Origin of the sequence: Virgibacillus siamensis (assembly GCF_039522605.1) — a bacterium.
GTDB classification, from domain to species: Bacteria; Bacillota; Bacilli; order Bacillales; family Amphibacillaceae; genus Lentibacillus; species Lentibacillus siamensis.
The window spans coordinates 1-57,671 of the sequence record NZ_BAAADS010000018.1 but is presented as its reverse complement, the minus strand read 5'-3'; the positions used below and the strand labels follow the sequence as shown (position 1 = coordinate 57,671).

At 42.9% G+C, this 57,671-nt stretch carries 59 protein-coding genes, 1 pseudogene and 1 riboswitch (1 of these 61 running past the window's edge); of the genes and pseudogenes, 43 read left to right on the top strand and 17 right to left on the bottom strand.

Annotation, left to right across the window (positions count from 1 at the left end; all coding sequences use genetic code 11):
• A protein-coding gene (locus ABD010_RS12700; protein ID WP_343813661.1) for a pseudouridine-5'-phosphate glycosidase crosses the window boundary here: on the top strand, positions 1 to 663 show its 3' portion. The gene continues 246 nt to the left of window position 1, outside the view; the window shows 663 of its 909 coding nt (coding positions 247-909); its start codon lies beyond the left edge, outside the window; the stop codon is at positions 661 to 663.
• A gap of 184 nt (positions 664 to 847) precedes the next feature.
• On the opposite strand, the gene ABD010_RS12695 is transcribed toward ABD010_RS12700, so the two are convergent.
• Complete coding sequence (locus tag ABD010_RS12695; protein ID WP_343813658.1) at positions 848 to 1,843, bottom strand: LLM class flavin-dependent oxidoreductase; 996 nt, start codon at positions 1,841 to 1,843, stop codon at positions 848 to 850.
• Positions 1,844 to 2,191: 348 nt separating this feature from the next.
• On the opposite strand from ABD010_RS12695, the gene rlmN reads away from it, so the two are divergent.
• From rlmN to ABD010_RS12680, 3 genes are all read left to right on the top strand, one after another.
• Positions 2,192 to 3,259 (top strand): dual-specificity RNA methyltransferase RlmN, encoded by a 1,068-nt coding sequence (rlmN, locus tag ABD010_RS12690; RefSeq protein ID WP_343814485.1) that lies wholly within the window; start codon positions 2,192 to 2,194, stop codon positions 3,257 to 3,259.
• A gap of 690 nt (positions 3,260 to 3,949) precedes the next feature.
• Positions 3,950 to 5,128 (top strand): Alp7A family actin-like protein, encoded by a 1,179-nt coding sequence (locus tag ABD010_RS12685; RefSeq protein WP_343813655.1) that lies wholly within the window; start codon positions 3,950 to 3,952, stop codon positions 5,126 to 5,128.
• A 9-nt stretch (positions 5,129 to 5,137) separates the two neighbouring features.
• A complete protein-coding gene (locus tag ABD010_RS12680) occupies positions 5,138 to 5,680 on the top strand; it encodes a hypothetical protein (protein ID WP_343813652.1) in 543 nt (180 codons plus the stop codon).
• Between the two features lie 38 nt (positions 5,681 to 5,718).
• On the opposite strand, the gene ABD010_RS12675 is transcribed toward ABD010_RS12680, so the two are convergent.
• Complete coding sequence (locus ABD010_RS12675) at positions 5,719 to 7,134, bottom strand: Na+/H+ antiporter NhaC family protein (protein ID WP_343813649.1); 1,416 nt, start codon at positions 7,132 to 7,134, stop codon at positions 5,719 to 5,721.
• A 163-nt stretch (positions 7,135 to 7,297) separates the two neighbouring features.
• On the opposite strand from ABD010_RS12675, the gene ABD010_RS12670 reads away from it, so the two are divergent.
• The 3 genes from ABD010_RS12670 to ABD010_RS12660 are packed head-to-tail and all read left to right on the top strand — an operon-like array spanning position 7,298 to position 10,631.
• Entirely contained in the window at positions 7,298 to 8,242 is a 945-nt protein-coding gene (locus ABD010_RS12670; RefSeq protein WP_343813646.1) for an AAA family ATPase, read from the top strand.
• On the top strand, positions 8,239 to 9,447 hold the full coding sequence (locus ABD010_RS12665) for a DUF58 domain-containing protein (RefSeq protein ID WP_343813644.1): 1,209 nt from the start codon (positions 8,239 to 8,241) through the stop codon (positions 9,445 to 9,447). Before ABD010_RS12670 ends, ABD010_RS12665 begins: the two co-directional genes overlap by 4 nt.
• Positions 9,444 to 10,631, top strand: a complete 1,188-nt coding sequence (locus ABD010_RS12660) for a DUF4129 domain-containing protein (RefSeq protein WP_343813642.1) — start codon at positions 9,444 to 9,446, stop codon at positions 10,629 to 10,631. The genes ABD010_RS12665 and ABD010_RS12660 overlap by 4 nt, the downstream gene beginning before the upstream one ends.
• Before the next feature lie 32 nt (positions 10,632 to 10,663).
• Here ABD010_RS12660 and ABD010_RS12655 read toward each other — a convergent pair whose 3' ends face one another.
• Entirely contained in the window at positions 10,664 to 12,310 is a 1,647-nt protein-coding gene (locus tag ABD010_RS12655; RefSeq protein WP_343813640.1) for a BCCT family transporter, read from the bottom strand.
• Between the two features lie 261 nt (positions 12,311 to 12,571).
• Between ABD010_RS12655 and ABD010_RS12650 the strand changes: the two genes are divergently transcribed.
• Positions 12,572 to 13,117: a GbsR/MarR family transcriptional regulator gene (locus ABD010_RS12650; RefSeq protein WP_343813638.1), complete on the top strand. Its 546-nt coding sequence runs from the start codon at positions 12,572 to 12,574 to the stop codon at positions 13,115 to 13,117.
• Positions 13,118 to 13,391: 274 nt separating this feature from the next.
• On the opposite strand, the gene ABD010_RS12645 is transcribed toward ABD010_RS12650, so the two are convergent.
• Positions 13,392 to 13,802: a hypothetical protein gene (locus ABD010_RS12645; protein ID WP_343813635.1), complete on the bottom strand. Its 411-nt coding sequence runs from the start codon at positions 13,800 to 13,802 to the stop codon at positions 13,392 to 13,394.
• 125 nt (positions 13,803 to 13,927) lie between these two features.
• Positions 13,928 to 14,119, top strand: a riboswitch (cobalamin riboswitch).
• Positions 14,120 to 14,233: 114 nt separating this feature from the next.
• On the opposite strand from ABD010_RS12645, the gene ABD010_RS12640 reads away from it, so the two are divergent.
• From ABD010_RS12640 to ABD010_RS12630, 3 genes are read left to right on the top strand one after another with little or no spacing between them, the layout of a single operon-like run.
• A complete protein-coding gene (locus ABD010_RS12640) occupies positions 14,234 to 16,429 on the top strand; it encodes a ribonucleoside-diphosphate reductase subunit alpha (RefSeq protein ID WP_343813631.1) in 2,196 nt (731 codons plus the stop codon).
• On the top strand, positions 16,426 to 16,860 hold the full coding sequence (locus ABD010_RS12635; protein ID WP_390351283.1) for a flavodoxin: 435 nt from the start codon (positions 16,426 to 16,428) through the stop codon (positions 16,858 to 16,860). Before ABD010_RS12640 ends, ABD010_RS12635 begins: the two co-directional genes overlap by 4 nt.
• Positions 16,841 to 17,884 (top strand): ribonucleotide-diphosphate reductase subunit beta, encoded by a 1,044-nt coding sequence (locus tag ABD010_RS12630; protein ID WP_343814479.1) that lies wholly within the window; start codon positions 16,841 to 16,843, stop codon positions 17,882 to 17,884. The genes ABD010_RS12635 and ABD010_RS12630 overlap by 20 nt, the downstream gene beginning before the upstream one ends.
• A gap of 89 nt (positions 17,885 to 17,973) precedes the next feature.
• Here the strand turns inward: ABD010_RS12630 and ABD010_RS12625 are convergent, their stop codons facing one another.
• On the bottom strand, positions 17,974 to 19,233 hold the full coding sequence (locus tag ABD010_RS12625) for a hypothetical protein (protein WP_343813628.1): 1,260 nt from the start codon (positions 19,231 to 19,233) through the stop codon (positions 17,974 to 17,976).
• Between the two features lie 255 nt (positions 19,234 to 19,488).
• Between ABD010_RS12625 and ABD010_RS12620 the strand changes: the two genes are divergently transcribed.
• Both ABD010_RS12620 and ABD010_RS12615 read left to right on the top strand, forming a co-directional pair.
• Positions 19,489 to 20,529 (top strand): MerR family transcriptional regulator, encoded by a 1,041-nt coding sequence (locus ABD010_RS12620; protein ID WP_343813625.1) that lies wholly within the window; start codon positions 19,489 to 19,491, stop codon positions 20,527 to 20,529.
• Complete coding sequence (locus ABD010_RS12615; RefSeq protein ID WP_343813622.1) at positions 20,526 to 21,029, top strand: GNAT family N-acetyltransferase; 504 nt, start codon at positions 20,526 to 20,528, stop codon at positions 21,027 to 21,029. Before ABD010_RS12620 ends, ABD010_RS12615 begins: the two co-directional genes overlap by 4 nt.
• Before the next feature lie 14 nt (positions 21,030 to 21,043).
• Here the strand turns inward: ABD010_RS12615 and ABD010_RS12610 are convergent, their stop codons facing one another.
• The 3 genes from ABD010_RS12610 to ABD010_RS12600 all read right to left on the bottom strand — a co-directional run bounded on the left by ABD010_RS12610 (position 21,044) and on the right by ABD010_RS12600 (position 23,278).
• Positions 21,044 to 22,189 carry an N-acetylmuramoyl-L-alanine amidase family protein gene (locus ABD010_RS12610; RefSeq protein ID WP_343813619.1) on the bottom strand — a complete coding sequence of 382 codons (1,146 nt, stop codon included), beginning with the start codon at positions 22,187 to 22,189 and terminating at the stop codon, positions 21,044 to 21,046.
• 126 nt (positions 22,190 to 22,315) lie between these two features.
• Positions 22,316 to 22,750, bottom strand: coding sequence for a GNAT family N-acetyltransferase (locus ABD010_RS12605; RefSeq protein WP_343813616.1), 435 nt, complete (start codon positions 22,748 to 22,750; stop codon positions 22,316 to 22,318).
• A gap of 153 nt (positions 22,751 to 22,903) precedes the next feature.
• Positions 22,904 to 23,278, bottom strand: a complete 375-nt coding sequence (locus ABD010_RS12600) for a hypothetical protein (RefSeq protein ID WP_343813613.1) — start codon at positions 23,276 to 23,278, stop codon at positions 22,904 to 22,906.
• Between the two features lie 313 nt (positions 23,279 to 23,591).
• On the opposite strand from ABD010_RS12600, the gene ABD010_RS12595 reads away from it, so the two are divergent.
• The 10 genes and pseudogenes from ABD010_RS12595 to ABD010_RS12550 all read left to right on the top strand — a co-directional run bounded on the left by ABD010_RS12595 (position 23,592) and on the right by ABD010_RS12550 (position 30,157).
• Positions 23,592 to 24,083 carry a DinB family protein gene (locus ABD010_RS12595; RefSeq protein ID WP_343813610.1) on the top strand — a complete coding sequence of 164 codons (492 nt, stop codon included), beginning with the start codon at positions 23,592 to 23,594 and terminating at the stop codon, positions 24,081 to 24,083.
• Positions 24,084 to 24,225: 142 nt separating this feature from the next.
• Positions 24,226 to 24,624: a VOC family protein gene (locus tag ABD010_RS12590; protein ID WP_343813607.1), complete on the top strand. Its 399-nt coding sequence runs from the start codon at positions 24,226 to 24,228 to the stop codon at positions 24,622 to 24,624.
• Positions 24,625 to 24,648: 24 nt separating this feature from the next.
• Positions 24,649 to 25,065, top strand: coding sequence for a flavoprotein (locus ABD010_RS12585; RefSeq protein ID WP_343813604.1), 417 nt, complete (start codon positions 24,649 to 24,651; stop codon positions 25,063 to 25,065).
• 105 nt (positions 25,066 to 25,170) lie between these two features.
• Positions 25,171 to 25,575 (top strand): ester cyclase, encoded by a 405-nt coding sequence (locus tag ABD010_RS12580; RefSeq protein ID WP_343813601.1) that lies wholly within the window; start codon positions 25,171 to 25,173, stop codon positions 25,573 to 25,575.
• Entirely contained in the window at positions 25,568 to 25,963 is a 396-nt protein-coding gene (locus ABD010_RS12575; RefSeq protein ID WP_343813598.1) for a nuclear transport factor 2 family protein, read from the top strand. The genes ABD010_RS12580 and ABD010_RS12575 overlap by 8 nt, the downstream gene beginning before the upstream one ends.
• 36 nt (positions 25,964 to 25,999) lie before the next feature.
• Positions 26,000 to 27,109: an ethanolamine utilization protein EutH gene (eutH, locus tag ABD010_RS12570; protein ID WP_343813595.1), complete on the top strand. Its 1,110-nt coding sequence runs from the start codon at positions 26,000 to 26,002 to the stop codon at positions 27,107 to 27,109.
• Positions 27,102 to 27,530: a DUF1801 domain-containing protein gene (locus ABD010_RS12565; protein WP_343813593.1), complete on the top strand. Its 429-nt coding sequence runs from the start codon at positions 27,102 to 27,104 to the stop codon at positions 27,528 to 27,530. The genes eutH and ABD010_RS12565 overlap by 8 nt, the downstream gene beginning before the upstream one ends.
• A gap of 16 nt (positions 27,531 to 27,546) precedes the next feature.
• A pseudogene (locus ABD010_RS12560) lies at positions 27,547 to 27,984 on the top strand (GNAT family N-acetyltransferase).
• An 18-nt stretch (positions 27,985 to 28,002) separates the two neighbouring features.
• Positions 28,003 to 28,482, top strand: coding sequence for a hypothetical protein (locus ABD010_RS12555; protein ID WP_343813590.1), 480 nt, complete (start codon positions 28,003 to 28,005; stop codon positions 28,480 to 28,482).
• A gap of 16 nt (positions 28,483 to 28,498) precedes the next feature.
• Positions 28,499 to 30,157 carry an aryl-sulfate sulfotransferase gene (locus ABD010_RS12550; RefSeq protein WP_343813587.1) on the top strand — a complete coding sequence of 553 codons (1,659 nt, stop codon included), beginning with the start codon at positions 28,499 to 28,501 and terminating at the stop codon, positions 30,155 to 30,157.
• A 72-nt stretch (positions 30,158 to 30,229) separates the two neighbouring features.
• Here the strand turns inward: ABD010_RS12550 and ABD010_RS12545 are convergent, their stop codons facing one another.
• Positions 30,230 to 30,787: a superoxide dismutase family protein gene (locus ABD010_RS12545; RefSeq protein WP_343813584.1), complete on the bottom strand. Its 558-nt coding sequence runs from the start codon at positions 30,785 to 30,787 to the stop codon at positions 30,230 to 30,232.
• Positions 30,788 to 30,903: 116 nt separating this feature from the next.
• Here ABD010_RS12545 and ABD010_RS12540 point away from each other — a divergent pair, with 116 nt between their 5' ends.
• The 3 genes from ABD010_RS12540 (at position 30,904) to ABD010_RS12530 (ending at position 34,066) form a co-directional block, all read left to right on the top strand.
• Positions 30,904 to 31,620, top strand: a complete 717-nt coding sequence (locus ABD010_RS12540) for a hypothetical protein (protein WP_343813582.1) — start codon at positions 30,904 to 30,906, stop codon at positions 31,618 to 31,620.
• A 294-nt stretch (positions 31,621 to 31,914) separates the two neighbouring features.
• The gene (locus ABD010_RS12535) at positions 31,915 to 32,841 is read left to right on the top strand and encodes an ABC transporter ATP-binding protein (RefSeq protein WP_343813579.1); all 927 of its coding nucleotides are present in this window, start codon (positions 31,915 to 31,917) and stop codon (positions 32,839 to 32,841) included.
• Positions 32,834 to 34,066 (top strand): ABC transporter permease, encoded by a 1,233-nt coding sequence (locus ABD010_RS12530; RefSeq protein ID WP_343813577.1) that lies wholly within the window; start codon positions 32,834 to 32,836, stop codon positions 34,064 to 34,066. Before ABD010_RS12535 ends, ABD010_RS12530 begins: the two co-directional genes overlap by 8 nt.
• 213 nt (positions 34,067 to 34,279) lie before the next feature.
• On the opposite strand, the gene ABD010_RS12525 is transcribed toward ABD010_RS12530, so the two are convergent.
• Positions 34,280 to 34,474 carry a PspC domain-containing protein gene (locus ABD010_RS12525; RefSeq protein WP_343813575.1) on the bottom strand — a complete coding sequence of 65 codons (195 nt, stop codon included), beginning with the start codon at positions 34,472 to 34,474 and terminating at the stop codon, positions 34,280 to 34,282.
• Positions 34,475 to 34,617: 143 nt separating this feature from the next.
• Between ABD010_RS12525 and ABD010_RS12520 the strand changes: the two genes are divergently transcribed.
• The 6 genes from ABD010_RS12520 (at position 34,618) to ABD010_RS12495 (ending at position 40,049) form a co-directional block, all read left to right on the top strand.
• On the top strand, positions 34,618 to 35,334 hold the full coding sequence (locus ABD010_RS12520; RefSeq protein WP_343813572.1) for a sulfite exporter TauE/SafE family protein: 717 nt from the start codon (positions 34,618 to 34,620) through the stop codon (positions 35,332 to 35,334).
• 218 nt (positions 35,335 to 35,552) lie between these two features.
• On the top strand, positions 35,553 to 35,777 hold the full coding sequence (locus ABD010_RS12515; RefSeq protein WP_343813569.1) for a DUF1659 domain-containing protein: 225 nt from the start codon (positions 35,553 to 35,555) through the stop codon (positions 35,775 to 35,777).
• Positions 35,778 to 35,811: 34 nt separating this feature from the next.
• Positions 35,812 to 36,027: a DUF2922 domain-containing protein gene (locus ABD010_RS12510; RefSeq protein ID WP_343813566.1), complete on the top strand. Its 216-nt coding sequence runs from the start codon at positions 35,812 to 35,814 to the stop codon at positions 36,025 to 36,027.
• Between the two features lie 157 nt (positions 36,028 to 36,184).
• Positions 36,185 to 36,319, top strand: coding sequence for a YvrJ family protein (locus tag ABD010_RS12505; RefSeq protein WP_343813563.1), 135 nt, complete (start codon positions 36,185 to 36,187; stop codon positions 36,317 to 36,319).
• Positions 36,320 to 36,545: 226 nt separating this feature from the next.
• Positions 36,546 to 39,707 (top strand): SNF2 helicase associated domain-containing protein, encoded by a 3,162-nt coding sequence (locus tag ABD010_RS12500; protein ID WP_343813560.1) that lies wholly within the window; start codon positions 36,546 to 36,548, stop codon positions 39,705 to 39,707.
• 195 nt (positions 39,708 to 39,902) lie between these two features.
• Positions 39,903 to 40,049, top strand: coding sequence for a hypothetical protein (locus ABD010_RS12495; RefSeq protein ID WP_343813557.1), 147 nt, complete (start codon positions 39,903 to 39,905; stop codon positions 40,047 to 40,049).
• Positions 40,050 to 40,112: 63 nt separating this feature from the next.
• Here ABD010_RS12495 and ABD010_RS12490 read toward each other — a convergent pair whose 3' ends face one another.
• Complete coding sequence (locus ABD010_RS12490) at positions 40,113 to 41,405, bottom strand: hypothetical protein (protein WP_343813554.1); 1,293 nt, start codon at positions 41,403 to 41,405, stop codon at positions 40,113 to 40,115.
• 16 nt (positions 41,406 to 41,421) lie between these two features.
• Positions 41,422 to 42,249 (bottom strand): serine hydrolase, encoded by an 828-nt coding sequence (locus ABD010_RS12485; protein ID WP_343813551.1) that lies wholly within the window; start codon positions 42,247 to 42,249, stop codon positions 41,422 to 41,424.
• 71 nt (positions 42,250 to 42,320) lie between these two features.
• Here ABD010_RS12485 and ABD010_RS12480 point away from each other — a divergent pair, with 71 nt between their 5' ends.
• Positions 42,321 to 43,451: an NAD(P)H-dependent flavin oxidoreductase gene (locus ABD010_RS12480; protein ID WP_343813548.1), complete on the top strand. Its 1,131-nt coding sequence runs from the start codon at positions 42,321 to 42,323 to the stop codon at positions 43,449 to 43,451.
• Entirely contained in the window at positions 43,438 to 43,752 is a 315-nt protein-coding gene (locus tag ABD010_RS12475; protein ID WP_343813546.1) for a hypothetical protein, read from the top strand. The genes ABD010_RS12480 and ABD010_RS12475 overlap by 14 nt, the downstream gene beginning before the upstream one ends.
• A 185-nt stretch (positions 43,753 to 43,937) precedes the next feature.
• Here ABD010_RS12475 and ABD010_RS12470 read toward each other — a convergent pair whose 3' ends face one another.
• Positions 43,938 to 45,554: a long-chain fatty acid--CoA ligase gene (locus ABD010_RS12470; RefSeq protein ID WP_343813543.1), complete on the bottom strand. Its 1,617-nt coding sequence runs from the start codon at positions 45,552 to 45,554 to the stop codon at positions 43,938 to 43,940.
• A gap of 168 nt (positions 45,555 to 45,722) precedes the next feature.
• Here ABD010_RS12470 and ABD010_RS12465 point away from each other — a divergent pair, with 168 nt between their 5' ends.
• The 3 genes from ABD010_RS12465 to ABD010_RS12455 are packed head-to-tail and all read left to right on the top strand — an operon-like array spanning position 45,723 to position 47,920.
• Positions 45,723 to 46,355, top strand: coding sequence for a lysozyme family protein (locus tag ABD010_RS12465; protein ID WP_343813541.1), 633 nt, complete (start codon positions 45,723 to 45,725; stop codon positions 46,353 to 46,355).
• Complete coding sequence (locus tag ABD010_RS12460) at positions 46,356 to 46,733, top strand: RidA family protein (RefSeq protein ID WP_343813539.1); 378 nt, start codon at positions 46,356 to 46,358, stop codon at positions 46,731 to 46,733.
• A 17-nt stretch (positions 46,734 to 46,750) separates the two neighbouring features.
• On the top strand, positions 46,751 to 47,920 hold the full coding sequence (locus ABD010_RS12455; RefSeq protein ID WP_343813537.1) for an iron-containing alcohol dehydrogenase: 1,170 nt from the start codon (positions 46,751 to 46,753) through the stop codon (positions 47,918 to 47,920).
• A gap of 116 nt (positions 47,921 to 48,036) precedes the next feature.
• Here the strand turns inward: ABD010_RS12455 and ABD010_RS12450 are convergent, their stop codons facing one another.
• The gene (locus ABD010_RS12450; protein ID WP_174615030.1) at positions 48,037 to 48,282 is read right to left on the bottom strand and encodes a YuzB family protein; all 246 of its coding nucleotides are present in this window, start codon (positions 48,280 to 48,282) and stop codon (positions 48,037 to 48,039) included.
• 160 nt (positions 48,283 to 48,442) lie between these two features.
• The gene (locus ABD010_RS12445; RefSeq protein ID WP_343813534.1) at positions 48,443 to 49,711 is read right to left on the bottom strand and encodes an MFS transporter; all 1,269 of its coding nucleotides are present in this window, start codon (positions 49,709 to 49,711) and stop codon (positions 48,443 to 48,445) included.
• A 245-nt stretch (positions 49,712 to 49,956) separates the two neighbouring features.
• Between ABD010_RS12445 and ABD010_RS12440 the strand changes: the two genes are divergently transcribed.
• The 3 genes from ABD010_RS12440 (at position 49,957) to ABD010_RS12430 (ending at position 53,454) form a co-directional block, all read left to right on the top strand.
• A complete protein-coding gene (locus tag ABD010_RS12440; RefSeq protein ID WP_343813532.1) occupies positions 49,957 to 50,868 on the top strand; it encodes a DUF1002 domain-containing protein in 912 nt (303 codons plus the stop codon).
• A 56-nt stretch (positions 50,869 to 50,924) separates the two neighbouring features.
• The gene (locus ABD010_RS12435; protein ID WP_343813530.1) at positions 50,925 to 52,448 is read left to right on the top strand and encodes an MFS transporter; all 1,524 of its coding nucleotides are present in this window, start codon (positions 50,925 to 50,927) and stop codon (positions 52,446 to 52,448) included.
• A 202-nt stretch (positions 52,449 to 52,650) separates the two neighbouring features.
• Positions 52,651 to 53,454 carry a LysM peptidoglycan-binding and 3D domain-containing protein gene (locus ABD010_RS12430; protein ID WP_343813528.1) on the top strand — a complete coding sequence of 268 codons (804 nt, stop codon included), beginning with the start codon at positions 52,651 to 52,653 and terminating at the stop codon, positions 53,452 to 53,454.
• Between the two features lie 185 nt (positions 53,455 to 53,639).
• On the opposite strand, the gene ABD010_RS12425 is transcribed toward ABD010_RS12430, so the two are convergent.
• Both ABD010_RS12425 and ABD010_RS12420 read right to left on the bottom strand, forming a co-directional pair.
• Complete coding sequence (locus ABD010_RS12425; protein WP_343813526.1) at positions 53,640 to 54,110, bottom strand: hypothetical protein; 471 nt, start codon at positions 54,108 to 54,110, stop codon at positions 53,640 to 53,642.
• Between the two features lie 144 nt (positions 54,111 to 54,254).
• Entirely contained in the window at positions 54,255 to 54,395 is a 141-nt protein-coding gene (locus tag ABD010_RS12420) for a hypothetical protein (protein ID WP_343813524.1), read from the bottom strand.
• A 209-nt stretch (positions 54,396 to 54,604) separates the two neighbouring features.
• On the opposite strand from ABD010_RS12420, the gene ABD010_RS12415 reads away from it, so the two are divergent.
• From ABD010_RS12415 to ABD010_RS12405, 3 genes are all read left to right on the top strand, one after another.
• On the top strand, positions 54,605 to 55,795 hold the full coding sequence (locus ABD010_RS12415) for a glycine C-acetyltransferase (RefSeq protein WP_343813523.1): 1,191 nt from the start codon (positions 54,605 to 54,607) through the stop codon (positions 55,793 to 55,795).
• An 85-nt stretch (positions 55,796 to 55,880) separates the two neighbouring features.
• A complete protein-coding gene (locus ABD010_RS12410) occupies positions 55,881 to 56,813 on the top strand; it encodes an L-threonine 3-dehydrogenase (RefSeq protein ID WP_343813522.1) in 933 nt (310 codons plus the stop codon).
• 319 nt (positions 56,814 to 57,132) lie between these two features.
• The gene (locus ABD010_RS12405) at positions 57,133 to 57,630 is read left to right on the top strand and encodes a hypothetical protein (protein WP_343813521.1); all 498 of its coding nucleotides are present in this window, start codon (positions 57,133 to 57,135) and stop codon (positions 57,628 to 57,630) included.
• Positions 57,631 to 57,671: the final 41 nt, after the last annotated feature.

Here is a 57,671-nt window from a genome sequence, read left to right as displayed (position 1 = left end):
GGAGTTGCCAAAGCATCAAGACGTGACTTGCCATACTTACTTGCTACCGGACAAAAAGGTGCAACAACAGTAGCGGCAACGATGATCTGTGCTGAACTTGCCGGTATCCGCATATTTGTTACTGGCGGCATTGGCGGAGTGCATCGCGGTGCAGAAACATCGATGGATATTTCTGCTGACCTTGAAGAACTGGCCAAGACGAATGTTGCGGTTGTCTGTGCAGGTGCAAAATCAATTCTCGACCTCGGTTTGACGATGGAATACCTGGAGACTAAAGGTGTACCTGTTATGGGATATCAGACGGATGTTCTGCCTGCCTTTTTCACACGGACAAGTGCCTTTCCGGTGAATTTCAAAGTAGACGATGCAGCGAGTGTCGCACGGACATTAGAGGCAAAATGGGATTTGAATCTTAATGGTGGAGCAGTTGTTGCGAATCCTATTCCGGAAGAACACGCGATGGACGAAAGGGCTATTACAAATATTATCAATACAGCATTGAAAGAAGCAGCAGAAAACCATATTTCCGGTAAAGAGGTAACGCCATTTTTACTCGCCAAAGTTACCGAGTTAACTGGTGGGAAAAGTTTGGATGCCAATATAGCACTGGTCAAACACAATGCAGCAGTTGGTGCAGAGATTGCCGTCCAGCTTGGTAATTAAGGGACCCCTTTGGTATGACTCGCTGAACAAAAGGCCAGGCCGCTGAATGAAGTGAGAAACGCACCGAACAAAAGGCTGAACCCGCCGTATAAAAAGCGACACTACTTGCTGAAGTTGTTCATTTAAATAAAAAACCACTCATGAAGTTAAATTCAGAGTGGTTTTTTCACAAAATTGTCGAGGCTTAATCCATCAGTTCACTAACAATCTCATAGGACCGTTTGCGTGCTTCATGGTCATAGATTTGTGCGTTCACGATTAATTCATCTGCCTGTGTTTCCTCGATGAATTTTTCCAGTCCGGCTTTCACTGTTTCCTTGCTTCCAACAATAGTCGCGCTTGATTCAATGGATTTCGCGACGGCTGCTTTTTCCATATCAGACCAAACGCTGTCAATGTTTTCAATTGGCGGCTGCAGTTTGGTTGGCTGGCCGCGGCGAATACTTAAAAATTGCTGCTGTTGTGATGTCGCAAGGTACTTAGCCTCTTCTTCGGTATCAGCAGCTATAATATTAACACCTAGCATGGCATATGGTTCTTTAACCTTGTCAGATGGTTTAAAATTATCACGATACAGGTTCAGTGCAGGGATCGTATAATCCGGTGCAAAGTGGCTTGCGAATGAAAACTGCACCCCCAGCTCAGCGGAAAGTTGTGCACTGAATCCGCTTGAACCAAGCAGCCAGATTGGGATATCGAGTCCTTCTCCGGGAACAGAACGTACACGGGCTGTTCCTGCAAAATAATTCTGCAATTCTTCAACCTGCATTGGAAAATCCTCCACACGCTGATTTAACGTACGGCGCAATGCATAGGCCGTTGCCTGGTCACTTCCTGGTGCACGTCCAAGTCCGAGGTCAATGCGCCCCGGGTATAGGCTTTCCAGTGTACCGAACTGTTCAGCGATGACAAGTGAGGCATGGTTTGGCAGCATGATTCCACCTGAACCTACCCGAATATGGTCAGTTACTCCGGCGAGATGCCCGATAAATACGGATGTTGCCGAGCTGGCAATGCCCGGCATGTTGTGGTGCTCAGCCACCCAATACCGATTAAATCCAAATTTTTCTGCAGCCTGAATCAGATCCGCACTGTTCTTAAAGGACTCGACAGGGGTGCCTTCCTCCAGAACAGGTGCCAAATCCAGTACAGACAATGGTATATTTTGAAATGTTTTCATATGAACTCACTCCTTATGGAGAAATGATACGTCCTTTGGATGCAATCTTCCAATATTCTGCCTAATAATTTAACTTGAGAGGATACGTAATTTTTGGTCAAATCAATATAAAATTTGCTGTTAGAACCTCTGAGTTCGCCGATCGAATCCATGTTTTCGCCGTTAGACAGTCGGTCCTATTCCATGAAGTTCTTACTGCCGGATAGATGGCGTCATGGACAAAGCGGGTTGATGTTAATCAGCCCATAATGGTCGGTTCACTTGACTTTTATCATTTGCCTCATTGCCACTCATCCATTAATATAGTACAATAAAAGAATTGCAACGTTTGAAATGAGGGTAAGTATGATGAGTAAACCATCCATTTATGGAATGACATATGAAAAATTGACTGATTGGCTATTGGATCATGGCCAACGTCGCTTCCGGGTTGATCAGGTATGGAACTGGCTGTATAAGAAGCGCGTGGCAACCTTTGCTGATATGAAAAATGTCAACAAAGAGACAATTGAATTGCTGGAAGAGAATTTTGTTCTGCACACACTGGGTGAGGAAATTAAGCAGGAGTCATCTGATGGCACGATTAAGTATTTATTCAGACTGGCAGATGGAAATGTAATCGAAACGGTATTGATGCGGTTTAATTATGGTCTTTCTGTATGTGTTACGACTCAGGTTGGCTGCAATATCGGCTGTTCATTCTGTGCGAGCGGGCTTTTGAAAAAAAGCCGCGATTTATCCGGTGGAGAGATTGTTGAACAGATTATGAGTGTTCAGAAGCACCTGGATGAAAAGGGTGAAGGCGACCGTGTCAGTCATATTGTTGTAATGGGAATCGGCGAACCTTTTGATAACTTTAGCAATTTGATGGATTTCATCAATGTGGTGAACGATGATAAAGGACTTTGTATCGGCGCCCGGCACATTACCGTGTCAACAAGTGGTCTGGCTCATAAGATTTATGAATGGGCGGACACAGGCACACAGGTTAACCTGGCAATATCGCTGCATGCTCCAAATAATGAACTGAGAACACAGATCATGAAAATCAATCGGGCGTTCCCAATTGAAAAATTGATGGCTTCGGTTGATTATTATCTGGAAAAGGTGAATCGGCGAATAACGTATGAATACATCATGCTGAAAGATGTGAACGATCATAAGTCGGAAGCAGAGCAATTGGCTAGGCTGCTGCAAGATAAGCGTCATCTGAGTTACGTAAATCTGATTCCATACAACTCAGTTGATGAGCATAACCAGTACCAACGGAGTGATTCTGCTGCAATTCAGGCGTTTTACGAAACGTTGAAGGAAAACGGTATAAATTGCGGTGTCCGCTGGGAAAACGGTGCAGACATCGATGCCGCATGCGGACAGCTGAGAAGTAAGCAAATTAAAAAGAAAAATGCAGTATAAGAAGAGTGCCTGATTTTCAGGCGCTTTTTTTTGGCAGATAAGATAGTATAAAACTTTCTTACTGCATAAGTGCAACTAAGGCTGTCACCTAAAGGCTTGGTGACAACCAAGTTTTCTAACAGTAAATACGTTATACATAAGTGAAACGATGGGATCTGTGTAAACTTTTGTCGAAAATGCTATCGTTTTGTAATGCTGTCAGCGGCCCGAATTTTGCAATTAGTTCTTGTTATGTGTACTAGTATGCAGTTCGATGCAAAATATCGCTCCCTCATTTAAAAGGGGCGATATAGAGCCGCTTGTCGCGTTTTTCGACAATTATTTCTGTTATCTTAACAAGCTCTCTGGAATGAATAGCTTCATGCCTTCCTCGATTTTTGTCAAACTTCTAAAATTTGTTATCTATTCTCCTAGTATTTTCTAAACAATAGAAGTCACACTATTTCCAATCCAATAGAAAATAATATAAAATGCTCTGTGTACATATTTGTGTTCTTGTACACAAATATGTTTACAAATGTGTACAATATTGTTTTCTTGTACACAAACAAGTGTACACGTTGGTTTAATAATGTTTGCATAAATGTGTGCAAGTGTACAAAAAAGAATGCGCTTAAAGTCTGATTGCAATTTTATATACAATCTATTAATCTTAGATAGAGATTGAATTTTAGAGAGGAGAATCATACGATGGCAAAATCAAGAATTGCTGCGGTAGATGTAGGAAATGATGCCCTGAAGGCGAATTTTGGAAAGATGGAAAGCAGTATTTATATACCGAATGTAATTGCAAGGGATATTGAAGATCGGCCGGTAATCGGGATAGAGGATCTTGATGAAAAGGAGCCGCTTGATAATTTACATATTCGGGTCCACTCCCCTGCCCTGGAAGAAAATAACGCAATTTATCGTGTCGGAAATCTTGCAACCAAAACAAACAATTCAACTGAACTTGATCCGGGAAGCAGTAAATCGGAAGCAGATCAGACTCTGATTATGTTGTTTGCATCCATTGCATTTGATGCTGTAAGTGGAGAAACATTCAGACCGGGAAAAAATGATGTGATCGACGCAAATTACACATTGGGAACGGGACTTCCGCTTAGAGAAGTTAAAGAAGGCAAAGATGTTGGATACCGTTCACAGTTGCTTGGATCCGTTCATCAGGTTGAATTTTTAGTAACACCAAAACACCAGGGTAAAAAAGTAAATATTAAGTTTGATGAAGTGAAAGTCTATCCGGAAGGCTTTGCTGCATATGTCAACTTAATTATGGACAACGATTTGAACGTTATTAATAAGGATCTGATTGATAAGCAAATTCTAATTCAGGATATTGGCGGCCTTTCGACTGATATTGCCGTAATCCGCAATCGGAATGTTGATGATGATAAGGCGCAAGGTTTTCACTTGGGTGTTGCTGAATCATTGGAGGAAATTCGTGAAGAAATCCGTACCAAACATGGGGTTGAGCTGGACAGCCGTCGTGATGTGGTTGATATTATAACCAGAAAAAATGACCGTCATCACATCATGGTTAAAGGAAGCAGGACAAATGTCCATGATATAACCGATCGTATTTTACTGGAACTTGCCAAAAAAGAGTACAGATATTTGCGCAATGTATGGCAAAAGAATTCACAATCGGAAATCTGTTATTTTGTCGGCGGTGGTTCTGCTGTGTTGAAGGATTATTTGAAAGCATTAAATAACAAGTTGGACGGTTTTAATATCGACTTCTTTGAAGATGAAAATGAAAGCATCTGGATGATGGCGAATGCGTATTATAAGCTGATTACGCAGCTCATCGGGGAAAGTGCCCCCAAAGAAGAGACGAAGGGGAAAACAGCAGCATCAAAGGAAAAGTAGGGTGATGGTATGCGTGAAGCGAAAAAGAGTATTGAACGGGGGCAGTCAATAACATTTCGTGTCCCGTCAGATACACCTGATTACCTGTTAAAGCAATTGCAGAAGTTGAAGGAGACGGAGCGGCGCAATTTTTCCAGTGAAATCGCTAAATTTGTATTGCGCGGTGTCAATGAAACCTATGCGAAAAAGAAGGAAACATTGACTATTCCTCTCCCGAAACAACTGACAAAAGAGCAAAAGAGCTGGCTGAAACACGAACATTCTGAAGCGATGGTTGGCACCATTTTATATCAGTTGCTCCAGGATCCGATGCGCGCAACTTCTATTCTGGCATCGCTTAACATTGATGCACCTGCAATGGATGTGCCCGTATCTGATCAACCTGATGAACAGACTGAAACGGCAGCTGCAATGGAAGAAAGCAGCAGTTCGTTGGATCTGGATGATGTTAATCTGGGCGACATGGAAGACATACATGTTGAGGATGAAGAAGAGCCGGAGCGGGAAGAAGAAAATCCACTCGGCGACTTTTTCTCCAGAATGAATAAGTAGGAAAGGAAGTCCATCTATGGAGTGGGCTTCCTATATACCTACATAAAAAAGAATCCAGCTGCGAGGTACCCGGCGATTGATATCCCGGCACCAATTGCGCAAATCTTCAGCTTGTAGCGAGCGTATTCGACAAGCGGCATATCCAATATTGACGCAGTCGTAATCGTTGTGTCGCCGAGCGGGGAGGTCATCGCCCCGAATGAACCGCTTGCAAAAACCGCTCCGACCGTCATTGCAACAGATGCATCTGCTGAGACCGCCAGTGCAATACCAAGTGGCATGATCAGGCCCCATGTACCAAAGGATGAACCAATGAAATAGCTTATAGTAGCACCAATGGCGAAAATAATAGCTGGTATCGTGAAGTCGGGTAAATATGATCCAAGTGTTGAACTGATAAATTTGGAAAACCCTAGATCCTCTGCAACAAGCGATAACGACCAGACGAGAACAAGCAGGATGATTGCCTGCATCAGTTGATTACCGCCATCAAAAAAGTGAAAAATCAGCTCATCAAGCGGCTGCCGGCGAATGACATAATAAACAAACGTGATAATAAGGGTGATGAAGATGGCCAGCAGCATAACAAATGTGGCATCTGCCTGCGAAAAAGCTTCAAAAACAGAATCGGCACCATTGGATATACCACTCTCCCAAAGCAAATAAATGGTTAAACCTAAAATTAGGATCAATGGTACGATCAAATTCCATGGCTGTGCCTTTACCATGGACAACTCCTTTTTAATACCGCTGCGGTGCGGGTCCTGCTTCTCTTTATCTTGCTTTTTCTTCTCCTTATCACCTTTTTCGGAAGACGATTTAAACGTCCATATCAGCCCGATAATCAGCATGGCGATTGCATAAAAATTAAAAGGGATACTCAGTAAAAATACTTGGTAAGGATCAAGGTCAAGATTGTATTTTTGGATACCCCCGGAAATAAGTGAGATCATAAAACCGACAAAAGCGGTTGCTACAGGCAGCAGAACAATTACGGAACCGGTAGAGATGTCCATGGTAAAGCCGACCTTTTGTTTGCTCAGCTTCATTTTTTCCATCAAAGATTTGATGACAGGGCCGATCATCATGATCCGGAACATCGGCATCATGAACGTAAATGGCAAGGTCAGCCATATTAAGCCAAGCAGGCCTCGCTGTGATTCAATCCGCTCTCCAATCCATTCCGAAAAACCTTTTATACCACCGGATATGCGCATCATCCCGATCAGACCGCCGAACAAATACAAAAACCCGATAATTTTAATGTTATCCGCATTTGATAACGTCGTAACGATGTATTCGACTGATTGCTGTGATCCGCCAAGTATACTGAACTTGACCAGAAGTGCCCCGACAAGCAGACCCAGAACAAGCCCGGGCAATATTTTTTTTAGCCAGATTGACAGTCCGATAACAATGATAAAGGGTATTAAAGACATCCATGCCTGTTCCATTTTTCCGCCTCCTTCCACTGTTAACTTTTCCAAAATAAGTCGTTTCATGCGAAATAAGAAGTGGATATTTCTGCTGTTCGATATGAGGAAAAAGTTTGATAATGGTCACTTAATACGCTATATTGGAAATTATAAGATAATTTTTAAAATGGGGGTCGACTGAATGAATGAACAGATAGAGAAGGTAAAAGAAAGTATTGGGAAAGTTCTTTTAGGAAAGGAGAAAACAGCTGAACTGGTGATGATCGGATTACTTTGCCGCGGACATGTGCTCTTGGAGGACGTGCCGGGAACAGGTAAAACGATGCTGGCGAAAAGCATTGCGAAATCCATCAGCGGTAATTTCAAACGAGTCCAGTTTACGCCGGATGTCCTGCCGAGTGATGTGACGGGAATACAGTTTTTTAATCCGAAATATCAAAGCTTTGAATTGCGCCCGGGTCCTGTGATGACAAATATATTACTGGCTGATGAAATAAACCGTGCCACACCAAGAACGCAATCAAGTCTGCTGGAAGTGATGGAAGAACAGCAAGTGACAATTGAGGGCGAGACACTGCCCATAGAACCGCCGTTTATTGTTTTGGCGACACAGAATCCAATTGAATCACAGGGTACATTTCCGCTACCGGAAGCACAGATGGATCGCTTTCTGATGCAGATTCGGGTCGGGTACCCAACACGTGATGAAGAAAAAGAGATGATGCATCGGTATCGGAGAGCGCAACCGATTGACACACTGGAGGAGATTTTTTCACCTGAGGAGATCATAAATCTGCAGGAGCAGGTGAAGGAAGTGGAGATTTCGGATGCGGTGGAAGACTACCTTTTGGCAATTGTGCGGGGAACAAGAAAGTCAGAGTTGACTGATACTGGTGTAAGTCCGCGTGGAACTCTTGCTTTTATGCGGGCGGTCCAAGCAAAGGCGTTCGTGCAGGACAGGCAATATGTAATACCGGAAGATGTGAAAGAAATGGCACCAATTGTGCTTGCACATCGGCTGGTACTCTCACTGGAAGGGGAAATGAGTAAAACAAAACCGCAAGTTCTGGATATGCTGCTTGATGAAATTGAAGTCCCGGTTGAATCAGGGGCGGTCCGTCAATGAACTGGCACCGAACGATAAAGGTTATATTTTCGATGCAGCTGTTAATTGCTGCAGCTGTTTTGTTTTTTATTTCACTGTATCAGCACAAACCGATACTTATTTTACTGACATTCCTGATATTGCTTGTTATTGCGATTCCGCACTTGTATCTGAAAAGGATGTCCAATACGCTCCATCTGGAAAATCGTGAACAACAGGTGAAGCTGTTTAAGGATCAAAACGATATAATGACGTTTACGTTAGCGAATCGCAGCAGGCTACCCATTTTTAGCGGGAAAATGCTGTTTAGTATTCAGGATAATATCATGTTTGATGATATAAAGCAGGAAGGTGGAACGAAAAAGAGAAATCAATTTTCGTTTCGTTATAATCTTGCCGGAAAAAAGAAGGCGGATTTTTCGTTCCAGGTAAGGGGTCTGAGCAGGGGTGTCGGCCGAGTGAGCGGTATTAATCTAACAGTCCGTGATCTACTCGGGCTTGGAACACTGCAAATGAAGTATGATCCGTTTTTTCACACTGAAGTAATTGTGTTTCCTGAACTAAGGGCTGTTGGAGGACTTCACTACCTGAAAAAATTTGAACAGGGTGCACAACCGATGCAATTTTCATTGTTTGAGGATTTAACAGCGTCAATCGGCAGCAGGGATTATGCGCCAGGGGATCCCTTCAATCGGATTCACTGGAAAGCAAGCGCGAAATCAACGCAGCTGCAGACAAAACAATTTGAGAAAACGACCGGTATGGAATGGATGTTTGTGCTTCATTTGAGCAGAGAACGGACGGATCTTTCCAATAAATCGGATGATCTTGAAAGAAACATCAGTTCCATTGCCTATATGTGTAAATACGCCACCGCCAGGGGTGTTCCTTACAGTATTTTTGTCAATATCAAAGTACGCGGACGGGATTTTATTATGCAGCTGAAACCGGGGGAAGGGAGAAACCAGCTCTCCAAAGCCCTTGAACTGCTGGCAAGAATCAATTTTAACAGTATAACGGTCACACAGGAAATGTTGTTTGCCTATGTAGACAGGGTGATGTTCCGGCCGCCGGTAGTCATTTTATTCAATTGCGGCAGGCAGGAACAGGAAGTCCGTTATTATCAGAAATGGGAAAAGAAAGGTGCAGCTTTATTTGATGTTGAGCATAATGACGATGCCTCTTACATTACAAAAGCCTCCGGGAAGAGGGAGGCGGTTTCATGAGCATAACCAAACGCTGGCTTGATTTTTTCTATGAATGTTTCTTTCTGTTCACCCTGATGGAAATTTTGTACATTATTGCATATGGCCATGTTCCGGTATTGCCGGTATTACTTGTCGCTGTCCTGAATGCTGTGTTTTTTTTATCCTTTCAACGTAAAAAGACGATTCCGCTGCCAATGCTGCTCGTCCTGATTTTAGGAAGCCTTTTGCTTGGATTCTTCACGGGATTGAACGTGTACGCATCCGTGCTTTGGACAACGTTTATCGTCTGGCGTGCCTTTATTCATTTCGTGAAAATTGATATTGAACATGAAAATCAGCATGTTTTATTTATTGTATCGCTCGCACTTTGTATAATTGTCTATTTTCCGATGACAGATGGAAATAATGGGATTCTTCTCGTGCTTCCGTTTATCCAATTTGTATTTTTAATTACACTAAAGGTCCTTGAAATGGTGGAGAGCCAGATAAAATCAGGCAGTCGCAGATATATGATGTGGGGAATTGGAACGATCGGAACGGCTGTTGCCATTTCGTTTCTTGGCATTTATTTATTTCCGGCGGTCAAAACAATATTGATGAGTCTGTTCTCCGGAATTAGCGCTGTGGCGGGGTTGCTGATTTATCCGGTTCAATGGTTTCTGAAGCTTCTGATTGGTGATGAGGCGGAGTTGCCGGAGCGGGATGAGTCCAAAGACAAACAAACCCAGAACCAGGAAATGATGGAAAAGATGGAAAATCAGGAAGACCCATCCATGTTCATGAACGAATTGATGGTGCTGGCAGTTGTTGTCATCGTTTTGATCGGCCTGGGCATTTATTTCTACAAACGAAAAATCAGTATTGACATGGAAGCAGCCGGTTCCAATCAGATTACCGGACAACTATCGGCAAATACGGTTAAACAACGGTTTCAACGAAGTCGACCGCCCAAAGATGCTGTTCGCAAAAGGCTGTACCAACTGCAGAAGACGCTGGCCAAAAGAGGTTATCCACGCTACCAGCATGAATCGGTCGAGGATTGGTTTGATCGGCTTGATTTTAACACGGCAGCACTCGATACAGTTATCGCCGGTTACCGAAAAGTGCGGTATGGCAACAGGGAACTCACTTCCTCGGAACGGGAGAAATACGAAAAAGGGATGAAGCAACTGACCGAGGAAGCTAAATCCCGTAAAAAATAAAGAGGTTGGGACTATTTGTCCCAGCCTCGTTATCATTCATCAATATCTTTATCCTCCATTGCTTCCAGTGCGGAACGTTTCCGCTTTGAGTCTTTCCGTCGGCGTATTCGGTCAAGAATATCACGGCGGTTGATATGAATCGTTGGCGGCTCATAATCCCTTGATTCTCTGATGTCACTGTTGGATGCCTTCATAAAGGACCATGCGAGCAGTCCCATAATAAAGATAACCGGGAACCCGGCAACAATGCTGGCCGTTTGCAATGTTTCCAGGTCACCGACAAACATCAGCACGAGCGGCAACAGGCATAACGTAAATGCCCAGAAAAGACGGTTCCAGCGAAGTGGTTCACTCTGTACCTCTTTTTGTACAACCGCTGCAAGAATGTACGATGATGAATCAAAAGTCGTCGCCAGGAAGATAATCGCCAGCACCGTGAACAACGCAACGATGATGTTTGCTAACGGCAATTGATGCAAAATGGCAATAATCGCCGCTGGTGTTCCATTTTCATTCATGAACCCAATTACATCAAAACCTCCGCTAAGCTGCAGATACAGTCCAAAGTTACCCATGATTCCAAAGAATAGAATACAGCCGATTGTACCATAGATCATGGTTCCAAGTATCATTTCGCGAATTGTCCGCCCCCGGGAAATCCGGGCAACGAACAACCCGACAAACGGCGCATAAACAACCCACCATGCCCAATAAAAGATTGTCCATGACTCCGGAAATCTGGTTTCTTCAAATCCGCTCAGATTCGCAAATGGTTCCAGCCATGTGGCCATTTTGAAAAAGTTATCCATAATCAGCCCAACGCTCGTAAAGGTTGTTTCACTGATAAACAATGTCGGACCAAGTAGAAAAATGAATAAAAGTATAAAAATAGCCAGCCATAAGTTGATGTCACTCAGTATTTTAATTCCGCGACGGATGCCGGAATATGCACTTACCGCAAAAATTGCTGTGCAGACAAGCATGATAACAGCTTTCATGCCAAGTGTAACGGGAATGCCGGTAATATCATTTACCCCTTGTGCTATCATTGGTGTACCGAGTGCAAGTGTAGTACCTGCACCACCCATAAGTCCGAACATAAACAGAACATCAACTATTACACCAATCGGGCCGTCGACAAGTCTGCCAAGAACCGGCCTTGTTGCCTCACTTATTTTTAAAACCGGCTTTTTTCGCACGTAATAAAAATAGGCAATTGGCAAAGCAGGCAAGGTATAAATAGCCCAGGCAATTGGCCCCCAGTGGAAAATTCCGTAGCTTGAAGCCCACTCTATAGCCTGCTTGGACCCTGCTTCAATACCGAATGGCGGGCCCTGGTAATAATAAGCCCACTCAATCATACCCCAATACAGGATGCTTGAACCGATTCCTGCAGCAAATAACATGGCTGCCCAAGAAAAAGTTCCAAATTCTTTTTTATCCTCCTCATCACCAAGTTTAACCTGTCCATTTTTACTGAATGCAACGAAAAGAAGGAATGCAAACGCGGCAAGGCCTGTCAGCAAATATAAAACGCCAAAATGCCCGGTCATAAATTCGTTTGCTATATTGACGACTTCTTTACCTGCATCGGGAAACAATATCAGTGGAATCGTAACAAGGAGCAGCAGAATTAAGGCTCCGATAAATGTCGGCCAGTCGATTAATTTTGTATTCATCAGTGTTCAGTCCTTTCCTGAGGTTAGTATCTCGTGAAGCACAAATCTCATTCATATATTCCAATACGAACTAGGCACTATTGTATAGTAATGGTAAATGTGAAATTTGTAAAATTTATAAACTTTTTATTTTACACGATTTAAATGCTTTTCCCTTTAATTTTCTCCAAAATCCGTTTGCTATCGATAAATTATGTTATTTTGTGTTTAAGTAACCGTGTGATATATTTCCGGTAGAACAGTTATAAAGGATGGTATGAATTGGATAATACACAAGCTAAATTAGATGAAGTAAAAGATCAATTCATTGAAAAGATTGCCGATAATATGCATTCCTTTGGTGTTGCAACAAGTGTTGGACGTGTGTTGGGTATTATTTATATGCAAGGTGCTCCAATGACGCTGGATGAACTTTCAGCGGAAACGGGGATGAGTAAGACACGGATGAGTCAGGTCGTCCGGGAAATGATGGAATTGAATATTGCTGAAAAAGTTTTTAAAAAAGGGGTCCGCAAAGATTTATATCAAGTAGAACAGGATTATTATCAGACATTTATATCGCTTTTTACATCCAATTGGCAGAAAGCAATCAGCAAAAGCAGAAATTTTGAAAACAGACTATATCGACAGCTTGATAATCTGCGGCAAAAAGACCAGCTGACAGATGAAGACGAAGCAGTTGTCAATGAAATACTGGCTGAAATTCACGAATGGACCACCTACTATGATTGGATTCGCCGTCTTACCGAATTTTTTGAGAGCGGAGAGATTTTTAAGCACGTACCAAGGAAGATAGAGAAGGAGTGAGCTAAAATCGGGGCTGAACCCGCAGCTACAGGGTTGGGATTAAAATCGCACATATACTTGTCGGAATCGCACATAAAGATAGTGAAACCGCACATATCTGGAACGGAATCGCACATATCGGCAGTGAATTCGCACATAAAACGTTGAAAGCGTACAAGTCGGTAAATTTTAAGCCCGTGCTAAAATATTTTGGCGGGCTGATTCAAAAACGAGCATATATGTTTTCAAAAGAAAATAACGCTCAGAATAAATCTGGGCGTTTATTGGTAACTATTCAGTAAAACCATGTTCCGTAGACAATGCCGATGATAAGCAGTCCGACAAAACCAAGCAATACATAAAATAACAGTCTAATTCCTTTTGGAAGTTGGCTGACAGAGGTGTCGTTGCGATACGGATTTCCTTCGATCTTGTTCATATGGTCAATCGCGTCATTGAACGGCTCGTTGGGTGGCGGGTCCATATAATCCTCACTTGTATATGTGCCGGGTTCCTCCTGCACATAGGCATGTTTACGAGTCGTTTCACCGGGCGGCTGTTCTTTCCCATAGGTGTTGGCAGTTCCCTCAAAAATATCACTTGCCGGGGTATAATTTGTTCCGCCGGATGATTGTTTTCCTCTGAATCGATTAACGAGGGCAATGATTGGTACAGCCAAAATCAGTACGGTGATGACGATTTCCATTTGAAAGCACACCTTTCTGTAAACTGTCCTGTACTCATTTTAGCATATTTCTATTGCAGGAAATAGTTTCTTATGATAATGTTGCAGTACAATATATTGTAAGTATTTTAAATAAAATAACTATATCTAGTATTTTGAGTTAAGGTGACAGATGTTGTCTTAAAAGGGAATTCGGTGAAAATCCGGAGCTGTCCCCGCAACTGTATGTGTGACGAACGGGAAATCCACTGTATCATAAGCTTAACGGCGATGATACGGGAAGGCCCCAAGTAGATGGAAGCATAAGCCAGGAGACCTGCCATAACTCTAACGTTTCGATTCCTCGGGGCAAGTGAAGGTGAAACGATAGAATACATACACGTGGCTTTCTATCGTTTTTGCCGTTCATCCCCGGGTGAGCGGTTTTTTATGTAAAAAGGGAGGCTGATCTAATGGTATTGACTGCAACAGATCAAATAGCAGAACTGGTTGAAGATGCAACAGAAGGGTTAAATGTTGATAAGGGGGCATTTTTGGAGAAGGCATACGAGGTAAAATCGCATGACAGCCTGATAAAATTTGCTCTGGAACAGATGGATGAGGCTGCCCCGGATTGGACTTTTGCGGCTGGCCGGATTTATCTGGCTCAATTATATAAGGAGGCAGCGACGAATCGGGGGGAAGACAACGGATACGGGGACTTTCATCACTTGCTCGTAACGTTAACCGAAAAAGGCATTTATACGGACCTGTTGCTGCAAAAATATTCGAAAGATGAAATTGAATGGTTAGCAGATGTAGTTGAACCGCAGCGGGATAGGTTGTTTAACTACTTGGGATTATATACGCTGGCAAGCCGATACCTAGCTCGGGACCACGATAAAAATGTATATGAACTGCCACAGGAACGATGGATGGTGATTGCCATGTATTTGATGCAAGATGAGGAGCCCGCGCGGCGTATCGAATTGGTAACAGAAGCTTACTGGGCTTTAAGCAATTTATACATGACAGTGGCAACGCCGACACTCACCAATGCCGGTAAGACACATGGTCAGTTGTCCAGCTGTTTTATCGATACAGTCGATGACAGCTTGCAGTCCATCTACGACAGCAACACAGACATTGCCAAGCTTTCCAAAAACGGCGGCGGGATTGGTGTATATATGGGGAAAATACGCAGCCGCGGCAGTTCAATCAAAGGGTTTAAAAATATGTCCAGTGGTGTCGTACCATGGATCAAGCAGCTGAATAATACGGCGGTAAATGTTGATCAACTCGGCACGCGGAAAGGTGCAATTGCCATTTACCTAGATGTGTGGCATCAGGATATTGAAGCATTCCTCGACCTGAAGCTGAATAACGGGGATGACCGTATGCGAGCGCACGATATTTTTACGGGAGTGTGTCTGCCGGACTATTTCATGGAGCAGGTGGAAAAGCGGGGGGACTGGCATTTGTTCGACCCGCATGAAGTAAGACAGGTGATGGGATATTCACTGGAGGATTTCTATGATGAAGAAACAGGAGCAGGAAGTTTTCGCGACCGATATCTCGAATGTACTGCATCGCCATTATTAACGAAAAAAACGGTGCCTGCGATTGAGATTATGAAGCGGATTATGAAGTCACAGCTTGAATCGGGGACGCCATTCATGTTTTACCGTGACGAGGTCAACAGGCACAATACGAATCCGCAAGCAGGCATGATTTACTGTTCCAATCTGTGTACCGAAATCACACAGAATCAGTCACCGACCGAGTTTTTGGAGGAATATGTGGAAGCGGAAGATACGATAGTTCAAAAATACAAATCCGGTGATTATGTAGTTTGCAACTTAAGTTCGATCAATCTGGGGCGGGCAGTGCCGGACGATGTGCTGGAGAAGCTTATCCCCATTCAAGTTCGCATGCTGGATAATGTGATTGACATTAATACGCTGCCGATTAAACAAACGCGTTTAACCAACCGGAAATACCGGGCAATCGGCCTTGGCACGTTCGGCTGGCATCATTTGCTTGCCAAAAAAGGAATTCACTGGGAAACAGATGACGCAGTAGCTTATGCTGATCAACTCTATGAAAAAATTGCCTATTTGTCGATTCGGGAAAGCATGGAACTAAGCAGGGAAAAGGGCAGCTATCCGGCATTTGCGGGAAGTAAATGGGCATCCGGCAGTTATTTTTCCGAAAAAAATTATACCGGTGCAGCGTGGGATGAGTTGAAAGCAGAGGTCGCTACATATGGCATCCGCAATGGTTACCTGATGGCAGTTGCCCCTAATTCATCAACGTCCATGATTGCTGGGTCGACTGCCAGCATTGATCCGGTTTTTAAACCATTTTATTTTGAAGAGAAAAAGGACTTTAAGATAGCTGCTGCAGCACCAGAACTTGACCATCAGACATATGATATTTACCGGAAATCAGCTTATATCCTTGATCAGCGCTGGTCGATCCGCCAGAATGCTGCACGGCAAAAGCATATTGACCAAAGCATATCGTTCAATTTTTATGTACCGAATACAATCAAGGCGTCGGTGCTGCTGGATTTACATCTGTTGGCCTGGAAAGAAGGGCTGAAGACGACGTATTATGTCCGGTCGACGTCCAATGATGTTGAAGAATGTGTGTGGTGTGAAAGTTGAGAAGTGTGATTGCGTATTTGTCGTACAGCGGAAACACGAAGGAGGTGGCGGAGATGGCAGAGGAATGCCTGCTTAAGGACGGCATGGCTGTTGATATGCACCGGATTGGTATTGATCCGCCAGTTGATGCATCCCGTTATGACTGTGTTTTTATCGGAACGTTTACATGGGACAGGGGATCAACACCGGATGAAGTGAAGGATTTCGTGCTGGAGGTCGGATATAAGCCAGAGCGTGTCGCGGTGTTCGGCACAGGGGACACACAGTTTGGCGGAGATGAGCTGTTTTGCCGGGCCGTCGATAAGCTGGCAGTTTTTTATGGAAGCAGCTGGCCCGGACTGAAAATCGAACAGTCACCACGCGGGTCACAGGAACAATTCGTGAAAAATTGGATCGAAGGAGTGTTGCATGATGTCAAAAGCCTTGCTTGAAAAAGCGAAAACACTGGAGCCATTGCATCCGAACAAATCAACTGCATTGTTTGGCGGCGAATCAAGCGGAATATTGAATTGGAACAATATCGCTTATCCGCATTGGTATAAAATATATAAACGGCTGATCGGCAACTATTGGCAGGCGGACGAAATCAATATGTCAGCTGATGTACGGCAATTTGCTGATTTAACCAGGAGTGAACGCGACGCATATTTGAAAGTGATTGGATTGCTTTCGACGTTGGATGCACCGCAGACCAGAACCGCACTTCTGATTTCGTTATATGCGACAGATCCATCTGTTCAGTCTATTATGGCGGTTATTGCACAGCAAGAAGCAGTGCACAATGAAAGCTATTCCTATGTGCTGTCATCGGTCGTATCACTTGATGAGCAAAATATGTCATTTGAGCTGGGACGGCAGGATTCGGTACTGTTGAAACGGAATAAGAAGCTGACACAACAGTACAATGCATTTGTCGAAAATCCGACTGTCGAAAATTTGCAGAAAACATTGGTCTATACTGCGCTGTTGGAAGGGATGTTTTTTTACTCGGGGTTTGCATTTTTTTACAACCTGGCCAGGCAAAATAAAATGGTCGGCACGTCGACGATGATCAGTTATATTAACCGGGATGAACTGGAGCATGGACGCTTTATTTCCGAGCTGTTTCGAGCTGTTTTGGCAGAAAATCCGGACATGAACAATGCGGCGTTTACCGACTGGGTGTATGAGCAGTTTCGCATGTCGGTCGAACTCGAAATGGAATGGTCGAATTATGTTCTGGCGGATGTTGACGGCATCGATACAGATGAAATGACTGGATACGTCAAATATCGGGCGAATAAAATGCTGCGGATGATGGGGCTTAGCGAACTCTATCCTGATTTCACCGACAACCCGATGAAGTGGATTCGCGCATATGTCGATAATTTTGACGGAACAAAAACCGACTTTTTCGAACAAAAATCCCGACAGTACACAAAGACAAGTGATATGAACGGATTTGACGATTTGTAGATAAAATTCGACAAGAACAGGCACCACCCGAGTTTTGTTGAATTGTTAATAAACGGTGTGCACTATGGAACAGTGCACACCGCTTCACGTTACAATGTATTCAACAAAACAATTTCCCCTGTAACGGCAACAACGGCATATGCGCAATCAAGCTTGCCGCATAAAATATACTTTCCAGCGGCATCATCGTACACATACACAGGATCCATTTCAATATGGTCCCATAATGTTTCAAATGCTTCCGCTTCGGTAACAACCGCGGATTCCGCCTCCTGAAAGTTGTTAAACATTCCAAGCAATTGTGCGTTATCGGAATAATCAACAGGGGATAGACGGTCAGGATCCATAATTACCTTGATTTTACGTTCCAACATTTTTCCTGTTGGCTTGGTGGGTCGCAATTCAGCAAACAGGTACCCCTTTTCCCGGGTTAATGTTGTTAGTTTCCATTTCCCGCTGTCATCCGGATAAGCTTTTTGCAAGAAGTGAAGTGCCTCCATCGCACATGTTTTCTGCACGTCCTCGGTAATTGGCTGTCCATCCGGATGGGGCTCATTTTTTAAAGCCGTCTCAACTGTCACTTCAGTGGAAAAGTCCGTTTCTCCCGGTGTGAAAGTCTCATCAATCGGCTCAGGATCCCACTCCATGACCATATCCAGCGTTACAGCGGAGTTTTCGCCTCTGACAAACGGTATTACCCGGTCACCATCATTTGTAATAAATGCCTCTTCCATTCCATAGTAAGCTTTCCATTCTTGCTGGTATTCATCAGGGACTTCCATCAGTACGCACTGTTCTTTAGCGTGTGATTCAAATTTTTCCGGTGTCAGCGCGAACGGCTCCCACTGAATCTGATTTTCATCGGGAAAATCACCGCTAATCCAGAAATTGGTTAATTGACCGTCCTCATTAAAAGCAATTTCAATTGTTCCAGTAGGTGATACAGGGATATTGTCAACTGCCGCTCCAAAACTTAATACGCCATCCGCATCATCAATAAGCAAAAATTGACGGCCGAATGTCAGCCCAGTCTGCGCTTCAATCCATTCGATTGCACTTTCCGTGTCGGATGAAGGATAGTTATCAGAAAGGGCATGACTGATATCTTTTACAAAGGTAATGCGCGTGAATTCCCTCGTGTGAAAGTTCATATCGACAACTGCCGCACCAGCAGGATTAAAGACTCCCGCATCCTTTGCACCATCCCACATCCATTCCGTGTTCAGCGTATAGATGGTTTCATTAAAGTGATTTGTTTCGCGGAAAATATGGTGCTGCGTCAGATGATAATGCTGCAATCCCAGACTTTCCTGTATGTATTCGGTAAGTTCCCGAAGCTGTTCATTCATGTGGCATTCCTCGTTTCATTGCAAATTATGTCCAGTATAACAAAGATTCCCGGGCTGACCCATTTTTTTAGCAGATAAGTATAAAACTTTCTTACTGCATAAGTGCAACTAAGGCTGTCACCTAAAGGCTTGGTGACAACCAAGTTTTCTAATAACGTCAGAGAGTATAAATTATGGTTGACCTTATAAGAAAAACTCTTTACATTAACGCAACGTCAACGTTTATAGTAGAAAAAGAAGAAAGGGGCTGCTTTTATGCATATTAAAGATGTCGCAACACAACTCAACACAACAGCACGATCAATCCGTTATTATGAACAGAAAGGACTGATTACACCGAAAAAAGAAACGCAAAATGATTATCGGACATTTACAGATACGGACATTCTCCGCTTAGGCACCATTCTCGCATTGCGGGAAGTTGGTATGTCGGTAGAGAAAATCAAGCATGTTCTGCATAATCCGAACATGAGTATGAACGATTATTTAAATATACAGCGGTCAGCATTGTTTGAAAAGTGGATGGAAATGAAAGATATGATTAGGACGATTGATAAAATGATCGCACAAACAGCGGATGGCCATTATTCTGCATCCGAAATATTCGGACTGTCACAGCACTTGAAAAACTTAAAAGGGTTGCGGAAGAATTGGGAGGACAAATGGAATTTCGATAAGCAGGCTTTTGATTATGATCAAAATATTAAAATGGCAGGATATCGATTCAATGTGCATCAAGATTATGAAAAGGCTCTTTCCAAAGCTGCTGATATGATGAATTTGGAAAATAATGACATGTGCGCGGATGTAGGAGTTGGGACCGGCAATTTGGGGGCACGGTTCCTTCATCAGGGTGTAGGTGTAATCGGAATTGATCAGTCAGAGGAGATGCTTAAAGTTTGCCGCGAAAAACACCCTGATATCGAAACACGAAAAGGACATTTTCTTGCACTGCCACTGTTGGATCAACAAGTCGATGCTGTTGTATCAAGTTATGCGCTGCACCACATTTCCGATTCGGAAAAAATATTGGCGCTGGAGGAGATGTCCCGGGTGCTGACGGACGATGGACAAATCTGTATTGTCGATTTGATGTTCCTGAATGAAGCGCATCGCAGCCAGGTCATCAACCGTTTTCAGGCGGAAGGGAATACGGAGGCTATTTACGCCATAGACGATGAATTTTATGCGGATCAGTCGAAATTAACCGACTGGCTCAAGACAAATAATTATACCGTGAAGACAAACCAGTTCAATGATATTTTGAGTATGATCTACGCGGTGAAAAAACCATGAGGGCAAACGTTCATCTGGAGTTTTATACAGAAAAATTCAAGACAGCAGTTGATCATTATTTTTTAAACGAAGCGCACCTGCAATTTACCGCCCTTCCGCTAGATGCTTTAAAAGCATGCTGCGATGACCCAAGTCGTTATCCGGTATTGATACTTCACAACAATGTGCTTGTGGGTTTTTTTGTCCTGCATGGGTGGGATGGTGCAAAGACATACAGTGATAATCGTAATGCAATCCTGCTAAGGGCGTACTCAATTGACAGCAGGCATCAGGGGAATCATTATGCAAGCCGCTCACTCCGGGTTCTTAATGATTTTGTTAAAAATTATTTCCCGGGAAAAGATGAAATGGTATTAGCTGTGAACCACGCAAATCTGAAAGCGCAGTGCCTGTATGTGAGGAACGGGTTTATCGACACAGGACATCGCATAATGGGAAGAAAAGGCGAACAATTGATATTGCATAAAAAACTGAAAAGAGCTGCTCATCAATGTATATGATGAACAGCTCTTCTTTATTCATTAAAATAATTCAATAATCCTTGGACGATTCCATCTCCGACATTGTTCTGATAAGCGTTTGTCCGGGCTGTGGCCAGGTCGTTCGGATTGGTAATGAACCCTAACTCAAGAAGTACAGCCAGGTCGCTGTTTTCGCGGAGTACATGGTAATCACTTTGAATGATACCGCGATTGTACAGTGAGATATTCTGTCCCAGTGAAGACTGAATGGAAGCCGCCAGCTGACGATCCGCCCCACCTTCATAAAAATGTGTGCTGACTCCGTTGATTCCCATCATTGGATATGCATTATAGTGCAGGCTGATAAATGCGTCGGTACTGTATGCATTGCTTAGCTGCACTCTTTCCTCGAGTGAAAGAAAATAATCGCTGTCCCGAGTTAGAATGACGGTTGCACCTGCAGAACGTAATTTATTGGCGATATTATCCACCGTGTTCATGATTACGTTTTTTTCAAACGTTCCGCCGATGCCGAGTGCACCCGGATCTTTGCCACCATGGCCGGGATCCAGCACAATATTGTAACCCTGCAATGATCCGTCGGCAGGATTACTGCTTTCTGGCTGAGAGTCGTTATTGTCGTTTGAGTTACTATTGGTAGTATTGTTTTTTGATGATTCGCCGCTTCCGTTGCCATAGTCGGTCAACCAACCGGCAATCCATCCGGATGATCCATCACCAAGCACTACTTTGTTCCAATTGTTTGTTGACTTTACCAGGTTGTATGTATCTCCTTTGGAAGTGTAGCCGATGATTTGGTGGCTTGTTCCGGGACCGGTTCGGATTCTGACCTCTGTTGCAGTAACTGTTATTTTTTCCGGGGTACTGTTGGAAATTGTTTCAGAGCCTGAATCAGTGCTTGTCTGATCGTCTGCAGGATACAGAAACTGTGACGCCACCCAAGCTTTCTGACCGTCGTAATAGGTTTGTACCCATCCAAAAGCTTTCTGAAAAACTACTACTCTGTCACCGTCATTTAACTTTCCGATAATTTGCGCGCTGTGTGACGGTGCTGTCCGCACGTTCAGGTTATTTGCTCCAACTTCATATGTCTTGCCGCTGTCTGCGTGTACAGCCGGTATGAAAACGAAAAATAAGAACATCAAACTGATACCGACTGTAATCGAACGCCTTTTCATGTGGACACCTCCTTGTTAATATACTATATGATATTTGCCATTATGACCAGATACTAAACTAGTTTTCTACAAATTTCGCACAAAAGAACTAGATAAAGAGAGGAAAATGTCAGGAATACGGAAACATCATTTCACACGAACGTCCCATTCCTCATATGTCTTTCTGTATCCATAAAAAGGCCTGTAATCAAGCTGTTCATAAAAGGATTGCGATGTACTGGTCGCAAGCAGTTCCATTCGGGTGGATGGATATAAACTGTGAATCAGCTTCAGCAATTCCTGACCGATACCCTGTCCACGAAATTCCTGATCAATTAATACTTCGCAAACAAATAACGTAATCGTTTTATCTGTGATCCCCCGGACGCATCCGATGAACCGATCATTATCCAGTACGATGAAAGCAACATTTGAGTTGCGCCAGGCCTGCATTGTTTCTTTCTTCTTGTTAACAAGGTTGTTCCAGTTTTCAGCAGCATTCAACTGATGAATATGTTCAAAATCATTCTCCCGGTACTCCCTGACATATAATGATATTCCATTTTTTAACGTAAGTTGCATTTTCAAACCTCCTCGTCGGTTTAATTTGCTTATTTACGCAGCCACCACTCGCCAAAGGCAATGAACAGCACTCCTATGATGACAACGATGTAAAGGAAGGGACCGTCTGGTATTGTTAAATAACCATAATCCATCTGCATCCTCTTCTTTCAATTACTCCTCAATTATATATATCGTGATCTTTTTAATTTTTGCAGTTTTTCCTGCGCCGGTGAAATTGTATACATGACAGAAACCATAGGAGTTATTCTCCGTACTGATTGTCCCGTTCACTGCTCCGGTCCGGCCGTGCGTTATGATGTTGTTAATTTCCAGTTGTATGATCGGATCCGCTTGCTTTATGGTGTTGATAACATCTTTTTCCCCGTGAATTTTTTCACCACCGACAACCTCACAACAGATAGTTTCCGAAATATGCCGGGTAATAAAGTTGGTATTTTTGTTTGCTCCGGCAATATTTAACTCCTTAAGCAGCTGTGTTTTAGGAGAATTTCCGCAGTCTTCGTTATAAACAATTTTCGGTTCCATACTTCGTCCCACCTTTAAATTATTAGGTATATCGTAACACAAAACTTTTCCTTTTCCTGAAAATTTTAAAAGGAATTTGGCTTTTTTTATAGAATATATGTTGTTGAAGGAGAAAAGCAGCCCTGCAGAATGAATGAGAAATAAGGGCCCCAAAATGTGAATATATATAAAGCAGAATACGAAAAACGTCTGCGAGGGGGATTTTATGGAGTATCTTGTTCAGGTGCTGCTTGGTGTTGGACTTATTTATTTCGTGTGTTTTTCATTTTATCTGTTTATTGTTATCAAAAAGAAAAAGTAAGGATGTTGTAAGATGAACGTTTTAAGCGAGCAATATGAATTAGTGAAGCACACCAGAGAACTTCTGTTTCGATTTTGTGAGACGCTGGACGACGCGGACTATACGAAAGAACTGGAAGGGTTCGGCTGGGGATCTGTCCGCAACCTGCATGTGCATATTGCCGAATGTTATCAAAACTGGCTTGGAAGATTTGGAATGCAGGAAAATCTAACTCCGGTAAAGCCAAATCAGGTACGGAATGTCAGTGATATGCGGGAAGTGTTTAAGCAAGTTGATCAGTTGATGCACCGGTTTTTGGATGAATATGAAGGGAAGTATGAAGCCAAGCTCAAAGGTTCGGTGTCATGGAAGGAGGGTGATGTCGAATTGTCAGTGCTATGGCTGTTTACGCATACGCTCACTCACGAATTTCATCATAAAGGGCAAATGGTAACAATGGGCCGGCAGCTGGGCTACACGCCAACGGACACCGACATGATTTTGCCTGAGGAAATAAGTAGGTAACCAGCTATATAAAAATTCGCGCCTATTCGTTGTGGTTACTGTCATCGAAGGATTTTCGGCATCAACCGAAAATCCAAATCGAACGAGGATACTTTCAAATCGAATGCCCCACCCAAATTGCCTGCAAAGGAAGGATGATTCAATGGAAAAGGAAAAAGCCGTACCATACACCCCAATCAAAAATGAGATGTGTGGTGTTTTTATTCATGTCACAGATTTGAAAAAATCAGCGCAGTGGTATTGTGATGTTTTAGGACTGGAGGTAAATCCCGACAATGTGGAGTCACCTGTATTCAATGTACCCATTAATGGTGTGACTGGCCTGACATTGGATGATCATGCATTTGATAAAAGCTTTGTTCATCATTCCAGTCCCAGCCCGATATTTAATTTTCGCGTAACAGACATTGACGAAGCGTACACATACATCAAGGGCAAGGGTATTCCAATTGTCAGGGAAATGGAATGGGTAGGGGATGATTTTGCCTGGTTTAATTTTGCTGACCCCGACGGAAATGTGATTATGGCATGTACTTGTTGATGTGATGTTAAAAGGGGGAGTAGTATGAATAATTTCAGAGAGTTTTTGAATCACTATATGAATAGCTGGAGGCACTCTTCACTCATAGAAATGGAGAAGGTTATTTCTAAAGACTTTCGGGCCCGGGAATTCAGGGATGGAGAAGCGGTCGATTATGGGTATGAGCAGTCGGTAAGTGGTTGGGAGCAAGGTTTTAATTATGCAATAGAATCAGGTTCTGAGTGGGATCTGCATGAATTGGCTGTCATCCCGCTCCACGATGATGAGGTAAGTGAGATCATTTCCGCAGCCATGATAATCGATGGAAAAAAGACTACCAACGCCAATCTGTTTTTTAATACGTTCAGAAAAAACGGAGATAACGGGTGGAAGCTTGTCAGAAGTTATATAGAGGCTGGGGTTCCATCTGAAAATTTGAGTAGGGTACAAATCAATCTGTAACGGTCAAAGCGCAATTTTTTAATGAAGATTGCGCTTTTTGCAGGAATTTTCAGGCGGGATGCAGAAAATATGAAATGACACGAATCCTCAAAAGGAGACGTATGTATGACACATAAACATACAAAGATGTACGATGATTGGATGGCAATCTGGAACGGTGACTTTGAAAAAATTGATACCCTGATTCACAAAAACTTTATCGGTCATTGGCCCGATCATGATGTTAAAGGGATTTCCGGTTTTGCGGAAGCTGTCAAAATGGGAAGAGCTTATTTTTACGATATTACTTTTAAACCGGTAATACCGCCGATTGGTTATGCGGACAGGATTTCAGGCTATTGGGAGATGACTGCACGATATCTGGGAAATATGGACGGCGCACAAGCGGAACAGGGTATACCGGTTACATTTAGAGGGATGGATATTCTGATTTTTGAAGAAAGTAAGTGCATCGAATACTACGTCATCTCTGACATGATGGCGTTAATGCAGCAGTTAAAAATTGGCTAGGGGAGATATTATCGAAAACATTAAGACGGTGTTGGAAGAATATTATAATGCCTGGAATGCTGCGTTCAAAAATAAGAGTGGAGACGAGATCCGCAACTTTATGTCCACAAAATTTCTCGGCTTTTGGTCACATTCTGGTATTGATGAACCAGGACAATACGGGTACAGTTATGATATAGAGGGTGTATTGAAGCAATATGGTGATGCTCGTAAAAGCTTTGCGCCGGAATCCATCACAGTGCGGAATGAAGGCAATAATGTGCTGGTGTTTGGGACGGAAACAAACGAAATCAATGGGACTCCCCATACGGCGAAATGCATGTTTGTCTGGCAGGCAGAGAATGGACAGTGGAAACTGGTACGGGAATATATTGAACTGACTAGATAACAACGAAACTAATAGACACCAGGAATGGAGATAGGCATGGGAATTAATGACATCATTGTATTGATCGTAGTTGGGTTTATGTGCCTTGGTGCACTTGATAAATGTATCGGAAACAAGCTGGGGCTGGGTGACCGGTTCACAGATGGTTTTATGGCAATGGGGACTCTCACATTGGCGATGGTTGGGATTATTTCCCTGTCACCGGTCATTGCCGGGTTGCTGACGCCGATTGTTGCACCTGCTTATCACCTGATTGGTGCAGACCCGGCTTCATTCGCGAATACAATACTGGCAATTGATATGGGCGGATACTCCCTGGCACAGGAAATGTCCATCAGTGAGGAATCTGAACTTTTTTCCTGGGTCTTTTTGGGGACGATGATGGGCCCAACGATTGTTTTTACGATTCCGGTTGCTCTCGGAATTATTGAGAAAGAAGACCAGCCATATTTTGCAAAAGGAATTCTCCTGGGATTGATCACGATACCGGCAGGATGCCTCATTGGTGGTCTTGCTGGCGGTCTCAGCTTTATGATGATTCTGAAAAATTTACTGCCGACAATTCTGTTCTCGATTCTGATTGCTATCGGTTTATGGAAAATACCCGGGAAGATGATTTACGGCTTTTCCATTTTTGGCAGGTTTGTCGAAATCATTGCCATCATAGGACTGGCGGCAATTATCGTTCAGACGCTGACTGACATTACGGTTATTGAAAATATGCTGCCGATCAGTGAAGGCATCCAGATTATCGGGACGATTGCGATTTTCCTGGCGGGCGCATTTCCGATGGTTACATTTATTTCCAAGGCATTCAAAAAGCCTTTGGACAAATTCGGATCAATACTTGGAATCAGCAATACCTCCACAACCGGATTGGTGGCATCATTGGCGCACGCGATTCCGATGCTTGTACTCGTCAAAGATATGGAACCAAGGGGGAAAGTGATTAATATCGCCTTTGCGGTAAGCGGAGCGTTTGTATTCGGCAGCCACCTTGGTTTTGTCGCTGGAATAAACCGGGACATTTCGTTCGCCATGATTGTTGGTAAACTTGTCGGGGGAATCAGCGCAGTGCTGCTGGCAACCATGCTGACACCAAAAACGGAAATCAATCACAAAGGGAGTGACACCGCAAATGTATGAACTGAAAACAAAGCCAAATGACGAAAGTGTTCTCGAATTTATGGAGCAGGTCGGAAGCGAAAAAAAGCGTGAGGATGCATACCGGTTATTGGATATTTTTACTGAAACAAGCGGTTATGAAGCGACGATGTGGGGGTCCCCTTCAAGTATTGTTGGCTTTGGATCATACCATTATAAATATGCGTCCGGTCATGAAGGGGATGCACCCTTAGTCGGGTTCTCCCCAAAAAAGGCGAAATTCAGTCTGTATTTTGCGACCGGCGATACGAAACGGGAGGAACTGCTCGGTAAGTTAGGCAAGCATAAAGCAGGAAAAGCATGTGTGTATGTGAACAAGCTGGCTGACATTAATGTTGACGTATTAAAACAATTAATTGAGCAATCAATCATCTTTTTACACGAAACATATCCTGACAAGTAATGAAAGGGTGAAGCTGATGCAGCTATTACAGATAAAAGAACTGGAAACAAAACATGAAATAGCAGCGGCTTTCCCGGTTGTCAGCCAGCTGAGAAAGCACCTTGATGAGGATACATATCTTGATCTGGTATTGGATGCAAAGGCGAACGACAGCTACCGGATGTTTGCACTTTATGACGGAAGCCGGATTGTTGCGGTTGTTGGGTTTAAGCCGATGATCACGCTCTATTACGGCAGGTTTGTCTGGGTGTGTGATCTGGTGACTGATGCTGCCAGACGGTCAAACGGATTTGGTGAAAAGCTGCTTACGTATGTACATACCTGGGCCAGGGAAAAAAATTATGAAAGTGTTGCATTGTCTTCGGGATTGTGACGGGAAAATGCCCACCGGTTCTATGAAGCGAAAATGGATTATGGTAAGGTAAGTTATGTGTTTAAGCATTCACTGTCATAGGCGAACGGAGTGTGAATCGTGAACCGTAAAAAATTGATTGTTGCGGCTATCGGACTGGCTATTTTTGCAGCGGCAGTGTTTTGGATAACGAATGCCAGCAATAAGGATGTTATCGAACATGACTATACATTCACCGGAGAAGATACGAAATGGAAAGCAACGTTTCATATAAAAGGACAGGACGTTTTTTATGAAAAGGATAATGTTATCCAGCATGAAAGCAGTTATGATACAACGTTTAAACTTATCTACAAAGGTGACCTAAGTGACCTTTCGGAATTGAACGAGCTCCAGTATGGATATAAAACTTCCTTGACAAACACTAAATCAACAAAGCATTTTGACACCCCTCCTGACAGAAAAGTATTTGTGGAAAATGGCACTGGATCAGGGAATATCATCAGGCCTGATGATTCGGTAATTGTCACGGTTCAGTGGGATGCCCAGATCGAGAAATTTACACTTACGCCCGCCGAAGATAGAACGGATTCTGATTAAACAAGGAGCAATACATATGAGAAAAACACTCGTAATTTTTGTTATACTCGCTGTCATCATGGTTTCTTTTTTTGTAGCGATTGAAATAATCGGTTCAGACAGTGGTTTTAATAATGAAAAAGAAGCCAAACAGCTTAAAACTCCGGCTGTATCCTTCCAGCCGGACGGGAAAGTCGAGCAGCTTTCCTCATACAGCAATGAACGGATGAAAAAACAGGAGAAAATGGAAGAGCAATTGAAGGAACAGTATGCTCAACAACCTCATTCCATAAAAAATCCGTTCGTAAAACTTGATCCGTATGGTGTTACCCCACTGTCAGCACTGGCAATGTTTGAAACCGAGGAGCCGGCACAGGTGACCATAACGGTAGAGGGCAAGGATAAACATGGGGATGTTACCCATACATATGAAAAATACAAAACCGAGCATACCATTTCCATCCTCGGTCTTTACCCGGATTATCAAAATACGGTGACCATTACAGCAACAACAAAATCCGGTAATACGGTAGAGGATACTGTCTCCATTCAGACTGACGGCTTACCGGACGTTTTTCTGAATACCGAGACAGTGGAAGCCCATCCTGAAAAAATGGAAAATGGCATGACCTTTATTATCCCGAGTTCAAGAAATGTGTATGCCGTGGATCACCAGGCGAATGTCAGATGGTATTCCACTCACTGGAATTCACATGTGTTTCAGCGGCTGGATAACGGGCATCTTCTTTATATTACAAAAGAAGAGGGACAGAATAAGTACAATGAAATACTGGAAATGAACATGCTTGGCAAGGTGTATAATTCGTATCGGATTAATTTGGACAACTATGAAGCAACCAATCTCGTGCACCATGATGCGATTGAGCTGCCAAGTGGGAATTTACTGGCAACCGTTCATGATACGGATTCAAACTATATTGAGGATGAAATGATTGAAATTGACCGGGAGACAGGTAAAACAGTGCGTGACTTCAGTTTTCGCGATGTTTTTCCGGAAAGTTTCTATCAGGAATATGATGGCCCCAGCGAAGATGAAGGGGATTGGTTTCATCAGAATGCCATATGGTATATGGAATCGGATAAATCCATCCTCGTCTCCAGCAGACATCAGGATTTGGCGATGAAGATGTCATATCCGGAAGGTGAAGTGGAGTGGATTCTGGCAGCCCATGAACTTTGGCCGGATTCATATGAGCGCTATTTGCTTGAACCGGTTGGTGACGATTTCAAATTCCCGGGTGGACCGCATGCAATCATGCCGCTTCCTGACATGGACAACAACAAACAAACGACAGACTACCTGCTGTTCGATAATAATATTGTGATAACACGTGGTGATGATCCGCAAAGTGAGGATTTCAGCCGCATGGTGCAATACCGGATTAACCCGGAAAAAATGACGGTGAAGGAAGTCTGGTCATACGGTGAAAAACGCGGTGACGAACTCTTCTCATCAATCGTCGGTGATGCAAATTATCATTATGATACCGGAAACCGCATGCTTACTTCCGGCTTTATCGAAGCCGAGAATGGCATGAACAGCCGAGTAGTCGAGGTGAATGATGAACAACCAGCAGACGTGATCTATGAAATTGTCATCTCCGGATTTAAAGAAGACAGTCACAGGCAGGCATACCGGGCAATGCGTCTTCCGTTATATCCGGAAAACCAATGATAAAAAACGCTCAGGTTATGTCCTGAGCGTTTTTTCGTTGCAGGCTTCTTTGCTGAATTCAGCTGTGTTTATTCACTGTTCAATTACACCACAGGCAATCCGCTCACCGGCATCACCGGACGGCTGTGAAATATAGTCATCCGGTTTGGCGTGAATAACCAACGCAGAACCATCGTCATCAAGGAGTGAATTTTGTTTACCTTCCATTAGTGTAACCATGTCATTGACACCCTTGGTGGTAACTTTTCCAGCCTTGTTCACTTTAATATTCGGCAAATCCCCGGCATGTGGACCTTTAGGATGCTTGAATCCGTGTTTGGCATCGGTCGGATTAAAATGACCGCCCGCTGATTCGAAAGCCGGTGCCTCACAAACCCCTGTTTGGTGAATATGAAATCCGTGTTCACCCGGCGGCAGGTTTTTGGCATCAAGCGAAATTTCAACTTTATCGTGCAATTGTTTAAGCTCCGCAGTTCCCACCTTTTCTTTATCCTTATTAAATAGTGTCACCGTGACAGACTTAGGTGGTTCCTTCATTTCATGGGCGCTTTTCATGCTCTGCTTGTCCATCGTCCACGCACCAAGTATCAGAAATATCCCAAGCGGTAAAAATAAAAGCCATTTTCTCATCGTCATGCCCCTCCTTTTCCTGTTTTCAGCACTAGCTTTTGCAAAACTGGAAAGGATATACATCACTGTGAAATTGTAGTCGGCATTTGTTATCTTGAGGAATAGGATGGCCGGGATTGACGAATAGAATATATCGTCAAAAACAACATCAACCGCAAGAGGCCGAATATCAACCGCAAGAGGGAACATCGACTGCAAGAGGGAAACATCAACCGCAAGAGGGAAACATCAACCGCAAGAGGCCAAACATCGACCGCAAGAGGTCAAACATCAACCGCAAGAGGCCGAATATCAACCGAAACAGGGAAACATCAACCGCAAGAGGCCGAACATCGACCGCAAAGGGGGAAACATCAACCGCAACAGGGAAACATCAACCGCAAGAGGTCAAACATCGACCGCAAAAGGGAAATATCATCCGCAACAGGCCCAACATCGACCGCAAGAGGGAAACATCAACCGCAAGAGGGAAACATCAACCGCAAGAGGGAAACATCAACCGCAAGAGGCCGAACATCGACCGCAAAGGGGGAAACATCAACCGCAACAGGGAAACATCAACCGCAAGAGGCCCAACATCGACCGCAACAGGGAAATATCATCCGCAACAGGCCCAACATCAACCGCAACAACTGCAGCCACACGAAAGGCTGACCGGATTTTCCCGATCAGCCTTCTCCTGTTTCTCTATTTTGGAAATTCATGAATATCACAATGATACTTGCAAATACAATAAATATTGTTTCATATCCCAGGCTGCCGATAAAATAAAAACAGACAAAGGGGACAACTGCTGCGATTACCAGACTGATATTTGGATTTCTTTTCAATAGATAGACTGCTAAAAATAGGGCACCCATTGCCACCATTGCCAGAATTAATCCCATTATCGTTCACCTTCCTGCTGCTCAATCGTTAACTAAGCTCTTCATAAGCAAATAGTATTGTAACATTTTCATTACAATTAGGAAACAATTATATTTCATTTTTTGAATGGGGTTGATAATATAGTGAATATAATGCCAAAAAATTGACATATATTATGAAACCATTTCAATTGTATGAACATAATACGATTACTGATTTAAAAGGCAGTGCTTAATTAATTTACAGGGGGACATTTTTTAATGGAGACAGTTCTTAAAGTAGATTCATTGGAAAAGTCATTTAAAGAAAAGCAAATCCTGAAAAAGATTTCTTTTGAAGTCCGAAAAGGAGAGATCATGGCAATCCTGGGACCTAACGGAGCGGGTAAATCAACGACAATCCGAAATATTATGGGAATCATGTATCCGGATGCAGGAACGATTTCATTTCTGGGATATAATGAAATTCCCCGGCATAAAATTGGATATTTGCCGGAAGAACGCGGGTTATACAAAAACGTCAAAGTGATGGATATCCTGCTTTATTTGGCTGAGTTAAAAGATTACCCGCTGAAAAAAGCAAAGGAACGTGCGCTTGACTATTTAAAAAAATTCGATCTTGAAGGAATGGACAATGTTTCGGTTGAAGAGTTATCGAAAGGGATGGGGCAAAAAGTACAATTCATCGCTTCCATCATTCATGAGCCGGATCTGCTGATTTTGGATGAACCTTTTTCCGGTCTTGATCCGGTAAGTCAGGAGATGTTCAAGGAGGAGATTCGCAGTTTGGCTGAAAAAGGGACTGCTATTCTATTATCTTCCCATCAAATGAATCTGGTTGAGGAAATGTGTGACAGGCTGTTCATGATGGCAGATGGACAAAAGGTAATTTATGGAGATTTGGATGAAGTAAAGACAGAATATGCCAATTTTAAATGCACCATCCGCGGCAAAAATGACCGCAACGTGCTGGAAAATCTTCCGAATGTACAACGTGTTGAGCAAGATGAGGATACGTCCATTCTGTATCTCACCAAAAATGTGGAAGCAGCTTCCTGGCTGAAAAATCTTCCGGATGGTTTAACAATTCATGAGTTGTCCATTGATCGTATTTCACTGCACGAAATTTTCATTGATATTGCTACAGACAAAAATTTACTCCAGGAAGCGGGTGAAGTTCATGCGTAATGCAATGAAGGTTGCAAAATGGGAAATTAAGCGGAACTTGAAGAATAAATCATTTCTAATCGGAATGTTTTTAACGCCTGTATTGATTTTAGGATTTATGTTTTTTGGAAGCCTGTTTGGCGGGGAATCGGAATCGGAAACAACAGTATTCGTTAATGATAATCTGGGTCTTTACGACAGCCTGCAGCAAACTGTCCAACATCAGGATCTAAGCTGGGATATGCAAAAGACGGACGCTGATATGGATCAAATGAAAGAAAAACTGGAGTCAGCTGAAGATACGGCGTATATTTTTCTGAATCAGGAATCCCTTAATAGCGGTGCGATATCAGTCTACACAAGCGAAGACATCGACAGTTCATTTATGCAGCAGGTTCAGATTCTGGCAGGGCCAATCCGCACGTCCCAATTGCAGGAAATTGGCTTAACCGATGAACAGCTTGCTACTGTCGCTACAGGTGTTCATTTTAAAGAAACAGCTGCTGAAGAACTGGGGAACGGCGAAGCTTCATCAGCGTCCGGACCATTTGGCGGGAATGTGCTTGAACGAGTGATCCCAGTTGCTTTTGCCGGACTTATTCTGTTTTCCATCGTAGTTTCCGGGATGTATATTTTCCAAAGTGCCTCCAATGAGAAGAAAGACAAAATTGCTGAAATCATCCTGTCATCGCTTACCCCGGGAGAATTGATGCAGGGGAAAATCATTGGCTATTTCGCACTCGGTATGATTCAATCGGCCGTCTTCCTGGCGTTTGCAGTGCCAATCGCCATTTGGAAACTGGATGTTCCGATTCTCGAATACCTGCTTGTTCCTGAATTGATTTTGTATATTTTCATCGCCATCCTTGGATACTTCCTGTTTGCTTCGATGTTTGTCGGACTTGGCGCAACAATGGCAGATATGGCATCAGGCAATAACTTCCAGGGCATGGTTATGATGCTGCCATTTTTACCGTTTGTATTTATCGGGCCAGTCATCAGTGACCCAGCAGGAATCGTTTCGCAAATTGGCTCGTATATTCCATTTACAGCCCCCGGCGTATTATTGCTTAGGCTGGCCGTGCTGGAGGAAATACCAACGATACAAGTTATCATTTCATTGGTTATCCTCATTGTCAGCATATGGATCTGCATGAAAATTGCCGGGAAAATATTTAAGACCGGAATTCTCATGTATGGCAAAAATGCATCCCCCGCTGAAATCTGGAAATGGATTCGGGCTTAGGAGATATAGAGCGCTTGGATCAATCTGATCCAAGCGCTTTATTAAAAGGTTAAATATGATGCGGGAGTGCGGCAAATGGTGGCAGCTATGAGAGGTGTTAGGGGGAGACGCAGGAATCATAAGTGATCAGTGAAATAGGGATCAGGCACTTTTCCATTGACAGTGAACCATGAAAGTTGTGACTCATTTTCTCACAGGGCTACTTCACTTAAGTCATGATAACTGTTTGTCAGTCGGCAAAACGATAGCTGCAACAATGTAGACTAATAATAAAAAACCACTCGTAACAAATGCTAACACAACGGTAATGATCCGGAGTATGCTGACTTCAAGGTTATATATTTCGCTCAAACCGCCTAACACTCCGGCTAATTGTCTTTCCCGGGTTGACTTATAAAACTTTTTCACATTTTCACCCCCACACAGAATATCGTCAATAAATCTGTATTCAGTTTAACATAATCCAGCGTGGACGTTTAAGCAAGTATCGAAAAAAAGCACTGTTTGATAGACTGGTTTAAAGAAAGTATTAAATGCTGGCGGGTGTTCTTTTGGAAACAATTATTTTATTATCCATCATTATTTTAGCAGCCTCAATGCTGCAAACAAGTACAGGATTTGGTTTCTCCATTGTGGCGACACCATTTCTGCTGGTCATATTTGAACCGCGGGAAGCAATCCAAATGAACCTGATTTTGTCTTTGGTCATTTCAATCGCCCTTATCGTAAAAATTAAGAAAGATATTGACATAGGAATTTTAAAACGCTTTATAGTTGGAAGCTTTGTCGGTTTACCGATTGGAATTTCCACATTCTTAATGATGAATATGACCTTCCTAAAATTGGGAGTAGGGGCGCTGATTATGGTGCTGACGCTTTTACTGATGTTGAAGTTCCGGATTCGTCAGTCCAGGCAGCGTGATATGGTGATTGGCGGTGTCTCCGGTGCATTTACAACCGGCATCGGGATACCCGGCCCACCGATTTTACTTTACTTTTCCGGTACTGACACTTCGAAAGAAAAACTGCGCGGCACCACATTGGCATTTTATTTGTGGATTTACGCTGTTAGTCTGATTATTCAAGTTATGTTTGCCGGGACATCGAAAGAAATCTGGCAATCGAGTGCAGCTGCCTTGCCAGTCGTTCTCATTGGACTGTTGCTGGGACAGGTGCTGTTCAGATGGATCAGTCAGGAATTGTTCCGTAAGCTGACATACGTTTTGTTGTTTTTCTCCGGGATCTATTTATGTATCCAGCAATTTTAAGGAAGAGGTGTGTCGCTTTGGGTGTCATGCTCTTGATTCAATGTTTACTGGTTCTAATATTTCTCGGCATTGCCTATCTGATTTTGAAAAAGAAATTATATCACTCTTTTTATTATAATCGTCACCTGACTTAAAAAGGTGGCTTTTTTATTTGCCGGAAATGTTTTGCCACTCTTTTACCGTAACTTTCGATTGTAGGGTGAAGGGAGGTGACGAACATGGCAGTTTCACAAATGACCGCAAGTCGTTTGACGCTGGTGTTGGATGACGGTGATGACATAATGACCGGCAAAAAGATCTATAAGTCCAAAAGTTTCAATAATGTTAAAACTACCGCAACTGCGGATCAGCTGTTTGCTATTGCAACGGCTGTAGCGGGACTTCAGCAGCGGCCGCTTTATATCATTGAGCGGAGTGACAATTCCGAAATAACCCAGGCATAACGGGTTGAAAAAATGATGGGAAGGAGGATTCGGGATGAAAAAGCTTGAACTTAAATTTTTGAATGCTGAAGGTAAAACTGTAACCTATTCATTGGATAAGCCAGTTGAACCGGTTGATTCTGCAGCGGTAAAAGCTGCAATGGATGAAATTATTGCGCAAAATGCATTCTCTTCATCCGGCGGTGAATTACTATCGATTAAAAGTGCTCGTGTTGTTGAACGAAATGTAGTGGATATCGAGCTTGCATAATGATATGGAGGAAATTTGGTTACCTGTTCACTCAGACCAGCGGCATCTGCGCTGGTCTTACTTTTCATAAATCACTCGTTTGGAAAGTGAAGGATGAACGTTGCGTTTCGCTGAATCAACAGAAGGACATTCCAAACAGACGAGGGGGGTAATACTAGTGGAAACTTGGATATCATTTGTGACCGAGGTTGGCTTTCCAATTGTGGTGACATTCTATTTGCTGCACCGGATTGAAGGGAAGCTTAATGATCTGATCAATTCCATCCATGCTCTGCCGGAAAAAATGAAATAAATTGCCAGTAGCTTCGGCCTGTGCCGGAGTTATTGGCTTTTTCAATCACTTCCCCTTACAGCATTCCAAAACACCACAGTAAGGTATATATTTTTATCCAAACACCCATCCTGTTAAAAGTATTTAGTTTAAAAAAGACTTGACCTCGTTTACAATAAAAGGTGTTTCCTTTAAATCAACAATTAACGAAGATAAAGAGATTCTTAGAAGGTAGGTTGCTAGTGTTTTGATTAATTTCAGTGATGTTAATATACAAAAGATGTTCCCTTCCGTCGTCTACAGAAGGGGGTTGGAATATTTTCAGAATGATCGGGTCAGAAATCTTTTATATGACATAAACTTCGATGTATGGACCGCTTCCGTTGCAGGTACTGAAGATTACTTTGTGGAAATTGAAACGGAAGAATTTAACCGTGGTTCCATTAATGCATACTGTGATTGTCCGGCATACGGCACATTCGGGCCGTGTAAGCATATTGCGGCCGTGATGCTTGCAATTGCCGATAGACAATCAGGCGGTAAAAAACAATTTTCCCGCAACTATTTTGCCTCTCAGAGCTTTATGCAGTCGATTGCGTCTTTGAACGACTTCCAGGCAGGTGTGGAATTAACGCATCGGAAAAAACCGCTGGATGTGGAATATACGTGCAAATGGACATATGATCATCATCTGCTTCTCGAAATGAAAGCCGGTGATTCCCGCAATCTGATTGTGAAGAATGCGGCCGAATTTCTGAGCGATGTGCATGAGGGCAGAGAGCATTATTTTACCAAGCGATTTACTTATGATCCTTCGGTACATGAAATCGATGAACAGGATAAGGAAATATTTGAATTGCTTTATAACGGTATTCGTAACGAAAAAATTTATGCGGACCGGATCTTTCATTATCGTGATACACCGGAGCGGACGGTCGTTATTCCGCCGTTGCTGGCAAAGACGTTGCTAAGACTGCTGGTGGAGCGGGATTTGACCGTTGAAACAAGTGCTGGAAAAACCTATCAGGATATTGAAATTGTCGAGGATGATCTGCCGTTTCATTTCAATTTGATCAAAGATGATGAGGGAGAATTGGTGCTGGAGATTGAGCAGTTGGAACGTATGACATATTTAAAGCTGTATGAACTTATATTTATAGAGGGAAGCTTTTATTTTCCATCAACAGATCAAATTCCGGTTGTTGAAAAAATCAGCTCACTTCCTCCAAGCCAGAAAAATCTTACCGTTCCAAAACAGCAGGCCGATTCGTTCATTTCGGAAGTTCTACCGCCATTGAAACGGGTTGGCGACGTGCAAATTGACGAAACGGTTTCATCGGAAATCATTCAGCATCCACTGGTTGCAAAACTGTACCTTGAAGTCAAAGATGGTGCCATTATAGGACAGCTGGAATATCATTACGGAGAGTATCAGATTGATCCGTTTAACGGGCATGACAGCAAAGATGCCATTATAATCCGTGATGTGGAAAAAGAACAGCAGGTCATGCACCTGATTGAGCATGCGAACTTTCATTACAACGGAAAGGAACTGTATATTAATCCAGATGAAGATGAGCTGTACGATTTCTTGTACCATATGCTCCCATTGATGGATGATTATGTGGAGTTGTATTTGACCTCAGCTATTCGGAATATGATTGTCGAACAGAAGCCGTCACCGAGTACGAATGTTAGTCTGGAATCGTCCTCCAATCTGCTTGATATCGGGTTTAATATTGACGGAATGGATGATTCAGAAATCAACCAGGTGCTGAATGCGGTAATGGAACGAAAACGTTACTATCGTTTGGAAAGCGGTGCATTGATGCCATTGGAAGGAGAGGAATTTTCCTCCATAAAGCAGCTGATGGATGATCTGGATATTAGAAAAGAAGATATGGAGGAAGGAAATGTCCGGATGCCTGTATTTCGCGGAGCACAGGTGGATGAATTAATTCATACGAAAAAAGCGTATGATCCGGCATTCCGCAAATTGCTGCATCAGCTTAAGTCTCCGGAAGAACAGGTTTATCCGCTTCCTGATGGATTGCAGGCTGAATTAAGAAACTACCAGATGACCGGCTATCAATGGTTTAAATCACTCAGTAATTATTATCTTGGCGGGATTCTGGCGGACGATATGGGGCTTGGTAAAACCATCCAAAGCATCGCTTATATGTTATCCGAACCAAGTGATAAGCCGCATCTGATTGTTGCACCATCATCGGTTTTATACAATTGGAAAAATGAGTGTGAAAAATTTGCCCCGACCTTAAAGACAGCCATTTTAACCGGAACGCCGAAAGAACGGGAGAAAATGATTGATGAATTTTCCTATATGGATGTTTGGATTACTTCCTATGCAACGCTGCGGCAGGATATAGCGCTGTACCGGGAAAAATCATTTCAGACGCTGATTTTGGATGAAGCACAATATATTAAAAATTACGCGACAAAAACTTCCAAGGCGATTCGGGAAATCAAGGCAAGCAGACGTTTTGCACTGAGCGGCACTCCAATTGAAAATTCGATTGATGAACTATGGGCCATTTTTCAGGTGATTTTGCCCGGACTGATGCCAAATCAGCGTGCGTTTAAGCAGAAGTCTCATGAAAAAATTGCTTCCATGACAAAGCCATTTATTTTACGACGGTTGAAAAAGGATGTATTAACAGAACTTCCGGAAAAAATTGAAACCGTCCATGTTTCCGAGCTGACGAAAGAGCAGAAGAACCTGTATATCGGCTATTGGCGGCAGCTGCAGCAGGAAGCAGCACAGTCCATGGAGGAAAACGGGTTTAACAAAAACCGCATGAAAATCCTTGCCGGGCTGACCAGACTTCGCCAAATCTGTTGCCACCCAGCTGTCTTTGCCGATAATTATGACGGGGAATCGGGCAAACTGAATCAGCTGATGGACACGATCAGAAATGCGATCGCCAACGGAAAACGCATGCTGATTTTTTCCCAATTCACCAGTATGCACGAAATCATTATCGATCGGCTGGCACAGGAGGGAATCGACTACTTTTACCTGCACGGACACACACCATCACAGGAACGAGTTCAAATGAGTGAGCGGTTCAACAATGGGGAGAAAAATGTTTTCCTTATTTCGCTGAAGGCAGGTGGCACGGGACTGAACCTGACAGGTGCCGATACCGTCATCCTGTATGACTTATGGTGGAATCCGGCTGTAGAGGATCAGGCTACTGGCAGGGCACACCGTTTCGGGCAAAAGAATGTCGTCCAGGTAATCCGGCTTATTACGGAAGGAACAATTGAGGAAAAAATTTACGAATTGCAGCAGAAAAAACGTGAACTGATTGATCAGGTCATTCAGCCCGGTGAGACAATGCTTTCCAGCCTCAGTGAGAAAGATGTCCGCGAACTGCTGAGTATTTAAGTGGAGTTGGGGCAAATCAAAAATGAAATATTGTTCGGGACTAGCGAAATATAGTTCTGGAGCGGCTCAGTTTACCAGTTAATTCATTTTTTCATTTGATTAAAACACGTTGTCCCAGCCTCATTCACGTTTGAATTTTTAAAAAATAGGGTATAGAATAGTGTAAAGATTAACTTCTTAAAGGGGATGGTCAATTTGGTATTACTTAAAGGTATATTAAAGTTTCTCGTCTCAAATCTTACGGTAGTTCTTGTCATTATCATGCTGCCGATATTCCTTGTAACGGACAGTGTAGCGATTTTTGATGATATTATGAATTATCTGTTCAACAACAAATCATAAGAAAAAACCAGATAGCACGTTCATCTGGTTTTTTCGTATGATAAGTTAAGGTTTCTTCGCTTCTTACTGATCAATTTGAAATAACTTCCTCGGACGTCCTTTTACATATGGTTTTTCTTCACCAACTACTTTAATCACCTCGCCTGCAAGCAGTTTTTTGACAGTACGTTCAGCACTGCGCTTTGTTACCTGATAATAGCCGGCGATGTCGTTTGCTGAAAATGGTTCATTATTTCGGACTTCGATAAAATCAATGAAATTATAGGAAAGCTCATTGTTCAGTCTGGCTTTATGAATCAGCGCACGATATAATTCTGACGTATTGAATTCCTTTTCCACCCCAAGCGGTCCGATTGTATCATTGCGCTCATTGACAATATAGCAGGTGCTTTCACTGGAATGCGAACATGCTTCCAATGCAGACTTTGCATTATCCTCAGCCTGTTTGGCAGTCAGCCCAAGCCCGAACCCGATATCGACCGGTATATTGAGGGTGCGTTGGATTTCCTGAAGCAGTGGGAAGTCACGGTAATGATTCGTAATGTGGTTCAGAATTCCCTGTGTACCAAACAGAACGAATTCATTGTTGCCGCTCGTCAGTACCGAAGAATAGGTTTTTCGGGCATATTTCAGCAGAATTTGATGCAGTTTCAACAACACCTCCTGTGCAAGCAAGTCACCTGTACGCTGTTTCACCACATCAAAATTCTTGATGCGGAAATAGCCGGCAACAATCTGGGCGTTTTTCGACTGATTGAGCGTGGCAATTGATTTGGCCTGTTCAATGGTCCGTTCGATGTTCAGCATTGGGATCTGCATACAGCTTGCCGGGATATTTTTTTCTCTCAGAATCAATTCCACTTCATGAATGGCTGTCAGTGCATAGTCAGATTTTCCCTGTTTCCACATCTCTTCATGAAAGGCAGCAATTCGGTCAAGGTCAATGTCGTTATCCTGACCGAAACTGTAAGTGTGAATTTCCGTGTCATCAATTTCCAGTTCACTTAAAACCTCATCAACATGATGGCTGTCCAATACATCAATGGATAAACGATTCAGTTCCTGTTTGTGGTAGTTTCTTACCCGGTAAAAAGAGGTCAGGATCATATATTCATCAAACGTAATCTGGACCGCCGGCAATCGTTTTTTGTCTATTTTTTCTTTTGCATATAAATATGGCAAAGCGCCGGCAAAAAGATAAATGTCACACATCACCGCCTTTTCCACAAGCTCGGCGGTTTCACTTGATTCGGAATATACAAATGGCACAATTTCCACATCATCCTGGTAATTAACATAGTTTGTAATCCGTGAGACTATCTCCTCGCAGCCAAATGCCGCTATTTTAACTTTCATTTAAATTACCCCCGTATTAATTTGATTGTATGTATGTAATAAGAAGTTTGCCAAGCTTAGCTATGATTTTTTTGCCGTCACCGTTATTCTCCCATCCTTCTGATAACACAACTGCATACAACTGTTTACCCTGAAATTTAAAAATAGCTGCTTCATGTTCGGTACCGGACAATTCCCCTGATTTGTGAAAAATGTGGACGTCCGAAGTTTCGGGAAGATAAAATGCCAGTTTGTCGCGAAATTGCTGTTGATACAATATTCGGAAAATTGATGTTCTGCATTCCGCTGATATCAGTAGATTCGTTTCACCGATCATCTTCAGAAAAGTGATCATGTCGGCAGCACTGGTCCAGTTTTCGTTACCGTGTAAGGACGCCTCTGCGTCCATGAATCGTCGCTGTAAAACGGTGTTATTACAGTTCAGGGTTTCGCTGAGCTGATTAACGGACTCTATTCCAACAGAATCCAGTACAACATTTGCTGCTGTATTGTCCGAAACAATAATCATCAATTCAAGCAGATTTATGTAAGGAAGACTCTTCACACCCGTCAAATTGGTAATAACTCCAGAACCTCCAACCTTCATGTTATCTTCAATTGATACAGTTTGATTGGCCTGAAGATTATTTTTTTCAATTTGACGAAATGCCTCAAGCAGGATTGGAACTTTTGCCAGACTTGCTGCTTTCCTCTGTACATTTTCATTGATTTTGATTTCACCATCATCCGTTGTAATGTAGATGGAAAAATTGCTGAAGGAATCCTGAAGCAAATCAGAGATACCGGATGTTAACTCGGAAAAATTAATAACTGCACCCACTTTCGAACCAGTATAACGAATCAATTAGCGACGTTATTCGCTAATTAGTTTTATCGTATTGAATTTTCGTAATATTGTCAAGAAGTATTTTTCGAATGTTAAAAATTCCTGGAAAAACGTATTATATGGTATGCTTAAAAGAAGAACCGACAGCGAATGGAGGACTTGAAGTGAATTTTTTAAATGACAGGCTATCAATTCGATTACCGCTTATTCAGGCGGGAATGGCAGGTGGAATCACAACACCGCAATTAGTTGCCGCCGTTGCCAATGAAGGTGCGCTGGGAACAATCGGTGCGGGATATATGGGAGCATCACAACTGAAAGAGGATATCCGGCAAGTGAAACAGCTGACAGAAGAACCCTTTGCCGTTAATCTGTTCGCTGTCAACCTCGAGTCATTTTCCAATGAAATTGCCCGCATGCAGCAGTTTCTTAATGGATTCAGAAGTAAACTGGAATTGGAAGACGGCGCAGATTTTATTAAAGTGAACGACTACCTGCATGAAAAAGTTCACGTTGTTCTTGAGGAAGACATTCCTGTTATCAGTACGGCGTTCGGTGTGCTTTCTCCTTTCCTGATTGAACGATTGAAAGAAAAAGACGTAACATTGATCGGCATGGCAACCAATCTTGATGAAGCGCGACAACTGGAAGATGCCGGGTATGATGCTGTGGTGGCACAGGGATATGAAGCTGGTGGTCATCGCGGCACATTCGATGTCAACAAATACCCGGATGGAAGCAACATTGGCCTGCATGTGCTTGTGCAGGAATTGATGGATCATCTTACAATTCCGATTGTCGCTGCTGGCGGAATACATAGTAAAAAGCAGGTTGATGCATTGCTGGAAATGGGTGTCGATGCTGTCCAGGCAGGCACAAAATTTTTAATCGCAAATGAAGCAGGAACCAATGCCGCGTATCGAAGAGCACTAATGAAAGCTGAGAGCGGCGCAACAAGCATTACCAACGTATTCTCAGGAAGGCCGGCGCGCGCCATTCGTAATCAATTTGTAAGGGAGCTGGAAGCAAGCGGCATCGCACCACTGCCATTCCCAATCCAAAATCAGATGACAAAGGATATCCGGGGGGCAGGAAAAGAATTTGCCATTGCCGATATGCAGTCACTTTGGGCCGGCCAGGGCGTCGGCGCCGTCCGGGAAGAAGAATCAGCAGCAGCCATCATTCAATCTATGGTCGGCAGCAGTAATGACGCTGATTGAATCTGTAGTATGCAGGGTTACCGGTAGCAGAAGGGAAAAGATCAACCGTTTGCAGAGGAATATCGACCGTGCGGAGGTGAACATCAACCGCAAAGAGGCGAACATCAACCGCAAGAGGGCGAACATCAACCGCAAAGAGGCGAACATCAACCGCAAGCGGGCGACATCAACCGCAAAGAGGGAAACATCAACCGCAATCGGGCGAACATCAACCGCAAAGAGGCGAACATCAACCGCAAGAGGACGAACATCAACCGCAAAGAGGAAAACATCAACCGCAAGCGGGAAACATCAACCGTAAGAGGGCGAACATCAACCGCAAGAGGACGAACATCAACCGCAAAGAGGAAAACATCAACCGCAAGCAGGCGAACATCAACCGCAAAGAGACCGAACATCAATCAGTCGAAACAATTTCCGGAAAAACAGAAGCCGTACCACCTTAAAAGTGATACGGCTTTTTGACATTTCTTACTCCATGCATCATCATTGCATGTTATAATGCGCTTTCACTTGTTCACGCAATTCCCGTTTCAAAAATTTCCCGACGGATGTTTTTGGTATTTCATCAAAAAACAATATATCATCAGGCAGCCACCATTTCGCAAACTGCGGTCGCAGGAATTCGAGCAAATCAGCTTTACTTGTTTTTTCGGCAAAGCCTTCATGCAGCACGACGCAGGCAATTGGTCGTTCTTGCCATTCCGGGTCAGGTATTGCAACGACACTCGCTTCGAAAACTCCGTCATGTGCCATGATGGCATTTTCAATATCCACCGAGGAAATCCACTCGCCGCCGCTTTTTATCAGATCCTTCGTTCGATCTACAATTTTAATTGTTCCTTCTTCATCTACTGTGACGACATCCCCGGTATGGAACCAGCCATCATGAAAAGCCTGCTCACTGCGGTCGTCATGGTAGTACTCACTGGCAATCCATGGTCCGCGCAGCAGCAATTCGCCCATTTCGTCCCCGTTCCAGGCTACCTCTCCATCGCTGCCGATCACTTTCATTTTAACTCCAGGCACAAGCATACCTTGTTTGGAGCGCTGGTCAAGTTTTGCTTCCACAGTCAAGTCCTGTTGATAGCTTTTTAAACGTGACAATGTGACGAGCGGGGTTGTCTCAGTTGCACCGTATGCATGAATGAACGGGATATTATATTTTTCTTCAAACGCCTGAATCAGTCCTTTTGGAGCCGCTGAACCGCCGCATAAAACTGCTCGCAGGCTTGATGTATCATAGCCTCCCTGATCTAGCTCACGCAATAACCCAAGCCAGATTGTGGGCACCCCGGCCGTGATGGTGACACGAAATTTTTCAATGAATGCTGCCAGCCGTTTCGGAGTGAACCGTGGCCCGGGCATAACTTGTGTTGTTCCAAACCACGTACAAGCAAAGGGGGTCCCCCAGGCGTTCACGTGAAATTGCGGGACAACAGCCATGGAAACATCCGACTCTGAAATCGCGGCGGAATCAGCCAGCCCAAGTGCGTAGCTGTGAAGGACAATGCCCCGGTGCGAATAGACGACTCCTTTTGGCTTGCCGGTTGTGGCGGAGGTATAGCACATGCCTGCGGGGTCATTTTCATCAATTGTTTTGTCAAATTCGAAATTCGGGTTTCCGGTGTGAAGCAACTCTTCGTATGAATACAGTGGAGCAAGCGCAGATTCGGGAAGTTCAGCTTTATCGGTCATAACAATGAATGCCTCAACCGTTTTGAGTTTATCCTTGACCGCTTCAACAAGTGGTAAAACATCTTCATCAATGAACAGAACTTTGTCTTCGGCGTGATTAATAATATAAATAATGTGTTCTGGTGACAGGCGGATGTTGATGGTGTGGAGAACGGCGCCCATTCCGGGAGCGGCAAAATAAATTTCCAAATGACGGTGATGATTCCAGGCTAACGTGCCAACCCTATCCCCTTTTTGAACCCCGAGATTTTCCAGTGTACTCATCAGCCGTCTAGTTCGTTTGCCAATGTCGGCATATGTGAGATGGTGCAGCTTATCATGTGTTTGCGATATAACTTCCTTTTTGGAAAAAAATTTTTCGGCATGTTCAAGCATTGGACCAACCAATAATGGAACTTGCATCATAACAATCATCCCCTTTTTCATTTTATACAGGCTTACTTCTATAATATCATATTATTTGAATAATTTTAAAAATCAATCTCAGTAAACAGAACAGAAATTACATGATACAATGAGTTTAACGGTAAATGCCGTCCACAAAGAGAAAAACATCGACTGTCGAGGGATCAGATGAAACGAAAAACGAAGAAAGCATTGAAAACAACTTTTTTGATAACCGGTGCCATGATAGGTGTGTTTATACTTGTTTCGATCCTTTTCATCAGATTGGCAGAAAATGAATTTAACAATTCCCGTCCTCTGATAAATGAAAAAGTATCGGATTATAAACCGGTTGTTGAGAAATATGCAAAACAATACGGTGTTACGGAACATGTTGATGTCCTGCTGGCAATGATGATGCAGGAGTCCGGCGGGAGAGGCAAGGATCCGATGCAGTCGTCCGAAAGTTATTGCGGTGAAAGGGGTTGTATCGACAATCCCAATTCGTCCATTAAACAGGGCGTTTATTATTTTTCACAGGCAATTAACGACGCCGATGGTGATGTGAAACTGGCCATCCAATCGTATAATTTTGGCAGAGGTTTTATTGATTATGTAAATGGAAAATCGGGAAAATACTCACTGGAACTTGCCATAGATTTTTCCCAAAAAATGTATAAAACTGCAGAAAATCAGGCTATTTATACATGTTTGCGGGAAGAAGCTGAAAAGTATAATGCATGTTACGGGGATATTTACTATGTTCGTGACGTTATGCAATATAAGCAGAAACTAACTGCGGAAAAACAAGGAGGAGTTTAAATGGTACGATCAATTTATACGAACAAAGCACCAGAAGCAATCGGTCCATATTCACAGGCGATACAGGCGGGAGATTTTCTGTATGTCTCCGGTCAAATTCCGATCAACCCTGAAACAGGACAAGTTGTCGAAGGAATTGAAAACCAGACAGAGCAGGTCATAAACAATTTAAAAGCTATTTTGAAAGAAGCGGAAGTTGAATTTGCCCAGGTAGTGAAATTCACAATCTATTTGAAATCAATGGATGACTTTGCGACGGTAAACGAGATATACGGAAGCTATCTGACTGACCCATATCCGGCACGGGCAACGGTTGAAGTGAGCCGTCTGCCAAAAGATGTGCTGGTGGAAATGGATGTTGTCGCATATAAACTATAAACATGGGAGGCGCAGTAATGGATAATTTTACGTTTCATAATCCGGTGAAATTGTTTTTCGGGAAGAATCAGCTTGCTGCGCTTCCCGGGGAGTTATCCGCCTACGGAAAAAAGGTGTTACTGCTGTATGGCGGCGGAAGTACTAAGCAAAATGGAATTTATGACGCTATTATGGAAGAATTAAGGAAAGTAAATGCTGAAACAGAAGAAATTTCCGGCATCGAACCGAATCCGAAACTATCAACAGTAAGACAGGCCGTGGAACACTGTAAACAGGAAGGAGTTGACTTTCTGCTTGCAGTTGGCGGTGGGAGCGTGATTGACGCTGCGAAGGCTATCGCAATAGGTGCCAAAGCCGATGCAGATATTTGGGACATCATTACGAAAAAAGAAAAACCAACAGATGCGCTGCCATTTGGAACGGTTGTTACGATAGCATCGGCAGGATCTGAGATGAATGCAAGTTCGGTTATCACCAATTGGGAAACAAACGAAAAGCAGGGATGGAGCTCTCCATTGACCTATCCGAAGTTTTCCATTTTGGACCCGACCTTTACATATTCTGTCCCGAAAGAGCAAACTGCATTTGGAATAGTTGATATTATGGCACATGTACTGGAAAATTACTTCCATCACACATCAAATACACCAGTGCAGGATGGTCTTTGTGAATCGATGTTGCGAAATTTGGTGGAAACCGGTCCACGCCTGCTGGAGGAACCTGATCATTATCAGTATCGCGAAACGGTCATGCTGAATTCGGTACTTGCCCGGAACGGCATGATCAATATCGGTTATAAGGGTGATTGGGGAACGCATGATTTGGAACATGCCGTATCAGCGATTCATGATATCCCGCACGCCGGTGGAATTGCCATCTTGTTTCCAAATTGGATGGAACACGTATTGGATAAACAAAATGCAGCGCGGTTTAAACAACTTGCTGTTCGCGTCTTTGATATAAGCCCAGAAGGTAAAAAAGATGTCGATGTGGCATTGGAAGGAATTGCGGAGCTGCGTAAATTCTGGAATCATCTTGGTGCACCGGAAAAATTGGCGGATTACGGGATTACAGCGAATCATGTCGAAGCAATAGCTGATAAAAGCGTTGCGGCGAAACCGGAGTATGGCAAATTTAAAATACTGAATCGACAGGACTCGATGGAAATTTTAAAAGCGAGCTTATGATGCAAACACAGTAATTTCGACAAGTATTTCCCGGGAAATATTTGTCGGAATTACTATTATTTCATCGAAAAATGTAGATTCGACAAACGCCATCAAAAATGAAAAGAACTGGCTGCTTATTGATAAACAGCCAGTTCTTCTTTAATTGCTGAACGAATTTTGTCCAGACATTCTTCAGGAGTGTTACCGAAGACGCGTTTGTTATTGACCAGTGCATATGGTTTTACCCGGCACAGCCCGCAGAATGATAAACATTCATTCATCAAAACCGCGACTTCGGGAAATTCCTTTTCAATAATTCCTTCTATATCCAAAGTAGTGATTGCATTCCCGTCACAAACTTCCACAACGACAATACCCATTGCTATCACTTTCTTTCTAATTATATAGTAACCTTCAATCAGTAGGGGTTCGCCACTGAATGTCGGACATTAATTGCCAGTTTGCGGGCGAAAAAATATCGCTCTGTTATTTTTAGCATATCCATTGGAACAAATCAACATTTATGATCACATTTCAATGTTAGCCGCGTGATGATGAGAAGGAATGAGAGTGTTTCCCCTCGTATTCATGCCGGTACCAGGCGATAAGCATGATGAACCCGCCAAGAATCAGCAGTCCGCTCGTTACAAAGAAGACGCCCATAAATCCATAGAAACCTGAGATGACACCACCAAGTGCAGGCCCAATAATATTCCCTAAAAAACGCAGGCTGGTATTGTAGCCAAGTACTTCCCCCTGCATTGACAGTGGTGCTTCCTGACGTATATAGGCTATTCTCACCGGTACAAGGCCGCCGATTGAAATGCCCAGTAAAAACCGCAATACAACAAGCTGCCAGATATTCGTGACAAATGCGCCAGGGAAATATACAATCCCCGCCATAAATAATAAAAAGATCATTATTTTTGTATACCCGATCCGGTCACCAAGTCTGCCCCACCGTTTGGCCATCAGCAGGTTGCCAAGTCCGGCAGCTGAAAAAGCCACCCCGGAGAAAAAAGCAATGTTCGCCGGCCCATGTATTTCGGCAACATACAGGGATAAGATCGGCTGGATACTGAAGTGGGCAATCTGTACAAGCGCTGAAAGGAGCATAACAACGAGCAGCACCGGGTTTTTAATCACGTGCAGCAACACTTCTTTTGTGGAATACGACTTAAATTCACTTTCATTATCATCTTTTTTAACAAGCAATTCTTTTACACCGAACAGAACAATCAGACCGGATGCCATGATTGTGATTGATGTCCAGCGAAAAGTGGGGGCGTATCCGAAGACATCAGCAAGCGCTCCGCCAAGCATCGGCCCCATTAATGCCCCGGTAATACTGCCGGTTTGCAGGGTTCCGAGTACCTGCCCGGCAATTTTTTTGGGAGTCTGCGTGGAAATCATCGCCTGGGACATTGGGATAAATCCGGTGAAAATTCCCATAAACAGCCTTAATAGAAACAGTTCCCAGACCGAATTGGCGAATCCCATCAGCAAAATCGAGACACCAAGCCCTGCAGCAGATAAAATCAGAATCTTTTTCCGGCCGAATTTATCACCAATGCGGCCCCAAATCGGTGAAAATATAAATGCCGTGACAAAGGTGATCCCAAAAATCCACCCCGACCATGTTTGCACGTAATCATCTGAGAAACTCCCGAATTCTTCAATATACAACGAGATGAACGGGAGAACCATGGTGATACTTCCTGCCACGAAAAAATTCGCAAACCACATAATGATTAAATTTCGCTTTATAGTAGGATTTTGTTCCGAAATAACAAATCCCTTCTTTCTCATAAATATTTCGATACCCTAAATATAGAGCAGTACAATGGAAAAGAAAATATAAATGCTCAAGTGTCCGGAGTTCGCACGATTCAGCAAGGGTTTTGCACGTTTTAAGTGAGATCGCACGTTTCGCCTGGATTTCGCGCGTTTTGATGCATGGTCCGTACGCTCCCTATAAAAGATTGGTTTGTATTGTTCTATTCCTTTATAATGTTAGTTGACAGTATCCTAAATAAAAAAGGAGCATTATCACAATGAAACGTGTCATTAAAATCAGTTTTATGTCGATATTGATTATTACATTAATTGCGGGATTTAGTGGGTCTGTTCTGGCAACAGGGCAGGGAATAAATGAGAAGCTTGGCGCCCCCATTATCGTATATGGGGAAACATTATCCGCATCGCAGGAGCAGGAAGTCAGAGAGCTGCTTGATGTGCAGAATCCGGAAAATGTGCAGGAATACACGGTTACAGGTGAAGATATCGCAAAATATATAAACGGAAACCCGAATTCCAATATGTATTCGTCGGCTAAAATAACCCGGGAAGAAAAGGGGAGCGGACTGAGTATCAACATTGTAACACCAGACAACATTACGCAGGTAACTACCGAAATGTATGCCAACGCGCTGCTGACTGCAGGCGTGGAAAATGCTACGGTCGATGTTGCCTCACCGGTAAAAGTGAGTGGCCATTCAGCCTTGACCGGAATTTATAAAGCATATGATGAACAGGGTGTTACATTGGATAAGGATCGGATGCAAGTTGCCGATGAAGAACTGGGTGTCGCTACTGATCTGGCAAATAACGAGGGACTAAGCCAGGAGAAAGTAAGTGAGCTGCTGACAGAAATCAAAAAAACAATTGCTGAACAAAATCCCGCCACCAAAGAGGAAGTCAGGCAAATTGTTGAAGAGGAATTGAATAATCTTGAAATTTCCTTAAGTGATGCCGACCGTCAGATGCTAATCGACTTATTTGAAAAAATGCGTAATCTCGACATTAATTTTGATAACGTGTCATCACAGCTTGAAGACATTGCATCACAGGTACAGGACAAAATCAGTGACATTGTGAATGATGAAGGATTCTGGACCAAAGTAAAAAACTTCTTTCAGGACATCTTTAACGCTATCCGGAACTTCTTTCAAAGTATTTTTGGGTAATATAGCTGCGGGTATCATTACGTGTGCCCGCCTACATAATTATTGGAGATGAAACAATGCAGGACAAAATGACGTCATCACAAAAGTGGTCGATCACCCTGTTTACGATAGGGGTGTTCATGGCAGGACTTGATAACGGAATAATCAGTACCGCGCTGACAACGATTAATGATTCATTCGGTGTTTCCGCATCGTGGGGTGCGTGGAGCATTACCATTTATACGCTCGGGATCGCAATCAGTGTGCCGATTATCGGAAAATTTTCGGATAAGTATGGCCGAAAACGTCTGTTTATCATAGAAATTGTACTGTTTGGGATGGGTTCTCTGCTGGTTTCGATCAGTCCCACATTTCCTGTCTTGCTTGTATCGCGTTTTATTCAAGCGATCGGTGGTGGAGGGATCTTTATTATTGGCAGTTCACACATTCTGGCGACACTTCCAAAGGACAAGCAGGGCAAGGCGCTGGGCATGCTCGGCGGAATGCACGGGCTGTCTGCAATTATCGGGCCGAACCTTGGTGCAGTTATTTTAAATGTAACTGATAACTGGCAATGGATGTTCTTGGTTAACATTCCAATTGCTATTTTTTTGGTGATTGCCGGGATGGTTAAAATAGATGAATCTCAGCCGGGGTCAGCAAACGCTTTGGATTACAAAGGTATTGTCCTCTTAAGTTTGGCAATAATGGCGGTGATGTATGGGATAACAGGTATGGAGAGTAAATCCGTACTGTCGTTAATCCTGTTTATTTTAATCGGTTTGTTGCTGTTCGCAGGTCTGCTGAGACATGAACGTCACTTGGAGCAAAGGGGTGGCGATCCTATCTTGTCCTATTCCTTGTTTCGAACAAAGTTATTCCAAATAACGCTCATACTTGGAATCCTTTCCGGCGGCTTTCTGGCTGGGATTGTTTTTATTCCGTCATATGTACAACAGGTGCTGCAGGTGCCGGTTGAAAATGCTGGTTATTGGCTGACTCCAATGGCAGTTGCTTCCGGGATAGGTGCAGGACTTGGTGGGTATATGACGGATAAAAAAGGACCATCCCAAGCGGTTGTACTATCAGGAGTTATCGGCCTGATCGGGTTCGGGATGTTTCCATTAATGGTTAACGGTTTTTGGACCTTTTTTGCAGCAAGCTCATTGGCTGGTATCGGATTGGGTATCCTGTTGGGGGCACCGCTGAATGTGCTGGCAGGGAACAGTGCACAGGAAAATGAGCAAGGTTCGGCATTAGGAACGTTATCGCTGGTAAGACAAGTTGGACTTACATTGTTTCCAACGTTATATGCCGGCTTCATTGCCAGTGGTGTATCAAAGGCGGAACAAACTCTCCAGGATTCATTCGCGGGGAAGGTACCATTTGAAATTTCGGGGAGTAATTACAATGACTTGGCCGATAAAATAAACCAAATTACCGATCCCGGACTGCAGCATGAACTCTTTGCTGTACTATCTCATATTTTGCAATCGGGATTTGACGGACTGTTTCTGACCGCGGCATTTCTATCATTTCTGGTTATTGCAGCCGGATTATTTCTGGCGGGGAAGCGTAATGCTGCCAGAAAACGGTCATAGCAGCATTTTCAAATATGTTCCTGTTACGAAAGCGCATGCTTTTTTGTAATAAATGATCCACTCGTTACAAACCTATTATAATTGTAATATTTTATTGCTAGATTGGTAACCTGTGTAACACACTCTTAAATCTCCTGTAACTGCATTGGTCATGCTCCTGTGATAGAGTATTGATTGTCGGAAATTTAAGGAGGGACCACCAATGAAGAAATTAGTAGCCGCAATTGCTACTGGTGTCATTATCGCTGGCGCAACTGTATCTACTGCATCAGCTGAAGAGTATAAAGTAGAAGAAGGAGATACCCTTTGGCAAATTGCACAAGAGTATGATACAACCGTTAATGAATTGAAAGAAGCAAATGACTTAAAAACGACTGTCATTCATCCAAAACAAAAACTATTTATAAATGAAATATATAAAGTTCAAAACGGCGATACATTATATGGAATTGGGAAAGAATACGATGTTTCCGTTCAGGATTTAAAAGAATGGAACAACCTGGAGTCAAGTGTGATTACGGTTGGCCAAGAACTGCAAATTAATGGTGTGAATGTAGGCGAAGACAACGCTGCACCAGCAGAAGTAAATGAACAAAGCACTGAAGAAACAGACAAATCTGCTTCAGAAAATACATCCAATGAAACGGACAAGAGTGCAGCACAAGGCGAATCAAATACAGCAGAAGCTGCGGAAGCTTCCAATGACAATCCTGAAGGTAAAACCATTTCCGTATCCGCAACAGCTTATACTGCTGATTGCCCAGGGTGCTCCGGTGTAACGGCAACTGGTGTTGACCTGAATGCAAATCCAAACGCCAAAGTAATTGCAGTTGATCCGAATGTAATTCCTTTGGGTACTAAAGTATATGTAGAAGGCTATGGTTATGCTACTGCTGCTGATGTCGGCGGTGCCATTCAGGGCCATGAGATAGATATACATGTTCCATCAAAAAGTGAAGCTTATGAGTGGGGCGACCGTACAGTTGATGTAACAATCGTAGAATAATAGAATATGAACAACAATAACAAAGGAAAGCATCCTGGTCGATGCTTTCCTATCTCCTATATTCAGCTAAGTTGTAACCTGAATTTGTTGAGAAATAATAGTGGATCAATATATCAGGAAGGCTAAAAAAATAATAGAAATAAACAGAATAAATTGTGAGGATTTAGTGCAATGCTTTGTGGGTATTATGATTGTTTTAACTTATAGATGTCTTTCTCCAATTCTTGCACTTTACTGGCTAAAAATTTTAATTCATTGGAATGATTTTCTACCACAGCATTACTTGTTTGTTTTGTGAGCAAATCTAATTTTTGATTTAACTGCTTGAATCCAGTCTTCGTCTCTTGCTTAAAATCGGTAATTTCCACTTTTAAGCCGTTTACTTCTTGCTTGACATCAGTCATTTCCACTCTTAAGACGGTTACTTCTTGCTTGACATCAGTCATTTCCACTTTTAAACCGTTCACTTCTTGTTTTAAATCAGTCACATGCAGTTCAAAACCGTTTAGTTCCTGCTTGACATTAGCCATTTCCAGTTTCAAACCATTCATTTCTTGTTTAAAATCATGCATTGCTGTTTTGGAATCCTGCTGACCTTTTTCCAGTGTTTCCAACTTTTCAAGAATACGGTGCATCAATGTCTCGCTTTCCAACAAAATCACCTTCCTTTTCTAGTTTATATTATACCACAACTTCTGCAAACTAAATGGGAATATAAATAAGAGCCTGCTTCAATCAATTTTTTGAAGAAACAGGCTTTGAACTTTAGTTTTATAAACTTAACGCTATTGAAGCCAACATCAATTAATGACGATTGAGTTGTCATTTTCCTCATGCTTTGGCTCAACAATGTCGTTTGCATCGTCAGTAGACTGTGTGTATCCGATAATTCCAAAGCTAATGACCAATGTCAAAAAAACAGCGATTAATAGTTTTTTCATCTTGCTTTTTCCTCCAGTTTTGCAAAGCTATTTCCAGTATAATAAAATTAATAGAATCCTTCCATAGTTTTTGTGATATTTTCCTAGCAATTTCTACAAAATTTGATAAGTTATGGGAATGGTGCATTTTCAGCTGTAACTGTCAAATACTATATGCAATGTGTTAAACTGTACTTAGAAATATCTACATAATAAGGAGGAACTTTTGAATGACAAGTAAAGTATTGCATAGCTTTCTTGAGGAAAATATTGATGATTTAAAACAACGCGGCTTATATAATGAAATTGACCCGGTACAGGGTGCTAATGGTCCGGTTATTACTATTGACGGCAAAAAACTGATTAACCTTTCATCCAACAACTACTTGGGACTTGCGACAGATGATCGTTTGAAAGAAGTGGCTAAAGAGGCAGTAGACTCACATGGGGTTGGTGCCGGCGCGGTTCGTACCATTAACGGGACATTGGATTTACATATGGAATTGGAAAAAAAACTTGCGGAATTTAAGGGAACGGAAGCGGTCATTTCCTATCAGTCCGGTTTTAACTGCAATATGGCAGCGATTTCAGCGGTGATGGATAAAAACGATGCAATTCTTTCCGATGCACTGAATCACGCATCCATTATTGACGGCTGCCGACTTTCCAAAGCAAAGATTATTCCATTTGAACATTCAAATATGGAAAATCTTCGTCAAAAAGCAAAAGAAGCCGTCGAATCTGGTCAGTACAATAAAATAATGGTGATTACGGATGGCGTATTTTCGATGGATGGCGACATTGCCAAATTGCCGGAAATCGTCGAAATCGCCGAGGAATTTGACTTGATTACGTATGTCGATGACGCGCATGGGTCAGGTGTGCTTGGCAAAGGTGCCGGGACTGTTAAGCATTTTGGTTTGCAGGATAAAGTCGATTTTCAAATGGGAACACTGTCGAAAGCAATTGGCGTCATCGGCGGATATGTTGCCGGTAAGACTGAACTGATTGACTGGCTCAAAGTTCGTTCCCGTCCATTCCTGTTCTCAACAGCCGTCACACCTGCAGATGCAGCAGCAAGTACGAAAGCGGTGGAGCTGTTGCTCGAATCAACAGATCTGAATGAAAAACTTTGGGAGAACGGGGATTACTTGAAAGACGGTCTTAAAAAACTCGGCTTTGACATCGGAAACAGTGAAACACCGATTACACCGTGCATTATCGGCGATGAAAAAGATGCACAGAAATTCAGTAAACGGCTGAATGAAGAAGGCGTTTATGCAAAAGCCATCGTTTTCCCGACCGTACCTAGAGGAACAGGACGTGTCCGCAACATGCCGACCGCCGCACATACGAAGGAAATGCTCGATGACGCAATTGCCATTTACGAAAAGGTAGGAAAAGAAATGGGTCTCATCTAAACCAGATGAGACTTTGATTTGCACATTACACACAACACGATGAAAAGTAGAAGCTTTTTTAAGGAATGCTGGAGGTAAACAACATATGAAGAAGATTTTGGTTACAGGGGCTCAGGGGCAAATTGGTTCTGAGCTTGTTACAACATTACGGCAACATTATGGGTCATCCAATGTCGTTGCGACGGATATTCGGGAAAGAAGCGGGGAAGATGGTCCATTTGAAATTGTTGACGTTACAAATGCTAATGATTTATTTACCGTTGCAAAAAAATATAACGTCGATACGATCATGCATCTGGCAGCACTGCTCTCGGCCAATGCTGAAGCAAATCCGCAAAAAGCATGGGATTTGAACATGGGGGGATTGATGAACGCGTTGGAAGTGGCCCGTGAACGTAATTTGCAATTTTTTACCCCGAGTTCCATTGGAGCATTTGGTCCGACAACACCGAAAAAAAGTACACCACAGGATACAATTCAGCGTCCGACAACGATGTATGGCGTGAATAAAGTCGCCGGTGAATTGCTTTGTGATTATTATTACAACCGATTCGGAGTAGACACAAGGGGCGTTCGCTTTCCCGGCCTGATTTCCTATGTCACACCACCAGGCGGCGGGACTACCGATTACGCTGTGGAAATCTATTATGAGGCATTAAAAAATAAAACGTACACATCCTATATCGCTGAAAATACATACATGGACATGATGTACATGCCGGATGCATTGCATGCGATAATGAAATTGATGGAGGCGGATCCCGACAAACTGGAGCATCGTAATGCATTCAACATTTCATCCATTTCCGCTTCACCGGCCGATTTTGCCAAAGAAATTCAAAAGCATCTGCCAGAATTCGAGATTTCCTATGATGTCGATCCGGTACGCCAGGAAATTGCCGAAAGCTGGCCCGACAGCATCGACTCATCAGTTGCATCAAAGGAATGGGGCTTTGAACCAGAATACAATCTGGAAGGCATGACAAAGGATATGCTGGAGAAAATACGTGAAAAATAAATTTTTGAAACAACCCGCAGTATTATTGGAGTGCTGCGGGTTGTTTAATTTTTATCTCATAAAGGTGGTAATAAAATTGGGTAATGACCGAGGAATTCACACTTGAACAAGGATTGATGTGGAAATTCAAAAGACGAATGATAGAATCGAGTTTATCCATAAACAGTTTTTTAGTGTTTCATATTTCCTGTTCTTCCTTGTGCTGCATCAATATATATCTAAACTAAAGTAATTGTAAAGAGATTGTTTTTTATTTTTAAGAGTTATGCTACTATTTAAAATAATTGGATTGATTTTTTTTAGGGAAGGTGGGACTGTTTTGAAGATAAAGCTTCTGTTGGTTGTTTCAATTGTATTATCGTTTGTTTTAGTGGCCTGTTCCGGGGAAGAAAAAAAGACGAAACCGGATTATACGGTGGAAGAGGCGGTAAATGATGGTCATCTAGTGGTTCAGAATTTAGGTGAAAATCTAGATGAAGTGATACGGGATGGAAAAATGGAAACGAAACAATTAAATAAGATATTTGAATTTAAGAAGATGGCGGACCAGGGAAAGGAAGCAAACGTGAAGATCACCATTTTTAATAAAGATGGCACTTATGCAACTAATAAACTCAGCTTCACTGGAAAGAAGTATGTTTTTGAAAACAACTATGCTGGATATCAATCTTCTAAAGGCACTTTTACATGCGATTATTTTAATCTAATGCGTGGCACCGCTGAACTTCAAATGTGCAAAAACAATGAAGGTAAACAGTTAAAACGAATGACGGTATTAATAAGTGAAATGAGTCAATTTCATAATTGCTCTTTTTAAAAATACAAAGACCTGCAGAATTTAAAAAATTGTATTTTTAA

Coding starts and splice junctions, on each gene's coding strand:
- ABD010_RS12420 (WP_343813524.1), bottom strand. CDS start 54,395: ATGAAAAAACTATTAATCGCTGTTTTTTTGACATTGGTCATTAGCTTT.
- ABD010_RS12475 (WP_343813546.1), top strand. CDS start 43,438: ATGACGCTGATTGAATCTGTAGTATGCAGGGTTACCGGTAGCAGAAGG.
- ABD010_RS12595 (WP_343813610.1), top strand. CDS start 23,592: ATGAACGTTTTAAGCGAGCAATATGAATTAGTGAAGCACACCAGAGAA.
- ABD010_RS12685 (WP_343813655.1), top strand. CDS start 3,950: ATGGCAAAATCAAGAATTGCTGCGGTAGATGTAGGAAATGATGCCCTG.
- ABD010_RS12695 (WP_343813658.1), bottom strand. CDS start 1,843: ATGAAAACATTTCAAAATATACCATTGTCTGTACTGGATTTGGCACCT.
- eutH (WP_343813595.1), top strand. CDS start 26,000: ATGGGAATTAATGACATCATTGTATTGATCGTAGTTGGGTTTATGTGC.
- ABD010_RS12640 (WP_343813631.1), top strand. CDS start 14,234: ATGGTATTGACTGCAACAGATCAAATAGCAGAACTGGTTGAAGATGCA.
- ABD010_RS12675 (WP_343813649.1), bottom strand. CDS start 7,134: ATGGAACAGGCATGGATGTCTTTAATACCCTTTATCATTGTTATCGGA.
- ABD010_RS12545 (WP_343813584.1), bottom strand. CDS start 30,787: ATGAGAAAATGGCTTTTATTTTTACCGCTTGGGATATTTCTGATACTT.
- ABD010_RS12565 (WP_343813593.1), top strand. CDS start 27,102: ATGTATGAACTGAAAACAAAGCCAAATGACGAAAGTGTTCTCGAATTT.
- ABD010_RS12670 (WP_343813646.1), top strand. CDS start 7,298: ATGAATGAACAGATAGAGAAGGTAAAAGAAAGTATTGGGAAAGTTCTT.
- ABD010_RS12580 (WP_343813601.1), top strand. CDS start 25,171: ATGACACATAAACATACAAAGATGTACGATGATTGGATGGCAATCTGG.
- ABD010_RS12655 (WP_343813640.1), bottom strand. CDS start 12,310: ATGAATACAAAATTAATCGACTGGCCGACATTTATCGGAGCCTTAATT.
- ABD010_RS12415 (WP_343813523.1), top strand. CDS start 54,605: ATGACAAGTAAAGTATTGCATAGCTTTCTTGAGGAAAATATTGATGAT.
- ABD010_RS12460 (WP_343813539.1), top strand. CDS start 46,356: ATGGTACGATCAATTTATACGAACAAAGCACCAGAAGCAATCGGTCCA.
- ABD010_RS12585 (WP_343813604.1), top strand. CDS start 24,649: ATGAATAATTTCAGAGAGTTTTTGAATCACTATATGAATAGCTGGAGG.
- ABD010_RS12665 (WP_343813644.1), top strand. CDS start 8,239: ATGAACTGGCACCGAACGATAAAGGTTATATTTTCGATGCAGCTGTTA.
- ABD010_RS12515 (WP_343813569.1), top strand. CDS start 35,553: ATGGCAGTTTCACAAATGACCGCAAGTCGTTTGACGCTGGTGTTGGAT.
- ABD010_RS12535 (WP_343813579.1), top strand. CDS start 31,915: ATGGAGACAGTTCTTAAAGTAGATTCATTGGAAAAGTCATTTAAAGAA.
- ABD010_RS12455 (WP_343813537.1), top strand. CDS start 46,751: ATGGATAATTTTACGTTTCATAATCCGGTGAAATTGTTTTTCGGGAAG.
- ABD010_RS12645 (WP_343813635.1), bottom strand. CDS start 13,802: ATGGAAATCGTCATCACCGTACTGATTTTGGCTGTACCAATCATTGCC.
- ABD010_RS12605 (WP_343813616.1), bottom strand. CDS start 22,750: ATGCAACTTACGTTAAAAAATGGAATATCATTATATGTCAGGGAGTAC.
- ABD010_RS12630 (WP_343814479.1), top strand. CDS start 16,841: ATGTCAAAAGCCTTGCTTGAAAAAGCGAAAACACTGGAGCCATTGCAT.
- ABD010_RS12680 (WP_343813652.1), top strand. CDS start 5,138: ATGCGTGAAGCGAAAAAGAGTATTGAACGGGGGCAGTCAATAACATTT.
- ABD010_RS12660 (WP_343813642.1), top strand. CDS start 9,444: ATGAGCATAACCAAACGCTGGCTTGATTTTTTCTATGAATGTTTCTTT.
- ABD010_RS12610 (WP_343813619.1), bottom strand. CDS start 22,189: ATGAAAAGGCGTTCGATTACAGTCGGTATCAGTTTGATGTTCTTATTT.
- ABD010_RS12510 (WP_343813566.1), top strand. CDS start 35,812: ATGAAAAAGCTTGAACTTAAATTTTTGAATGCTGAAGGTAAAACTGTA.
- ABD010_RS12625 (WP_343813628.1), bottom strand. CDS start 19,233: ATGAATGAACAGCTTCGGGAACTTACCGAATACATACAGGAAAGTCTG.
- ABD010_RS12440 (WP_343813532.1), top strand. CDS start 49,957: ATGAAACGTGTCATTAAAATCAGTTTTATGTCGATATTGATTATTACA.
- ABD010_RS12465 (WP_343813541.1), top strand. CDS start 45,723: ATGAAACGAAAAACGAAGAAAGCATTGAAAACAACTTTTTTGATAACC.
- ABD010_RS12410 (WP_343813522.1), top strand. CDS start 55,881: ATGAAGAAGATTTTGGTTACAGGGGCTCAGGGGCAAATTGGTTCTGAG.
- ABD010_RS12620 (WP_343813625.1), top strand. CDS start 19,489: ATGCATATTAAAGATGTCGCAACACAACTCAACACAACAGCACGATCA.
- ABD010_RS12590 (WP_343813607.1), top strand. CDS start 24,226: ATGGAAAAGGAAAAAGCCGTACCATACACCCCAATCAAAAATGAGATG.
- rlmN (WP_343814485.1), top strand. CDS start 2,192: ATGAGTAAACCATCCATTTATGGAATGACATATGAAAAATTGACTGAT.
- ABD010_RS12480 (WP_343813548.1), top strand. CDS start 42,321: ATGTTAAAAATTCCTGGAAAAACGTATTATATGGTATGCTTAAAAGAA.
- ABD010_RS12445 (WP_343813534.1), bottom strand. CDS start 49,711: ATGAGAAAGAAGGGATTTGTTATTTCGGAACAAAATCCTACTATAAAG.
- ABD010_RS12600 (WP_343813613.1), bottom strand. CDS start 23,278: ATGGAACCGAAAATTGTTTATAACGAAGACTGCGGAAATTCTCCTAAA.
- ABD010_RS12470 (WP_343813543.1), bottom strand. CDS start 45,554: ATGATGCAAGTTCCATTATTGGTTGGTCCAATGCTTGAACATGCCGAA.
- ABD010_RS12615 (WP_343813622.1), top strand. CDS start 20,526: ATGAGGGCAAACGTTCATCTGGAGTTTTATACAGAAAAATTCAAGACA.
- ABD010_RS12550 (WP_343813587.1), top strand. CDS start 28,499: ATGAGAAAAACACTCGTAATTTTTGTTATACTCGCTGTCATCATGGTT.
- ABD010_RS12430 (WP_343813528.1), top strand. CDS start 52,651: ATGAAGAAATTAGTAGCCGCAATTGCTACTGGTGTCATTATCGCTGGC.
- ABD010_RS12435 (WP_343813530.1), top strand. CDS start 50,925: ATGCAGGACAAAATGACGTCATCACAAAAGTGGTCGATCACCCTGTTT.
- ABD010_RS12450 (WP_174615030.1), bottom strand. CDS start 48,282: ATGGGTATTGTCGTTGTGGAAGTTTGTGACGGGAATGCAATCACTACT.
- ABD010_RS12490 (WP_343813554.1), bottom strand. CDS start 41,405: ATGAAAGTTAAAATAGCGGCATTTGGCTGCGAGGAGATAGTCTCACGG.
- ABD010_RS12530 (WP_343813577.1), top strand. CDS start 32,834: ATGCGTAATGCAATGAAGGTTGCAAAATGGGAAATTAAGCGGAACTTG.